The sequence below is a fragment of the Citrobacter sp. MNAZ 1397 genome (assembly GCF_023613995.1).
GTDB lineage: Bacteria > Pseudomonadota > Gammaproteobacteria > Enterobacterales > Enterobacteriaceae > Phytobacter > Phytobacter ursingii.
Genome location: NZ_JAKIVH010000001.1, coordinates 3050874 through 3107973, shown reverse-complemented (window position 1 = coordinate 3107973; position 57100 = coordinate 3050874). Strand labels below are relative to the sequence as shown.

General features: G+C 51.9%; 55 protein-coding genes, 1 tRNA gene and 5 pseudogenes (2 of these 61 only partly in view). 43 read left to right on the top strand and 18 right to left on the bottom strand.

Going from position 1 to position 57100, the window contains the following annotated elements; all coding sequences use genetic code 11:
* The 3 genes in view from L2097_RS14585 to L2097_RS14575 are tightly spaced (at most 9 nt apart) and all read right to left on the bottom strand, a layout consistent with a single transcriptional unit that may run on beyond the window.
* Window positions 1–624, bottom strand: partial view of an AtzE family amidohydrolase gene (locus tag L2097_RS14585; RefSeq protein WP_250353102.1) — the 5' end (the start) only. The gene continues 750 nt to the left of window position 1, outside the view; 624 of the gene's 1374 nt are visible here — the first part of the coding sequence; its start codon is at window positions 622–624; its stop codon lies off the left edge, out of view.
* Window positions 621–809 carry an oxalurate catabolism protein HpxX gene (gene hpxX / locus L2097_RS14580; protein WP_047371714.1) on the bottom strand — a complete coding sequence of 63 codons (189 nt, stop codon included), beginning with the start codon at window positions 807–809 and terminating at the stop codon, window positions 621–623. Before hpxX ends, L2097_RS14585 begins: the two co-directional genes overlap by 4 nt.
* Window positions 810–818: 9 nt before the next feature.
* Window positions 819–2402: a gamma-glutamyltransferase family protein gene (locus tag L2097_RS14575; protein ID WP_250353173.1), complete on the bottom strand. Its 1584-nt coding sequence runs from the start codon at window positions 2400–2402 to the stop codon at window positions 819–821.
* Window positions 2403–2516: 114 nt separating this feature from the next.
* Here L2097_RS14575 and L2097_RS14570 point away from each other — a divergent pair, with 114 nt between their 5' ends.
* The 3 genes from L2097_RS14570 (at window position 2517) to hpxK (ending at window position 6038) form a co-directional block, all read left to right on the top strand.
* Window positions 2517–3356, top strand: a complete 840-nt coding sequence (locus L2097_RS14570; protein WP_250353101.1) for a MurR/RpiR family transcriptional regulator — start codon at window positions 2517–2519, stop codon at window positions 3354–3356.
* A 202-nt stretch (window positions 3357–3558) separates the two neighbouring features.
* Entirely contained in the window at window positions 3559–4797 is a 1239-nt protein-coding gene (locus tag L2097_RS14565; protein WP_250353100.1) for a pyridoxal-phosphate-dependent aminotransferase family protein, read from the top strand.
* On the top strand, window positions 4797–6038 hold the full coding sequence (gene hpxK, locus L2097_RS14560; RefSeq protein ID WP_250353099.1) for an allantoate amidohydrolase: 1242 nt from the start codon (window positions 4797–4799) through the stop codon (window positions 6036–6038). Before L2097_RS14565 ends, hpxK begins: the two co-directional genes overlap by 1 nt.
* 135 nt (window positions 6039–6173) lie before the next feature.
* Here the strand turns inward: hpxK and L2097_RS14555 are convergent, their stop codons facing one another.
* Both L2097_RS14555 and fadE read right to left on the bottom strand, forming a co-directional pair.
* Complete coding sequence (locus L2097_RS14555) at window positions 6174–6944, bottom strand: amidohydrolase (protein WP_142516512.1); 771 nt, start codon at window positions 6942–6944, stop codon at window positions 6174–6176.
* 110 nt (window positions 6945–7054) lie between these two features.
* Entirely contained in the window at window positions 7055–9499 is a 2445-nt protein-coding gene (gene fadE, locus L2097_RS14550) for an acyl-CoA dehydrogenase FadE (protein ID WP_250353098.1), read from the bottom strand.
* Between the two features lie 250 nt (window positions 9500–9749).
* Between fadE and lpcA the strand changes: the two genes are divergently transcribed.
* Window positions 9750–10331, top strand: a complete 582-nt coding sequence (gene lpcA, locus L2097_RS14545; protein ID WP_047371708.1) for a D-sedoheptulose 7-phosphate isomerase — start codon at window positions 9750–9752, stop codon at window positions 10329–10331.
* 145 nt (window positions 10332–10476) lie between these two features.
* Window positions 10477–11244 carry a class II glutamine amidotransferase gene (locus L2097_RS14540; RefSeq protein ID WP_250353097.1) on the top strand — a complete coding sequence of 256 codons (768 nt, stop codon included), beginning with the start codon at window positions 10477–10479 and terminating at the stop codon, window positions 11242–11244.
* Here L2097_RS14540 and dpaA read toward each other — a convergent pair.
* Complete coding sequence (gene dpaA / locus L2097_RS14535; RefSeq protein ID WP_047371706.1) at window positions 11215–11955, bottom strand: peptidoglycan meso-diaminopimelic acid protein amidase; 741 nt, start codon at window positions 11953–11955, stop codon at window positions 11215–11217. The two genes, L2097_RS14540 and dpaA, sit on opposite strands and share 30 nt — an antisense overlap.
* Window positions 11956–12260: 305 nt before the next feature.
* On the opposite strand from dpaA, the gene dinB reads away from it, so the two are divergent.
* Window positions 12261–13319, top strand: a complete 1059-nt coding sequence (gene dinB, locus L2097_RS14530) for a DNA polymerase IV (RefSeq protein WP_250353096.1) — start codon at window positions 12261–12263, stop codon at window positions 13317–13319.
* A 74-nt stretch (window positions 13320–13393) separates the two neighbouring features.
* Here the strand turns inward: dinB and pepD are convergent, their stop codons facing one another.
* A complete protein-coding gene (gene pepD, locus L2097_RS14525; protein ID WP_047371704.1) occupies window positions 13394–14851 on the bottom strand; it encodes a cytosol nonspecific dipeptidase in 1458 nt (485 codons plus the stop codon).
* Window positions 14852–15109: 258 nt separating this feature from the next.
* Between pepD and gpt the strand changes: the two genes are divergently transcribed.
* The 3 genes from gpt (at window position 15110) to crl (ending at window position 17377) form a co-directional block, all read left to right on the top strand.
* Complete coding sequence (gene gpt, locus L2097_RS14520; protein WP_041852629.1) at window positions 15110–15568, top strand: xanthine phosphoribosyltransferase; 459 nt, start codon at window positions 15110–15112, stop codon at window positions 15566–15568.
* Window positions 15569–15676: 108 nt separating this feature from the next.
* Window positions 15677–16921 (top strand): esterase FrsA, encoded by a 1245-nt coding sequence (gene frsA / locus L2097_RS14515; RefSeq protein ID WP_047371703.1) that lies wholly within the window; start codon window positions 15677–15679, stop codon window positions 16919–16921.
* Between the two features lie 57 nt (window positions 16922–16978).
* Complete coding sequence (gene crl / locus L2097_RS14510) at window positions 16979–17377, top strand: sigma factor-binding protein Crl (RefSeq protein ID WP_085006205.1); 399 nt, start codon at window positions 16979–16981, stop codon at window positions 17375–17377.
* Between the two features lie 107 nt (window positions 17378–17484).
* Here crl and L2097_RS14505 read toward each other — a convergent pair whose 3' ends face one another.
* Entirely contained in the window at window positions 17485–18237 is a 753-nt protein-coding gene (locus tag L2097_RS14505; protein ID WP_047371701.1) for an IclR family transcriptional regulator, read from the bottom strand.
* A 414-nt stretch (window positions 18238–18651) separates the two neighbouring features.
* Here L2097_RS14505 and L2097_RS14500 point away from each other — a divergent pair, with 414 nt between their 5' ends.
* The 6 genes from L2097_RS14500 to L2097_RS14475 all read left to right on the top strand — a co-directional run bounded on the left by L2097_RS14500 (window position 18652) and on the right by L2097_RS14475 (window position 23430).
* Window positions 18652–19044, top strand: coding sequence for a RidA family protein (locus L2097_RS14500; RefSeq protein WP_047371700.1), 393 nt, complete (start codon window positions 18652–18654; stop codon window positions 19042–19044).
* Window positions 19045–19155: 111 nt separating this feature from the next.
* A complete protein-coding gene (locus L2097_RS14495; protein ID WP_047371699.1) occupies window positions 19156–19980 on the top strand; it encodes an ABC transporter substrate-binding protein in 825 nt (274 codons plus the stop codon).
* Between the two features lie 54 nt (window positions 19981–20034).
* Complete coding sequence (locus L2097_RS14490; RefSeq protein WP_047371698.1) at window positions 20035–20772, top strand: amino acid ABC transporter permease; 738 nt, start codon at window positions 20035–20037, stop codon at window positions 20770–20772.
* Window positions 20769–21413, top strand: a complete 645-nt coding sequence (locus L2097_RS14485) for an amino acid ABC transporter permease (protein WP_047371697.1) — start codon at window positions 20769–20771, stop codon at window positions 21411–21413. The genes L2097_RS14490 and L2097_RS14485 overlap by 4 nt, the downstream gene beginning before the upstream one ends.
* Complete coding sequence (locus tag L2097_RS14480) at window positions 21410–22147, top strand: amino acid ABC transporter ATP-binding protein (RefSeq protein WP_047371696.1); 738 nt, start codon at window positions 21410–21412, stop codon at window positions 22145–22147. Before L2097_RS14485 ends, L2097_RS14480 begins: the two co-directional genes overlap by 4 nt.
* Before the next feature lie 11 nt (window positions 22148–22158).
* Window positions 22159–23430, top strand: a complete 1272-nt coding sequence (locus tag L2097_RS14475; protein WP_229222263.1) for an alanine racemase — start codon at window positions 22159–22161, stop codon at window positions 23428–23430.
* Window positions 23431–23587: 157 nt separating this feature from the next.
* Here L2097_RS14475 and L2097_RS14470 read toward each other — a convergent pair whose 3' ends face one another.
* Window positions 23588–24667 carry a porin gene (locus tag L2097_RS14470; RefSeq protein ID WP_250353095.1) on the bottom strand — a complete coding sequence of 360 codons (1080 nt, stop codon included), beginning with the start codon at window positions 24665–24667 and terminating at the stop codon, window positions 23588–23590.
* 297 nt (window positions 24668–24964) lie between these two features.
* Here L2097_RS14470 and proB point away from each other — a divergent pair, with 297 nt between their 5' ends.
* The 12 genes and pseudogenes from proB to L2097_RS14405 all read left to right on the top strand — a co-directional run bounded on the left by proB (window position 24965) and on the right by L2097_RS14405 (window position 35326).
* Window positions 24965–26068 (top strand): glutamate 5-kinase, encoded by a 1104-nt coding sequence (proB, locus tag L2097_RS14465; RefSeq protein ID WP_047371693.1) that lies wholly within the window; start codon window positions 24965–24967, stop codon window positions 26066–26068.
* A gap of 11 nt (window positions 26069–26079) precedes the next feature.
* A complete protein-coding gene (proA, locus tag L2097_RS14460) occupies window positions 26080–27333 on the top strand; it encodes a glutamate-5-semialdehyde dehydrogenase (protein ID WP_250353094.1) in 1254 nt (417 codons plus the stop codon).
* Between the two features lie 116 nt (window positions 27334–27449).
* Window positions 27450–27525: transfer RNA gene (locus L2097_RS14455), tRNA-Thr, on the top strand.
* A 164-nt stretch (window positions 27526–27689) separates the two neighbouring features.
* Window positions 27690–27818 (top strand): annotated as a pseudogene (locus L2097_RS14450) (Arm DNA-binding domain-containing protein); the annotation flags it as partial.
* 759 nt (window positions 27819–28577) lie between these two features.
* On the top strand, window positions 28578–30251 hold the full coding sequence (locus L2097_RS14440) for a ShlB/FhaC/HecB family hemolysin secretion/activation protein (protein WP_250353093.1): 1674 nt from the start codon (window positions 28578–28580) through the stop codon (window positions 30249–30251).
* 11 nt (window positions 30252–30262) lie between these two features.
* Window positions 30263–31771, top strand: a complete 1509-nt coding sequence (locus L2097_RS14435; protein WP_284453934.1) for a two-partner secretion domain-containing protein — start codon at window positions 30263–30265, stop codon at window positions 31769–31771.
* 47 nt (window positions 31772–31818) lie between these two features.
* Complete coding sequence (locus L2097_RS14430; protein WP_250353092.1) at window positions 31819–32523, top strand: cysteine peptidase family C39 domain-containing protein; 705 nt, start codon at window positions 31819–31821, stop codon at window positions 32521–32523.
* Entirely contained in the window at window positions 32498–32785 is a 288-nt protein-coding gene (locus tag L2097_RS14425) for a hypothetical protein (protein WP_142516491.1), read from the top strand. The genes L2097_RS14430 and L2097_RS14425 overlap by 26 nt, the downstream gene beginning before the upstream one ends.
* 64 nt (window positions 32786–32849) lie before the next feature.
* Window positions 32850–33065: pseudogene (locus L2097_RS14420) on the top strand (transposase); the annotation flags it as partial.
* Between the two features lie 149 nt (window positions 33066–33214).
* On the top strand, window positions 33215–34129 hold the full coding sequence (locus tag L2097_RS14415; protein ID WP_250353091.1) for a VENN motif pre-toxin domain-containing protein: 915 nt from the start codon (window positions 33215–33217) through the stop codon (window positions 34127–34129).
* Window positions 34126–34740, top strand: a complete 615-nt coding sequence (locus L2097_RS14410) for a hypothetical protein (protein ID WP_250353090.1) — start codon at window positions 34126–34128, stop codon at window positions 34738–34740. The genes L2097_RS14415 and L2097_RS14410 overlap by 4 nt, the downstream gene beginning before the upstream one ends.
* On the top strand, window positions 34724–35326 hold the full coding sequence (locus L2097_RS14405; RefSeq protein WP_250353089.1) for a hypothetical protein: 603 nt from the start codon (window positions 34724–34726) through the stop codon (window positions 35324–35326). Before L2097_RS14410 ends, L2097_RS14405 begins: the two co-directional genes overlap by 17 nt.
* A gap of 91 nt (window positions 35327–35417) precedes the next feature.
* Here L2097_RS14405 and L2097_RS14400 read toward each other — a convergent pair.
* Window positions 35418–35563 (bottom strand): annotated as a pseudogene (locus L2097_RS14400) (transposase domain-containing protein); the annotation flags it as partial.
* 229 nt (window positions 35564–35792) lie between these two features.
* Here L2097_RS14400 and L2097_RS14395 point away from each other — a divergent pair.
* Window positions 35793–36125, top strand: a complete 333-nt coding sequence (locus L2097_RS14395) for a DUF6572 domain-containing protein (protein ID WP_250353088.1) — start codon at window positions 35793–35795, stop codon at window positions 36123–36125.
* A gap of 304 nt (window positions 36126–36429) precedes the next feature.
* Window positions 36430–37589 (top strand): annotated as a pseudogene (locus L2097_RS14390) (IS3 family transposase); the annotation flags it as partial.
* A 491-nt stretch (window positions 37590–38080) separates the two neighbouring features.
* On the opposite strand, the gene L2097_RS14385 reads toward L2097_RS14390, so the two are convergent.
* Window positions 38081–38413: a DUF6572 domain-containing protein gene (locus L2097_RS14385; RefSeq protein ID WP_250353087.1), complete on the bottom strand. Its 333-nt coding sequence runs from the start codon at window positions 38411–38413 to the stop codon at window positions 38081–38083.
* Between the two features lie 245 nt (window positions 38414–38658).
* On the opposite strand from L2097_RS14385, the gene L2097_RS14380 reads away from it, so the two are divergent.
* The 5 genes and pseudogenes from L2097_RS14380 to L2097_RS25910 form a co-directional block, all read left to right on the top strand.
* Window positions 38659–39051, top strand: coding sequence for a hypothetical protein (locus L2097_RS14380; RefSeq protein ID WP_250353086.1), 393 nt, complete (start codon window positions 38659–38661; stop codon window positions 39049–39051).
* 388 nt (window positions 39052–39439) lie between these two features.
* Window positions 39440–39646, top strand: coding sequence for a DUF596 domain-containing protein (locus L2097_RS25915; protein ID WP_502799310.1), 207 nt, complete (start codon window positions 39440–39442; stop codon window positions 39644–39646).
* 191 nt (window positions 39647–39837) lie between these two features.
* On the top strand, window positions 39838–40101 hold the full coding sequence (locus L2097_RS14370; RefSeq protein ID WP_250353085.1) for a hypothetical protein: 264 nt from the start codon (window positions 39838–39840) through the stop codon (window positions 40099–40101).
* 160 nt (window positions 40102–40261) lie between these two features.
* On the top strand, window positions 40262–40729 hold the full coding sequence (locus tag L2097_RS14365; protein WP_250353084.1) for a GNAT family N-acetyltransferase: 468 nt from the start codon (window positions 40262–40264) through the stop codon (window positions 40727–40729).
* A gap of 313 nt (window positions 40730–41042) precedes the next feature.
* Window positions 41043–41210: pseudogene (locus L2097_RS25910) on the top strand (Arm DNA-binding domain-containing protein); the annotation flags it as partial.
* A gap of 13 nt (window positions 41211–41223) precedes the next feature.
* Here L2097_RS25910 and L2097_RS14360 read toward each other — a convergent pair.
* Entirely contained in the window at window positions 41224–41712 is a 489-nt protein-coding gene (locus L2097_RS14360) for a MarR family winged helix-turn-helix transcriptional regulator (protein WP_085006191.1), read from the bottom strand.
* A gap of 161 nt (window positions 41713–41873) precedes the next feature.
* Here L2097_RS14360 and L2097_RS14355 point away from each other — a divergent pair, with 161 nt between their 5' ends.
* Complete coding sequence (locus L2097_RS14355) at window positions 41874–43001, top strand: MFS transporter (RefSeq protein WP_085006190.1); 1128 nt, start codon at window positions 41874–41876, stop codon at window positions 42999–43001.
* A gap of 209 nt (window positions 43002–43210) precedes the next feature.
* On the opposite strand, the gene L2097_RS14350 is transcribed toward L2097_RS14355, so the two are convergent.
* Entirely contained in the window at window positions 43211–44854 is a 1644-nt protein-coding gene (locus L2097_RS14350) for a putative glycosyltransferase family protein (protein WP_250353083.1), read from the bottom strand.
* A 244-nt stretch (window positions 44855–45098) separates the two neighbouring features.
* On the opposite strand from L2097_RS14350, the gene L2097_RS14345 reads away from it, so the two are divergent.
* On the top strand, window positions 45099–45314 hold the full coding sequence (locus L2097_RS14345; RefSeq protein ID WP_250353082.1) for a hypothetical protein: 216 nt from the start codon (window positions 45099–45101) through the stop codon (window positions 45312–45314).
* A 136-nt stretch (window positions 45315–45450) separates the two neighbouring features.
* Here the strand turns inward: L2097_RS14345 and L2097_RS25780 are convergent, their stop codons facing one another.
* The gene (locus tag L2097_RS25780) at window positions 45451–45702 is read right to left on the bottom strand and encodes an STY0301 family protein (RefSeq protein ID WP_350028999.1); all 252 of its coding nucleotides are present in this window, start codon (window positions 45700–45702) and stop codon (window positions 45451–45453) included.
* Window positions 45703–46123: 421 nt separating this feature from the next.
* Between L2097_RS25780 and L2097_RS14340 the strand changes: the two genes are divergently transcribed.
* The 5 genes from L2097_RS14340 to L2097_RS14320 all read left to right on the top strand — a co-directional run bounded on the left by L2097_RS14340 (window position 46124) and on the right by L2097_RS14320 (window position 49062).
* Window positions 46124–47155: an alpha/beta hydrolase fold domain-containing protein gene (locus L2097_RS14340; protein ID WP_250353081.1), complete on the top strand. Its 1032-nt coding sequence runs from the start codon at window positions 46124–46126 to the stop codon at window positions 47153–47155.
* 242 nt (window positions 47156–47397) lie between these two features.
* Entirely contained in the window at window positions 47398–47799 is a 402-nt protein-coding gene (locus tag L2097_RS14335) for a BPSL0067 family protein (protein ID WP_047371685.1), read from the top strand.
* The gene (locus L2097_RS14330) at window positions 47786–48151 is read left to right on the top strand and encodes an STY0301 family protein (protein ID WP_047371684.1); all 366 of its coding nucleotides are present in this window, start codon (window positions 47786–47788) and stop codon (window positions 48149–48151) included. The genes L2097_RS14335 and L2097_RS14330 overlap by 14 nt, the downstream gene beginning before the upstream one ends.
* Before the next feature lie 93 nt (window positions 48152–48244).
* Entirely contained in the window at window positions 48245–48610 is a 366-nt protein-coding gene (locus L2097_RS14325) for an STY0301 family protein (RefSeq protein ID WP_350028998.1), read from the top strand.
* 86 nt (window positions 48611–48696) lie between these two features.
* Window positions 48697–49062 (top strand): STY0301 family protein, encoded by a 366-nt coding sequence (locus tag L2097_RS14320; RefSeq protein WP_250353079.1) that lies wholly within the window; start codon window positions 48697–48699, stop codon window positions 49060–49062.
* 94 nt (window positions 49063–49156) lie between these two features.
* Here the strand turns inward: L2097_RS14320 and L2097_RS14315 are convergent, their stop codons facing one another.
* From L2097_RS14315 to L2097_RS14300, 4 genes are all read right to left on the bottom strand, one after another.
* Window positions 49157–52099, bottom strand: coding sequence for a ligand-binding sensor domain-containing diguanylate cyclase (locus L2097_RS14315; RefSeq protein WP_250353078.1), 2943 nt, complete (start codon window positions 52097–52099; stop codon window positions 49157–49159).
* Between the two features lie 406 nt (window positions 52100–52505).
* Window positions 52506–53087 carry a histidine phosphatase family protein gene (locus L2097_RS14310; RefSeq protein WP_250353077.1) on the bottom strand — a complete coding sequence of 194 codons (582 nt, stop codon included), beginning with the start codon at window positions 53085–53087 and terminating at the stop codon, window positions 52506–52508.
* A 139-nt stretch (window positions 53088–53226) separates the two neighbouring features.
* Window positions 53227–54078: an MBL fold metallo-hydrolase gene (locus L2097_RS14305; protein ID WP_250353076.1), complete on the bottom strand. Its 852-nt coding sequence runs from the start codon at window positions 54076–54078 to the stop codon at window positions 53227–53229.
* A gap of 165 nt (window positions 54079–54243) precedes the next feature.
* Window positions 54244–54753 carry a hypothetical protein gene (locus L2097_RS14300; RefSeq protein WP_250353075.1) on the bottom strand — a complete coding sequence of 170 codons (510 nt, stop codon included), beginning with the start codon at window positions 54751–54753 and terminating at the stop codon, window positions 54244–54246.
* Window positions 54754–55307: 554 nt separating this feature from the next.
* On the opposite strand from L2097_RS14300, the gene L2097_RS14295 reads away from it, so the two are divergent.
* Window positions 55308–56351: a sialidase family protein gene (locus tag L2097_RS14295; RefSeq protein WP_250353074.1), complete on the top strand. Its 1044-nt coding sequence runs from the start codon at window positions 55308–55310 to the stop codon at window positions 56349–56351.
* A 113-nt stretch (window positions 56352–56464) separates the two neighbouring features.
* Window positions 56465–57100, top strand: partial view of an MFS transporter gene (locus tag L2097_RS14290; RefSeq protein ID WP_502799300.1) — the 5' end (the start) only. It continues 720 nt past the right edge of the window; the window shows 636 of its 1356 coding nt (coding positions 1–636); its start codon is at window positions 56465–56467; its stop codon lies beyond the right edge, outside the window.

The following is a 57100-nucleotide window of genomic DNA, read 5'->3' as shown; positions in this document are numbered from 1 at the left end:
CAGGCTGGCAACAAACGGATGGCTGCCGCTGCGTGATAAGCGCCCAAAGGTGGGTTTTAACCCCAGTACGCCGCACAGCGAGGCGGGAACGCGAATAGAGCCGTTGGTGTCTGTACCCAGCGCGAAATTGACCAGCCCGGCCGCAACCGCCGCAGCCGAACCGCCCGAGGAGCCGCCCGCCACGCGTGTGAGGTCTCGCGGGTTACGCGTTGCGCCGTAGTGGCTGTTCTCTGTGGTGAAGCCATAGGCATAGGCATCCATATTGAGCGTGCCGGCCAGCGTTGCGCCCGCATTTGCAAGCTGGCGAATGGCGAAAGCATCTTTTGTTGCGGGGGGCTGGGTGCTGAACAGCTTTGCCCCCGCCAGCGTGGTCACGCCCTCGACGTCGAAGAGGTTTTTCACCGCGTAGGGCACGCCTGCCAGCGCAGGCAGTGTTTCGCCTGCCGCCCGGCGCGCATCGATATGTGCGGCTTCGGTGAGCATGCGTGTCGCGGTTACGCCGGTGAAGGCGTTGATGTCAGGGTTTGCCTGCTCAATCAACGCCAGTGATTGCTGTGCCAGTTCGCGCGCGCTAAACGTTTTGCTACGCAGTCCTTGCTGAATGTCCCGAATGGATAAGCTCATAGCCGATACTCTCCTGCGCCTTCCTGGCGGTGCGGCAGGGGAAAGGCCATCAGCGGCTGCGCCATGGCTGCGATGCGGGTAAGCTGAACTTCCAGCTCCGCCCGGCGTGCATCGTCCAGCGGTACCGCCAGTAATTGTTCCATCAGCCGGATGTATGTCGGCCAGTCGAGTGTGTTATCGCTCATGATGACTCCTTAAAAACCGGCCGCGCTGCCGTTGCTGCGTGGATCAAATGCCCCTTCGAGCATGCCGTTGGGATGACGCACAATCGCCCCCGCGTGCCCCGTCGCTTCGCTCAGTCCCGGCAACCATTCCACGTCATGGCCCAGGTCACGCAGCGCCTGATATGTGGCCTCGCTGAACCGCCCCTCCAGCTTCAGGCTATCGGACGTCTGCCCCCAGGTGCGGCCCAGCAACCAGCGAGGGGCGCATACCGCTTCCTGTAGGGGCATGTTTTGCATCACGTGACGGGTAAATATGGCGGCCTGCGTTTGCGGCTGCCCGTCGCCGCCCATCGTGCCGTAGACCATGGTGCGGCCATCTTTCAGCCGTGCGGCTGCCGGGTTGAGGGTGTGGAACGGCTGTTTGCCGGGCACCAGCGCCAGCAAATGAGCCGGGTCAAGACTGAATGCCGCGCCGCGGTTTTGTAACAGCACGCCGCTTTCCGGCAGTACCACGCCGCTACCAAACTCGTGATAAATGCTCTGAATAAACGACACCGCCAGTCCGTTTTTATCCATCACGCCCATCCAGACGGTGTCGCCGGGCCCTTTCCCCTGGCCCCAGGGCGCGGCCCGGTGTTCGTCAATACTGTTTGCCAGTACTTGTAACGGCGCCTGTTCCAGCAACGTTTGAACCGGTAGCGTCACGTGGCGCGGGTCGGTGATGTAACGATCACGCAGGCCAAAGGCCTGTTTGGTCGCTTCGACGATGCGGTGAATGGTCTGCACTTCACTGGCCTGAGACATGTCCAGGTGGTCGGTAATCCCGAGGATCGCCAGCGACACCAGCCCTTGCGTCGGCGGCGTCATATTGAAGATGTCGCCCTGGCTGTGGGACAGACGAAGCGGTACCCGGCGGTGAGCACGATGGGCCGTCAGATCCTGGGCGGTCAGTGGCAGTCCGAGGGCGTTCATTTCCGCCGCCATCTGATCGGCGAGTGCGCCGCGATAAAAACTGTCCAGCCCGTCGGTGGCGAGGCGGGTTAAGGTACGCGCCAGACGCGGCTGGCAGAAACGGCTACCGGCCTGAGGGACATCGCCCTGAACGAGAAAGGTCTCGCTAAAGCCCGGCACATCCACCAGTTCCGGGTATTTACTTTGCGTGGCGCTGGCCTGCGACTGCGTAACCGGAATCCCTTCGCTGGCGTAACGAATGGCATCTGCCAGCAGGCGGGAGAGCGGCAATTGCCCGCCACCCATTGATGCCGATACTTTCAGCGCCTCGTCCCAGCCGCTGAGCGTGCCGGGAACCGTCAGCGCCGCCAGCGGACCACGATGGGGAATATGACTGTGCCCCGCATAGAACGCCTGTGTCGCCAGTTGCCCGGCGGCGCCGCTGGCATCAATGGCAAGGGGTTCGCCTTCGGGCGGCACTATCAGCCAGAAACCATCACCGCCGATGCCATTCATATGGGGATAGACCACCGCAATGGTGGCCGCCGCGGCCACCATCGCCTCAATCGCATCGCCGCCGTGGCGCAACACCGATAATGCCGATTCACTGGCCAGGTGGTGGGGCGTTACCGCCATACCGGAAGGGGCAATATTACTTTGCATCGTCATGCTCTCTTTGTTCGGGTAAGTCAGAGAGCTAAGCAAGAGCTGTTCCAGATTGACGACAAGCGTTTCACTGTGTCAGCTTAATGTGAAACGAAAGTTGCAGGAGAGCCTATGCAGCAGTTAGATACGCGCTTACGTGAGTGCTACAACGAATTATCTCCACAAGAACAGAGAGTTGCCTCATTTATCATGGATCATTTTGATGATCTGATGAGCTACAACAGCGCCGAACTGGCCCGTCTGAGCGGCGTGTCGAAAGCCACTGTCAGCCGCCTGTTTAAACGGCTTGGCTATGATCGTTTCAAAGAAATGCGTGATGAGGTACGTACACTGCGCCAGAGCGGCATGCCGCTGACGGAAAACCGCGATGCCGTACAGGGCAATACGTTGCTGGCGCGGCACTACAAGCAGGAGATGGCGAACCTGACCCAGTGGGTGAATTCGCTGGATGCCGTGCAATTTGCCGATGTGGTGCAGGCGCTGGGCGCGGCGCGGCGCGTCTTTATTCTTGGCCTGCGCAACAGCGCGCCGGTGGCCCTGCATTTGCGCCAACAACTGATGCAAATCCGTGGTCAGGTCTGGCTGATGCCCCAGCCGGGGCAGACGCTGGCGGAAGAGCTCGTGGATATCACGGAGCAGGATGTGGTGGTGGTGATCGCATTTCGCCGTCGCCCGCGGGTGATCCGCCCGGTGCTGGAGGCGCTGCAAAAGCAGGGGGTGCCGACGCTTGCCATCAGCGAGCCGCAGGCGTCAGGCATTACCACACTTGTCCGCTGGCATTTTGGCCTGCCGCTCGACAGCGTGTCGGCGTTCGACAGCTACAGTAGCGCCATGAGTCTGGTGAATTTACTGGCGAACGCGTTACTGCATAGTGCCCTGACAGAGGGGCGCCAGCGTATCCATAATATCGCCTCGCTGTATACAGACCTCGATGAGCTGGAACAACGGTGATGCACTGATTTGGTGCCTTTGCACCAGTTCTGGGGATCCTGATGGCGCAGGCGGTCAGCACTTATTTCGTCTGAAAAATACATAAATCAGCCTGATAGCAGGCTGGTATCATCATTTTCTCTATGGCACATTAGTTGCAGAAAGTATTTACAAGAATCTTTTGTTTCATGGCGATCACTTTTGTATACCGAAGGATGTGTCTATGTTCGACTCTCAGCAATCTGCGCAAATTAACCCGCCACATCGTTTACTGATGGGGCCTGGACCTATCAATGCTGACCCGCGGGTCTTACGTGCCATGGCGAGCCAACTGGTGGGGCAATATGATCCGGTCATGACCGGCTATATGAATGAGGTTATGTCCCTCTACCGCGACGTTTTCCGTACGCAAAACCGCTGGACCATGCTGGTGGATGGCACCTCGCGCGCCGGCATCGAAGCGATCCTCGTTTCTGCGATCCGCCCCGGCGACAAGGTGCTGGTACCGGTCTTTGGCCGTTTCGGGCATCTGCTGTGTGAAATCGCTCGCCGCTGCCGCGCGGAAGTACACACCATCGAAGTGCCCTGGGGCGAAGTCTTTACTGCGGATCAGATTGAAGATGCCATCAGGCGTGTTAAGCCTCGCGTGTTGCTGACGGTGCAGGGCGATACCTCCACCACGCTGCTGCAACCGCTGGAAAACCTGGGCGACATTTGCCGACGCCACGACGTGCTGTTCTATACCGATGCTACCGCATCGCTCGGTGGTAACGCGCTGGAAACCGACGCCTGGGGGCTGGATGCGGTCTCCGCTGGTTTGCAGAAATGCCTGGGTGGCCCGTCAGGCAGCTCGCCGATTACCCTGAGCCCACAAATGGAAGAGGCCATCCGCGCGCGTAAATGCGTGGAGCAGGGGATCCGTACCGATACGCACCAGGACGGCGATGACGAGATGATCTACTCCAACTATTTCGATCTCGGCATGGTGATGGACTACTGGGGGCCGGAACGCCTGAACCATCATACCGAAGCGACCAGCATGCTGTTTGCCGCCCGTGAATGCGCGCGCATCATGCTGGAAGAGGGAATGGACGCGCTGATCGCCCGCCACGAATTACACGGCCGCGCCATGCTCGCAGGTATTCAGGGGATGGGGTTGGAAGTGTTTGGCGACATTCGCCACAAGATGAACAACGTGCTGGGAGTGATGATCCCCTCTGTTGTACATGGTGAAGAGGTGCGCAAGCGCCTGCTGGATGATTTCCATATTGAAATCGGCACCTCGTTTGGCCCGCTGCAGGGCAAGATCTGGCGTATCGGCACCATGGGCTATAACGCGCGCAAAGATTGTGTGCTGCAAACCCTCACCGCGCTGGAAGCGGTACTGAACCGTCTGGGCTTCCGCACCGTACAGGGTGCGGGGATGCAGGCCGCCTGGGACGTGTACGAAGGGGTTGCATAATGATGACTGCCGATGACGCTGACCGCGCTGCGCGCCGGGTAATGGAACGCTGCGATACGCTGGCAGAGATCAGTGAAACGCCGGGTCAGCTGACCCGGGTTTACCTCTCTACTGAACATCTGCGGGCAAACGCGCAGGTGGCGCAGTGGATGCAGGAGGCGGGCATGGTCACCTGGCAGGATGCGGTTGGCAATATTTGTGGGCGTTACGAGGCAGCAAATGACGGCGCCCAGGCGGTGTTGCTGGGATCGCATCTGGACACCGTACGCGACGCCGGACGTTACGATGGCATGCTCGGCGTGCTGACCGCCATCGAGGTGGTTGACTGGTTGCACCGTCAGAATCTCCGGGGTTCTCAGGCTATTGAAATCGTCGGGTTCGCCGACGAAGAGGGCACACGCTTTAACATCACGCTGCTGGGAAGCCGCGGCCTGACCGGCACCTGGCCGCAGGGCTGGCTGGATTGTGTGGATGCGCAGGGTGTTAGCGTGGCGCAAGCGATGGTCAATGCCGGTCTGGATCCCACGCGTATCGCCACGGCAGAACGTGCCCGTGAAGATTTCTCGGCGTATCTGGAACTGCACATTGAGCAGGGGCCAGTACTTGAACAGGAAGATCTGCCGCTTGGCGTCGTTACGGCGATTAACGGTGCGCGCAGGTTGACCTGTCGGTTTAGTGGGGAAGCGGGGCATGCGGGTACCGTGCCGATGAGCCATCGCCACGATGCATTAACCGCCGCCGCCCAGTGGATCGGTTTTGTTGAACAGAAAACACGGGAATCTGGTCCGGAGCTGGTGGCGACGGTGGGTACGTTGCAGTGCGAACCGGGTGCGGTAAATGTGATTCCAGGGGCGGTGACGCTGACGCTGGATATTCGTAGCCCGAACGATGCGCTGCGGGAGACGCTGTTAAACGCCTTGCTGGATGAAGCCGCGCGCATCGGTCAGGCGCGTGGTGTTGCCTTTACCTCCGATATTTTTTACACCATCGCGGCAACGCCTTGTGATACGCACCTGCGTAATGTGCTGGCCGGTGCCGTTGAGGCAGTGCAGGGGCGCGTGCTCTTGCTGCCAAGCGGCGCCGGGCATGATGCTATCGCCATTGCGGAACGCTGGCCATCGGCGATGTTATTTGTGCGGTGTGACAGAGGGATCAGCCATCACCCGGCCGAGAGCGTGCAGCAGCAGGATGTGGCCCAGGCGTTGCGGGCATACAGTGAGGCGGTGCGTAAGCTGATGTAGTGCGGTGCGGCCGGTTACCCTCACCCCGGCCCTCTCCCACAGGGAGAGGGAGAAAACCAGGCAGCCAGGGCATTAGACCGCACTTTACAGTCCCCTCTCCCACAGGGAGAGGGTTAGGGGGAGGGGAACGTCATATCACCCAAGCGTAAACGGATCGGCGTCCTGCCAGGCGGGAAACTTCTCGCGGTACTCTTTTAAGGCGGTCATCGACAACTCGGCATCAATGCGGATAGCCTGGTGCGGCTCGGCGGTGGCGATAACCTCGCCCTGCGGGTTAATGACCCGGCTGTCGCCGCGGTAATGATGCCCGTTGCCGTCGGTTCCCACACGGTTGCAACCTGCGACATACGCCAGGTTTTCAATAGCGCGCGCCACCAATAGCGATTGCCAGTGCAGTGAACGCGGCGCAGGCCAGTTGGCGACATACAGCGCCAGGTCGTAATCATCGCGATTGCGCGACCAGACCGGGAATCGCAGGTCATAACAGACCAGCGGTAAAATACGCCAGCCGCGCCACTCAAACACCACACGCTCATTACCCGCTTCGTAATGATGATGCTCATCGGCCATGCGGAACAGATGGCGCTTATCATAAAAATGAACGGCCCCTTCCGGCTCGACCAACAGGAAGCGGTTAACCGGGCCACGCTCCGTTTGCAGCGCGGCGCTGCCCGCGACCAGCGCGTTCGTCTGTTGGGCTTTGGTTTGCATCCACGCCACAACTTCTTCTTGCGGCATCGACTGCTTTGCCGCTTCCATGGCAAAACCGGTGGTAAACATTTCCGGCAGGACAATCACATCACGCCCGGTGATATCTTCAAGCTGGCGATCAAAATGGCGCAAATTGGCCGGACCGTCCATCCAGACTAATGGTTGTTGCAACAGCGTAATTTTTAAACCAGGCACGATTTAAGCTCCCCTAAAACAGCATTTTTACACTTTAGCACGAGAAAAAGGGAATTTGTGGTAATAAAAAACCCCGCACGAAGCGGGGTGGGGGGCTATCCGGGTGTGCGTTATGCAGCCTGAGGCTTACGCACTTTTTCCTGCGGTTTTACCGGCTGTGTCGCCAGCTCTTCCGGTTCGAAGTCATCGACATTAATACTGCGCAGACGGCTGGTTTCGGCTTTTGTCAGGATCTCAGCTTCATCCTGATTGATAAGCCCGCCGGCCAGCGCCTCTTTTGCCAGCGCGTCCAGACGTGTAAATGGCAGGTTTTTACCCAGCTCTTTACAAATGCGCTGATGAATCGGGTCGGCAGCGATGACGTCAAGCAGCGCTTCTTCCAGCAGACCGACCGGGTTGTGTTCACTCGGCGTCAGATACTGACCACGACCAATACGCGAACGGGTGGCACACGGCGTTTGCAGAATTTTGGCGACCTGATGATCCAGTTTATCGGACGGTGCCAGATAGTGGCGACCGGTCGGGAAAATCACTACGCGCAGCAGACCCGCGACAACACGGTTTGGGAAGTTGGAGAGCAGATCGTCCATCGCCTGTTCAGCCTGATACAAGGCATCCTGTACGCCCCAGTGCACCAGCGGCAGATCCATTTCGTGACGGCCTTCATCGTCATAGCGTTTCAGCACAGCAGAGGCGAGGAACACCTGGCTTAAAATATCCCCGAGGCGCGCCGAGATACGTTCGCGACGTTTCAGGCTGCCACCCAGTACCGCCATCGACACATCCGACAGCAGCGCGAGGTTGGCGCTTAAGCGGTTGATATGCTGATAGTAGCGTTTGGTTGAGTCGCTGGTGGGCGCAGAACTGGTCAGCCCGCGCGTCAGCCCCAGCCAGAAGCTGCGCATCTTATTGCTGCCCACGTGGCCGATATGTTTAAACAGCAGTTTATCGAACGCATCCACGTCATTGTTTTGTGCAGCAGCCATTTCATCCAGCACGTACGGATGGCAACGAATCGCGCCCTGACCGAAGATCATCATGCTGCGGGTCAGAATATTGGCCCCTTCAACTGTGATGGCAATGGGTGCGCCCTGATAGGCGCGCGCCAGGAAGTTGCCCGCGCCGAGCATAATGCCTTTACCGCCGGCGATATCCATTGCGTCAATGATTGACTGCTGACCACGATGAGTACAGTGATATTTCACGATGGCTGAGAGCACCGCCGGTTTCTCACCGAGCATAATGCCGTAAGTAATCAGCGCGGCAGCGGCATCCATCACATAGGCGTTACCCGCGATGCGTGCCAGCGGCTCTTCAATCCCTTCCATCTTACCGATGGCGACTTTGAACTGACGACGGATGTGCGCATAAGCGCCGATACCCATAGCCACCGATTTCAGGCCGCCCGTAGAGTTGGATGGCAGCGTGATACCGCGGCCCACGGACAGACATTCCACCAGCATACGCCAGCCCTGTCCGGCCATTTTCGGGCCACCGATGATGTAATCAATCGGTACGAAAATGTCCTGACCCCGTGTCGGACCGTTCTGGAACGGGACGTTCAGCGGGAAGTGACGACGACCAATTTCAACACCCGGGGTGTTGGTGGGGATCAGTGCACAGGTGATACCGAGATCTTCTTCGCCGCCCAGCAGTTTTTCCGGGTCAGAAAGTTTAAACGCCAGGCCCAGTACGGTCGCGATCGGGGCCAGCGTGATATAGCGTTTATTCCAGGTCAGGCGCATACCGAGCACCTGCTCACCCTGCCAGTCGCCCATGCAAACGACGCCAGTATCCGGAATTGCGCCCGCATCGGAACCGGCTTCCGGGCTGGTCAGGGCGAAACACGGAATTTCCTGTCCACGCGCCAGACGGGGTAAGTAATGATTTTTCTGCTCTTCAGTGCCGTAGTGTTGCAGCAGCTCACCTGGCCCTAAGGAGTTCGGTACGCCGACAGTGATCGCCAGAATGCCGGAAACGCCGGAGAGTTTTTGCAGCACGCGGGACTGGGCGTAAGCGGAGAATTCCAGTCCGCCGTACTCTTTTTTAATGATCATCGCGAAGAAGCGATGTTCTTTCAGGAATGCCCACAGCTCTGGCGGTAAGTCGGCCATTTCATGGGTGATCTGAAAGTCGTTAGCCATACGGCAGGCCTCTTCCACCGGACCATCAATAAAGGCCTGTTCTTCGGCGGTCAGACGCGGCTGCGGGTAGTTGTGCAGTTTTTTCCAGTCAGGATTACCGCGGAACAGATCGCCTTCCCACCAGGTTGTACCGGCATCGATGGCTTCTTTTTCCGTGCGTGACATTGGCGGCATCACTTTACGAAAACCGCGGAATACCGGGGCGGAGATCAGCGATTTACGCATCGGCACAAAGTTGAACGGCACAAGGATAATGGCCAACGGCACCAGTACCCAGATTGACCACAGACCTGTAGCGCCAAGGGCGGCAGTCCATGCCAGGAGAATTACGCTGCTGAGCAGCAGACTCACCCGGTGATAGAACAACACGCCGAGTAGGATAACAGTTGCGAGTAGACTCAAAATCATCATAGAGAAAAGCTCCCTTGCTTGTAGGAGGTCTGACCACTTGTGATGATATGGTTGTAGTGGATGTTATTTCTTTTAGCAATGTGTTTACAAAATAATTACAACCTGGTTCACATTGTTTGGCAGGAATGTGGCACGAAAAACGAAAACCCCCGACGATCACCAAGGCTTTAGCTTCTCGCTTGCCATGCTATCCGGTAAACTGCGCGCGAGAATTTACATTCATACTGCTTTCATACTGAAGGATATCCTCATGTACCAGGATCTGATTCGTAACGAACTGAACGAAGCAGCGGAAACGCTGGCAAACTTTTTAAAAGATGATGCCAATATCCACGCCATTCAGCGTGCGGCGGTTCTGCTGGCTGACAGCTTCAAGGCCGGCGGTAAGGTATTGTCCTGCGGTAATGGTGGTTCCCACTGTGATGCAATGCACTTTGCAGAAGAGTTGACAGGGCGTTACCGTGAAAACCGTCCGGGTTATCCGGGTATCGCCATCTCCGACGTGAGCCATCTCTCCTGCGTCAGTAACGACTTTGGCTACGACCATGTTTTTTCTCGCTACGTTGAAGCCGTTGGTCGCCCGGGCGATGTACTGTTAGGTATTTCTACTTCCGGTAATTCTGGTAATGTCATTAAAGCGATTGACGCGGCGCGTGCGCAGGGGATGAAAGTCATCACTCTGACCGGTAAAGATGGCGGTAAAATGGCGGGTACTGCCGATGTGGAAATCCGTGTACCGCATTTTGGTTACGCTGACCGTATTCAGGAAATCCACATTAAAGTGATTCATATCCTGATTATGCTGATCGAAAAAGAGATGGTAAAAGCGTAAGAAGGCTATTTATTTGCCATTTTGAACCTGGGCAGTACTCAGAATCCTCACGTACTCCGTGTACGCTCCGGTTCTTGCGCGCTGTCCGCGTTCAGGCTGGTTGCAACAATTACGCCTTCTCCATTTGGGCGTTTGGGGGTGTTGTATGTGCGAACTGCTCGGGATGAGCGCCAATGTGCCAACCGATATTTGCTTTAGTTTCACCGGGCTTGTTCAGCGCGGTGGGGGAACCGGGCCGCATAAAGACGGCTGGGGTATTACCTTTTACGAAGGCAAAGGCTGTCGTACGTTTAAAGACCCGCAACCCAGTTTTAACTCTCCGATTGCCCGTCTGGTTCAGGATTACCCAATCAAGTCCTGCTCGGTGGTGGCCCACATTCGTCAGGCGAACCGTGGCGAAGTGGCGCTGGAAAACACCCATCCTTTTACTCGCGAACTCTGGGGACGCAACTGGACTTACGCCCATAACGGGCAGTTAACCGGTTATAAGTCACTGGAGACAGGCAACTTCCGTCCCGTCGGGGAAACCGACAGCGAAAAAGCCTTCTGCTGGCTGCTGCACAAGCTTACCACGCGTTATCCGCGTACGCCGGGCAATATGGAAGCGGTATTTAAGTACATCGCAACGCTGGCGACTGAGCTGCGTGAGAAAGGTGTGTTTAATATGCTGTTGTCGGATGGACGCTACGTGATGGCGTTCTGCTCCACCAATCTGTTCTGCATTACCCGTCGGGCGCCGTTTGGTGTGGCAAAACTGCTGGATCAGGATGTGGAAATTGATTTTCAGCGGGAAACCACACCTGACGATGTGGTTACCGTGATTGCTACCCAGCCGCTAACGGGCAATGAAACCTGGCAAAAGATTATGCCAGGTGAATGGGCCTTATTTTGTCTCGGGGAGCGTATAGTTTGACGCCAGCTGCGGGTGAACAACTTCGTGGCTCAGCGGTTTGCTGACCACGTAGTTCCCGTCGATAACGGAGACCACAGGCGGTTTCTGCGTCTGCTGGAAGAAGTCATAACCCGGTTTTAACTGTTCCCAGAATTTCGCATAGGTCGAATATTTGTGGCGCTGCATATTCGCGTCGGTCATTCGGAACGGGTAGATGCTCAGCTGTACGCTTTCCTGACCAAACACCAGCGCTGCGGTAACAAACTGGAAAATCTCGTCAATTTGCGAATCGGTCATGGCATAGCAGCCAATAGAGACGCATGCGCCATGAATCATCAGGTATTTCCCTTCATAACCGTGAGCACGGTCATAGGCGTTAGGAAAACCAATATTGATGGCTTTATAAAAACGGCTGTCCGGTTTTAGCTGGCTGCGCTGAATGGAATAAAACCCTTCCGGGCTTTTGAAATCGCCCTGACGCTGTTTCGGCCCCAGGCCGCCGGAGTAGTTACAAATTTTGTAACTATTGAGGAGCTGGTATTGCTCGCCCATTTTGACGTAGAGATCAAGGGTTCGCTCTTCTTTGAAGATCTGGATGTATACCGGCGACCCCATCAACTGCTGCTTATATTCTTTGCTGATCGGCGTTGTTGAACCATTGCTGCTTAATAAGCTGGCAAACGAGACGCACGGCATCAGAAGCATCGCAAGAAAAAATGCGATTTTGCGCATACTGCTTGTTTCCTTGATAAAACGGTTACCACATTGCCAGGACGGCAAAAGAATCCCATAAATTCAGATTAATCTGGATTGGGTGCGCCCACAGTAGCATCACGGTAGTTTTTCGCAAGCCCGGATCGCTGAGTTTACAAATTAGTTTTTGGCAGCGATCCCCCTGTTAAATATTGTCTGATGAAAACCCCAGAAATAACAGCGATATTGGGCGTTTTTTTCACGACGAACTCACTTTTTTCCCCTCGCTTCTCATTTCGGGTAATAATGCTGTATACTTATCCAGTATCTGATAAGGTGAGCGTATGCGCAAAATCATACATGTCGATATGGACTGCTTTTTTGCCGCGGTGGAGATGCGTGATAACCCGGCACTGCGGGATATCCCTATCGCTATCGGCGGCAGCCGGGTTCAACGCGGCGTCATCAGCACGGCCAATTATCCGGCGCGCAAATACGGCGTACGCAGTGCTATGCCTACGGCAATGGCGTTGAAGCTGTGCCCACATCTCACCTTATTACCGGGTCGCTTTGAAGCCTACCGGGAAGCCTCTCACCAGATCCGCGAAATCTTTTCCCGTTATACAAGCCTGATTGAGCCCCTGTCGCTGGATGAAGCGTATCTGGATGTGACCGACAGCCCCCATTGCTACGGTTCGGCAACGCTCATGGCAGAAGAGATTCGCCGGACCATATTTCGGGAAACACAACTCACCGCCTCGGCCGGTATCGCGCCGGTGAAGTTTCTGGCGAAAATTGCCTCCGATCTGAACAAACCTGACGGGCAATATGTGATTGCGCCTGCGGATGTGCCTGCATTTTTACGTACGCTGCCGCTGAGCAAAATTCCAGGCGTGGGCAAGGTGTCAGCAGCAAAACTGGAAAAGCTCGGGCTACGTACTTGCGAAGATGTGCAGAACAGCGACCTGGCAATGTTGCTAAAACGCTTTGGTAAATTTGGCCGTGTGTTATGGGAGCGTAGCCAGGGCATTGATGAGCGGCATATCAGTAGCGACAGGCTACGTAAATCGGTGGGCGTAGAGCGAACGCTGATAGAGGACATTCATGAGTGGGAAGAGTGCGAAGCTATTATCAACCAACAACTCTATCCGGAACTGGAACGGCGGCTGTCGAAGATAAAACCCGATCTGCTTATTGCCCGACAGGGGGTTAAGCTCAAGTTTGCCGATTTCCAGCTCACTACCCAGGAACACGTCTGGCCACGCTTAAATAAAGACGATTTGCTGGCCACGGCGCGGAAAACCTGGAATGAGCGGCGCAGCGGGCGCGGCGTTCGTTTAGTGGGTTTGCATGTGACGCTGCTCGATCCACAATTAGAACGTCAGCTGGTACTGGGCCTGTAAATAAGGGTGAAAAATGACAGTACCGGAAAGACAGAAGGGAAATTGTCCGCACCATTCGGTGCGGACAGCACGACTTATTTCGCCGGAATGGCTTTCAGCAGCTCGGTCAGCAGTGTCCAGTAATGGCCCACGCTTTCGATATGTACCTGCTCGTCCGGAGAGTGCGGACCGGTGATGGTTGGCCCGATAGAAACCATGTCCATGTCCGGGTACGGTTTTTTGAACAGACCGCATTCCAGACCGGCGTGGATGATCTGGATGTTCGGCGTCTTGTTGAACAGACGCTGATAGGTTTCACGCACCAGATGCATCACCGGGGAGTTCGCATCCGGCTGCCAGCCAGGGTAGCCGCCTTTCGGTGCGGTTTTTGCGCCCGCCAGTTTGCCCAGCGACGCCAGCATGCTCACCACGTAATCTTTACCGCTGTCGATTAAGGAGCGGATCAGACAGATGATTTCAACGTTGTCGTCCTGCATGGTCACTACGCCAACGTTCAGGGAGGTTTCGACCACACCTTTGGCGACGTCGGAGTTGCGGATCACACCGTTCGGTGTGGCGTTCAGCAATTGAATGAAGCTATCGCGGGAAGCAGAGGTCAATGCCTGTTTGTCCGTGGAGACAGACTCCAGCAGTACAACCAGGTTTTTCTCTTTCATCGCCAGCTCGTTTTTCAGGATGTCCTGATACGTTGCTGCCAGCGTTTTCAGTTGTTCAGCCTTATCGGCCGGAACGGCGAAAGTCGCGAACGCTTCACGCGGGATAGCGTTGCGCAGGGTACCGCCGTTGAAATCGGTCAGACGCAGGTCCAGCTCAATCGCGTGGCCCGCCAGGAAGCGCGCCAGCAGCTTGTTGGCGTTACCGAGACCGAGATGGATATCGCCGCCGGAGTGGCCGCCTTTCAGCCCTTTCAGGGTCAGTTTGAACGTCTGGTAACCCGCAGGTACCGCTTCACGGGAGAGCGGCAGGGTAGTGATGAAATCAATACCACCAGCGCAACCCATGTAGATTTCGCCTTCTTCTTCTGAATCGGTGTTGATCAGAATATCTGCCTGCAACCAGCCAGCCTGCAAACCAAACGCGCCATCCATACCGGACTCTTCGGTCATGGTCAGCAGCACTTCCAGCGGCCCATGCTCAACGCTGTCATCTGCCAGCACTGCCAGCGCAGAAGCCATACCGATACCGTTATCTGCCCCCAGCGTGGTGCCGCGCGCTTTTACCCATTCGCCATCGATGTACGGCTGAATCGGGTCTTTAGTGAAGTCGTGTACGGTGTCGTTATTTTTCTGCGGCACCATGTCCAGGTGCGCCTGCAGCACAACCGGTTTGCGGTTTTCCATACCTGCCGTTGCCGGTTTGCGCAGCAGAATATTGCCAACCTGATCGCGTTCCGCATGTAAGCCTTTTTCTTTCGCCCAGCTCATGATGTGTGCGGCGAGTTCTTCTTCATGGTAAGACGGATGAGGGATTGAGCAAATCTTGGCAAAAATATCCCACAGCGGTTGTGGCGATAGTTGAGACAATTCAGACACGATGAGTCTCCTTTAAAAGGCCTGCCAGCATATTTTGCAGGTCCGAGGGTTAAACTACAGAACAATCACAAGGCCGGATTGCGAGATGGACTTGAGAATACCACTTTATTGTCTCTCTGTTAGTACGCGTCGCGTAAAAAGCGCCAGCAATGCCCGGTAACACTGGTTTTTAGCGCGACAGATCTCTATAATCTCGCGCAACCTATTTCCCCGTAGAACACTTTTTAAGCCGTAGATACACAGGCTGGGACACTTCACATGAGCGAAAAATACGTCGTCACCTGGGACATGTTGCAGATTCACGCACGCAAACTGGCAAACCGCCTGATGCCTTCTGAACAATGGAAAGGCATTATTGCCGTTAGCCGTGGTGGTCTGGTTCCGGGCGCATTACTGGCACGTGAATTGGGTATTCGCCATGTCGATACCGTTTGCATTTCCAGCTATGACCACGACAACCAGCGCGAAATGAAAATTATCAAACGCGCAGAAGGCGATGGTGAAGGTTTCATCGTTATTGATGATCTGGTCGATACCGGCGGTACCGCGGTGGCTATCCGCGAAATGTATCCAAAAGCGCACTTCGTCACCATTTTCGCTAAACCGGCTGGCCGTCCGCTGGTTGACGATTACGTGATTGACATCCCGCAGGATACCTGGATTGAACAACCCTGGGATATGGGCGTGGTCTTCGTTCCGCCTATCTCTGGTCGTTAATGCTTTCTTTATGATTATTTACAACGCCTGGCATCGCCGGGCGTTGTTTTTTTTCGCATCCGCCAGGTTACAATACCGTCATTGACGTATTCATGGAGGCTGCGCGTAATGCCACAAGCTAACCTCAGCGAAACCCTGTTCAAACCCCGTTTCAAGCACCCGGAAACCTCAACGCTGGTGCGTCGCCTTACCCATAATAAACTGCCGCCTATCGAATCCACCCTCGACGGCAACAATACGCCCCACTGGTATCGCATGATCAACCGATTAATGTGGATCTGGCGCGGCGTCGATCCGAAAGAGATCATGGACGTACAGGCGCGGATCGCCATGAGTACGGCGGAACATACCGACCCCGATCTTTACGATACGGTGGTGGGCTATCGCGGCGGCAACTGGATCTACGAATGGTCTACTCAGGCTATGCAGTGGCAGCAAAAAGCCAGCCAGGAGCAGGATACCACCCTCAGCGGCCAACACTGGCTGCACGCGTCAAACCTTTATAGCATCGCTGCTTATCCGCATATAAAAGGGGACGTGCTGGCAGAGCAGGCACAGGCGCTGGCGAATCGCGCCTATGAAGAGGCGGCGCAACGTCTGCCTGGTACAATGAAAGAGATGGAGTTTGCCATTCCCGGCGGTTCGCCGGTGATTGGCTTTTTACATATGCCCAAAGGGGAGGGCCCTTTTCCTACCGTCCTGATGTGCGGCGGGCTGGATGGTCTGCAAAGCGACTACTACAACCTGTATGAGCGCTATTTTGCACCGAAAGGCATCGCCATGCTGACGCTGGATATGCCTTCTGTGGGCTTCTCTTCAAAATGGAAATTGACCCAGGATTCGAGCCTGTTGCATCAACACGCGCTAAAAGCGCTGGCAAACATTCCATGGGTTGATCATACACGCGTGGCCGCGTTTGGTTTTCGCTTTGGTGCCAACGTGGCGGTGCGCCTTGGCTATCTGGAGTCCCCGCGCCTGAAAGCCGTAGCCTGTCTGGGGCCGGTCGTGCATGCGCTGCTGGCTAACCCTCTGCAACTGGGGCGTGTGCCGGAGATGTATATGGATGTGCTCGCCAGTCGGCTCGGCATGCATAATGCCTCGGACGAGTCACTTTATGTTGAGCTGAATCGGTACTCGCTAAAAACGCAGGGGTTGCTGGGGCGACGTTGCCCGACGCCGATGTTATCTGGCTTCTGGAGAAACGATCCGTTCAGCCCGGAAGAAGAGTCGCGTTTAATCACTTCGTCATCCGCCGACGGTAAATTACTGGAAATCCCGTTTAATCCGGTTTATCGCAATTTTGACAAGGCGCTGCGGGACATTACGGACTGGATCAATTATAGATTGCGTTAATGGATTGCTAATTTTGATTGATTTGGTAAAACAGTTGCATCACATAAGGAGATCGCAATGACGTTACCGAGTGGACATCCGAAGAGCAAACTCATTAAAAGGTTTACCGCGCTAGGCCCGTATATTCGGGAAGAACAGTGTGCCGATAATCGCTTCTTTTTTGATTGCCTGGCCGTATGCGTCAATGTAAAGCCCGCGCCGGAGAAGCGTGAGTTTTGGGGCTGGTGGATGGAAATGGAAGCGCAGCAAAACCGTTTTACCTATAGCTACCATTTTGGGCTGTACGATAAAGACGGGAACTGGAAAGAAACCGCAATCAAAGATTCAGAAGTGACTGACCGACTGGAGCATACGCTCCGTGAGTTTCATGGTCGCGCCCGCGAGGTCCTTGCGGCGCTGGAGCTGAAACTGGAGCCGGCAGAAAATTTTACCGACGAAATTAACCTGACGGCGTAAGCGGAGTTAAAAGAGTCGCCCGACAAGAGACAATCCGGATTCAGCCCTCTGATTCCGGATTTTTTACGTCTGAATACCCTGTTGATGCTGGCTTTGGGGCGCTGGATTCAGGTGAAATCCGATAATTTTTGGCCGGAAACGATCAACTCTTTGAGCAACATCTGACGGCGCTCCTCCGGCGTATCACGGCTCACCATAAAGCAGATAGCCGCCACCGCCTGCCCGCTACGCGAACGAATCGGCGCCGCCATACAGCAGGTAAAACTCTCCGACAACCCCTCAGTCAGACAATAGCCCTGCTGTCCGGCGCGATGAATGTCTTCAAGAAAGGCCTGCTTATCGAGGACCTGCCCGTTCGCCAGACGGTAATCTTCTTCGGGGATAAGATCGAGAATGGCACTGTCCGACCAATTACTGAGTAACAGACGGCCCGTGGCCGTCCAGGTAATCGGTACCCGCACGCCAATATCCGACGTGATCTTGAACGGGTGGGCATTACTTTCTGATAGCACAACAGTGTACTTATTCCCTTCCAGCATACAGAGCTGCACCGTTTCGCCATGACGGGCGACAAGTTCAACCATTAACTGATGTGAGCGACGTATGAGATCGTTATGCGCCATGTAATCCGCACCGTAATAGTGCATTTCGCGGCCAAAGAACACCGCGCCATCGGCATCCAGTTCAAGCAGCCCGGCCTCACTGAGCAGACTGACGAGCTCATATACACTGGAGCGCGGCGCGCCGGTGGCCTCGATTAAATCGCGCATCGCCATAGGCTGACGAGCGATATGCAACTGGTGAAAAATGTCGATAACCCGGTCAACACCGCGCGCTCGCGATGGCTTCTCGTCCGGCATAAGCAAATTCTCCTGATGCAGTCGGGCGGTCGCGCCAGACCGTAAAGACAGTAAAAAAGAAAAGCATGATACACCCAGTGCTGTCGTTAACCCATCCCCGCTAATTAAATTTTTACAGCCGGCGTTTATATTTCTTTGGTCTATTTTGGGGCCTCATTTTAGCGCATAACATGCAAATTGATTTTTTAAAATTACGACCGAGGTAGCATTTTCATTCAGGAATTACCTCCATTCATTTTTTATTTTGCGATCGCGACAACACCACAAAAAATTAAATTCACCGGGATATATTGCAAAAATAAAAAACCTGTGCAAATCTTGCTCTATCCGGTATTGCAGATAAGAGTCTGGTATATCAGACAGCAATTGTGCAATACGCATGGCAATTCTCACAACAAAAAGGAGCAGCATTGCATGACGATTAAGCGTTATGGCATTGAAGGCGGCACCGGTACGGGTGGGCAGAAACTGCCGTTCGCACGCGCCGTTGAGGCTGATGGCTGGCTGTATATCTCAGGCCAGACGCCGATGCGCGAGGGCGAAGTGGTGGAAGGCGGGATCATTGAGCAGACCCGCCTGGCGTTTGATAACTGCCTGTCCATTATGCGCGAGGCGGGGTACAGGGTGGAGGATGTGGTTCACGTCACCGCAGTATTAACCGACGCCCGTTACTTCAGTTCCTTTAATAAAGTTTTCAGCGAGATATTTACCGGCAATCCACCGGCTCGTATTTGTAGCGTGCAGGATTTAGTCGTCGACTGCAAAGTGGAAGTGGATATGAAATGCTTTCGCGCCGATCGAAAATAATATTATTTATTTGATAATGCACTGAGATTTTTATTTATTCGCCCACACCAGGGCTGTCCGTTAATAACTGATGCTTTTTATGTCGTCTCCATTTAATAAGCGAGTAAAACAATGAATGCAACTTCGTTAAAAATCATCGCCGGAGCGCTGGCCCTGCTGGCCGTTGCCGGTTGTACCCCCACGGAAGAGAAGCAAGTGGCGGGTGCGGCCCCGCAATCGACGCTGCAAACCGTATTGCAACGCGGCACGTTACGCGTGGGGGATTGCCTGAGTTTCGCGCCCTTCGGTTTTTACGATAAAGACGGCAAACCCGATGGTTATGATGTCGATTTGGCGAAAGCGCTGGCGAAAGAGATGGGCGTGAAACTGGAAATGGTCAATACCACCAGTGCCAACCGCATCCCTAACCTGCAAACCAACAAAGTGGATGTGGTGTTCTGTAACTTCACACGCAATCTGGAACGCGCCAAAGAGATCGGTTTCACCCAGCCCTATGTCGTGGCGAGCGAAGCGATGTTGGTTCGTAAAGAGAGTGGCATCAAATCAGCCCATGACATGGCCGGTAAGACCATCGCCACGGTGAAAGGGTCCACCAACGGGGACGAAGTGCGCAGCATGGGCATTGAGGTCAAAATCCAGGAATACGACTCCTCACAGGCGGCCATTCTGGCGGTAAAACAGGGGCAGGCTGATGCAATGATTGAGGATAACAACTTCCTCGCCTATCAGGCCAAACTTGATCCGACCCTGACTGTCACTAACGAAGCGCTGGTGCCGCTGGAGTACAACGCCTTTGGCGTGAAGCAGGGTGACCAGGTGTGGCTGAACTACCTCAATGAATTCCTGTTTGAGATCAATGCCTCCGGTGAGAACGCCACGCTGTATCAAAAATGGTTTGGTGATAAGCCGCGTTACCCACTGAATCCGCAATTCTGATTGCTTGCGGTGTAGCACGCTTTGAGCTGCTACACCGCAGGAAGGAGTCCATGCATGAGTTATCAATGGCTAACCCTGTGGAGCTACGGCGAGACCTTCCTGGCCGCTGCCTGGCTGACGCTACAGGTCACACTTCTCGCTTTTATGCTGGCTGTCGCACTCGGGTTGCTGGCAGCGCTGGCGAAAGCCTCTGCGGTGGCGCCGCTACGCTGGCTGAGCCACTGCTATGTTGAATTCATCCGCAACACGCCGGTGTTGCTGCAAATTTTCATTATCTTTTTCGGCCTGCCTTCCCTCGGCATCACCATGAGCGCCTTTACCGCAGGGGTGCTGGCGTTGGGCATTAACGTCGGCGCTTATCTGTCGGAGACCTTTCGCGCAGGCATACAGTCGGTGCCTAAAGGGCAACGGGAGGCGGCATGGATTTTAGGCATTTCACGCCGCCAGGTTTTTCTGAGTGTGGTGTTGCCCCAGGCTGCGCGAGCCGTATGGCCCGCCATTATTAACAACCTGATTCAGTTGTTGTTAGGCACGTCGCTATTGTCGGCGATTGCGCTGCCGGAACTGACCGGCACCGCCACTGTGATAAACGCCCGCACGCTGCTTTATATCCAGACTTTCAGCGTGGTGGCGCTGGTCTATCTGCTACTGAGTAATCTCTTTTCCTGGCTCGGGAACCTGTTGGGAAGCCGCTTGTTTCATCCGCAACTGGTCACTCCGGTAAAAAAGTCCGCCCGGTGGTGGGCAAAAAAATGGCTGACTAACCCACTGAACCGGGAGAATGCGCTATGAGCAATATGATCGCCAGTTCATTGCCGTTGCTGCTGGAGGGGCTATGGATCACACTGCTGCTTTCGGCCGCTGCCATCATTGGCAGCACGCTGCTCGGCCTGCTCGCTGCCGTGTTGCGTACCAGTCGTGTGTCGGTTGCCAGCCACATAGCCGTGCTTTACACCGAGCTGTTTCGCGGCACGCCGGTGTTAATCACACTGATGTTTATCTACTTTGGTGTGGCCTACTTTGGCTATGAAATCAATCTGTTTGCCGCCGGTATTCTCGGCCTGAGTATTTACCAGGGCGCCTATATCGCCGAAGTATTTCGCGCCGGGATCGAGGCCGTGCCTAAAGGACAATGGGAAGTGTCGTGGATCCTCGGGCTATCAAAACGCCAGACCTTTCTTAGCGTGATCCTGCCTCAGACGCGCGGCATCGTACTGCCGCCGCTGGTAGGGCAGTATCTTTCCCTGATTAAAGATACCTCTATCGTCAGCATGATTGGTATGTCGGAACTGATGCACCAGGGCCAGGCGATCGTTGATCGTATCGGCCAGCCGGTAGTGATTTATGCGCTGGTGGCCGTGCTGTACTTCATTGTTTGCTTTCCGCTTTCCCGTTGGGTTCAACATCATCAAACCAGGAGCCAGTTCTCATGAGCAAATCTGCCATTACGCTGAGCCGTATCACCAAATCTTTTGGCAGCACCCAGGTGCTGAAAGAGATCAGCCTTGATGTTTCGCCCGGCGAAGTGCTGGTGCTGATTGGCGCATCAGGCTCCGGCAAAAGCACCGTGTTACGCATCATGAGCGGGCTGGAAACGGCCGATGGAGGCGAAATCTGGGTTAACAATGTGCCATTGCACGACCATAAACGCAGCCGTGAAATTTGTGGTCATGTCGGGATGGTGTTCCAGCAGTTCAACCTGTTCCCCCACAAAACCGCCCTCGGCAACGTGACGCTGGCGCTGATAAAAGCGCAGAAACTGTCTGAGGCCGAAGCCAATACACGCGGCATGGCAGCCTTGACACGCGTTGGGCTTGCCGAGCGCGCGCACTATTATCCGGCGCAACTTTCCGGCGGCCAGCAGCAGCGGGTGGCGATCGCCAGGGCGCTGGCTGTCGAACCAAAAATCATGTTTTTTGATGAAGCTACCTCCGCACTCGATCCCGAGCTGGTCGGCGAAGTGATGGAAGTGATGCGCAGTCTGGCGCGTGAAGGGATGACCATGGTAGTGGTCACGCATGAGATGGGTTTTGCGCGCAAAACCGCAGACCGCGTGGTGTTTATGGATCAGGGGGTGATTGCTGAACAAGGATCGCCTGAGCAGATTTTCGTTAATCCACAGAATCCGCGCACCCAGCAGTTTTTATCGCGTGTTCTTGAGCATTGATCGGAGGCGTTATGTCGATTCATTTTCCGTTGGTGGCCGAGGGGCTACTGGATGCGCTGCAACCTGCGCCACGCTTTAAATCTGTTGCAGGCCGTGGCGATGCGCCGTTACCTGTTGGTACCCCGGTTCTGGCCAGCGATAGCGTCTTTTCCCCACTGATGCTGATGAAGCAATCTGCGCTGGAGAATAATCTGCGTCAACTGGCCGATTTTTGTCGTGAACAGGGCGTGATGCTGGCGGCACACGGCAAGACATCAATGTCTCCGGCGATCCTGCGTCGTGCCATTACCGAAGGCGGCGCCTGGGGATTGAGTGCGGCCACGCCTGCACAGGTTCGCGCCTTGCGCCAGTTTGGTATTCGCAATGTCTTTCTCGCTAATGAGCTGGTCGACCCCGCTGGCATTCGCTGGATTGGTGAGTGGCAAAAGCAGCATCCTGACCATGGCTTCCTTTGCTACGTTGATTCGCTACAGGGGGTTCGTTTGCTGGAACAGCATCTCGGTGACAACGCCATTGCGGTGCTGCTGGAGATGTCGGTGAGTGGCGGGCGTACCGGCTGCCGTTCATCCTCGCAGGCTCTGGAGATAGCCGCCGCGATTGCGGCAAGTCCGGTCCTGCAACTGGTGGGCGTTGCGGGTTATGAAGGCGCACTGGGGGCGGAGCGTGATGCAGCCGGTATCGCCAGGGTGCGCGATTATTGCCAGATGTTGATCGCGACGGCTGCGCTGGTGGCTGAGAAAGGGCTATTCAGCAGCGACACCATTATTCTCAGCGCTGGCGGCGGCGCCTGGTTTGATGTAGTCAGCGCCTGTTTTACCGAGGCCCGGCTATCGCTACCGATCACGCCATTGATTCGCTCGGGAGCCTATATGGCACACGATAACGGGTTGTATGCCCGCATCGCCCCGTTTGCCCAGCCGAACGCCCGGCATCATTTTGAACCTGCGCTGGAGATCTGGGGGCGAGTATTATCGCGCCCTGAGCCGGGGCTGGCGTTTGTTGATTTCGGTCGCCGTGATGTGCCCTTTGATCAGGATCTGCCCAATCCATTGTGGGTGCGAAATGTGGAGGGGAGCGCCCCTCGTGTCGCTTCTGGTATGCGCATCAGTGAGGTGAACGATCAACATGCCTGGTTGTTGCTGCCAGAAGAGGATGCGTTAAAGCCCGGCGACTGGCTGGGCTGTGGTATTTCACATCCCTGTACCGCGTTTGATAAGTGGCGCTATTTGCCACTGGTAGATGACGATTATCGTGTCACCGATTCAGTGGAAACCGCATTCTGAGTAAAGCGTATGTCTGTCATGGCGTGATACCACGCTGTTTCAGAAGGTTTTACGACAGCACCGTTTCGTTTCCTGTACTAGCGGAAAAAAGAAAGCACCGACGAGATTATCGTTCGGTGCTTTATGTTTCGCACTTATGTCAACGTGCGGTTCAGACTTAGAACTGGTAAGTCACGCCGACAGCAACGATGTCGTCGGTAACGTAGCTGGAACCTACGTAAGTCGCGAAATCACCTTTGTCCAGCTGGTTGATTTTGTAATCGACCATTGCAGAGAAGTTTTTGTTGAAGTAGTAGGTTGCGCCTACGTCAACATATTTAACCAGGTCCTGATCGCCCCAACCGTTTTCCAGGTCTTTACCTTTGGTCTGTACGTAACCAATAGACGGACGCAGACCGAAGTCGAACTGGTACTGAGCAACGGCTTCGAAGTTTTCAGATTTGTTGGCAAAACCACGACTGCCGATTGGCGTCATGTTCTGCGCGATGCTGTACATAGCCGCCAGGTAGATGTTGTTAGCGTCGTATTTCACGCCAGAGATCCACGCTTCCGCGTTAGCGCCTTTACCCAGAGCCTGAGAGTTCTGCAGATCGGTACGGTCTGATTTTGCATACGCAGCAATCAGAGTAACCGGGCTGCCGCCAAAGTTGTAAGACAGAGAGGTACCGAAGCCGTCGCCATTCTGTTTAGAAGCAGTACGGCCAGCTTCGTTTTTACCCTGGTATTGCAGGCCCAGGTTCAGACCGTTCACCGCACCGAAGAAATCGGTGTTACGGTAGGTAGCCACGCCAGTGGTACGTTTGGTCATGAAGTTATCGGTACGGGTCAGAGAGTCACCGCCGAATTCCGGGAACATATCGGTTACAGACGCTGCATCGTACAGGATGCCCAGGTTACGACCGTAGTCGATAGAACCGTAGGTTTTTGCCTTCAGGCCAGCGAACGCCAGACGGGTTTTCTGAGTAGAGCTGCCTTCGTCGGTGTTGCCAGCGAATTCAGATTCCCAACGACCGAAACCAGTCAGTTGATCGTTAATCTGCGTTTCGCCTTTGAAGCCCAGACGCACGTAAGTTTTGTCGCCATCCTGAGTGGTATCATCGCTGAAGTAGTGCATGGCTTTGATTTTGCCGTACAGATCCAGTTTGTTACCATTTTGGTTGTAGATTTCCGCAGCGTTGGAAGAAGCAGAAACAACACCAAGGCCGATCATCATTAATGCCAAAGTAGTTTTTTTCATTATGTTTCCTGATTAATTGTAATTAACGCGCTTTAGATCGCTGAACGTCGCCGCTCAAGTGAAAATTTCACGTAGGGTTTTAACGTCTGCGAATTAAAGTTTTATGACAATTCTTATTTATTTTTTTACAAAGTAGGTTTTACAGGTTGCGTCATAAAAACGTCAAGTTTTGTAAGTAGGTTTTCTGATTGCCTTCAAGGATTTTCTTAAGTTGTTAAAACTCACAGTTGGAAGTTGGCTCTGATCCTGTTACAAAGACTGTTTAATTTTTTTCTTCTACGTTGAACGGCAGAAATCATGAGCGACAGCCAGACGCTGGTAGTGAAACTCGGCACCAGTGTTTTAACAGGCGGATCCCGCCGCCTGAACCGCGCCCACATTGTTGAACTTGTGCGCCAGTGCGCACAACTGCATGCAGCAGGGCATCGTATTGTTATTGTGACTTCTGGCGCAATTGCCGCCGGGCGCGAGCATCTGGGTTACCCGGAGTTGCCCGCCACTATCGCATCGAAACAGCTTCTTGCCGCTGTCGGGCAAAGCCGCCTGATTCAACTGTGGGAACAGCTGTTCTCGATTTACGGCATCCACGTTGGGCAAATGCTACTAACGCGCGCTGATATGGAAGACCGCGAGCGTTTCCTCAATGCGCGTGACACCCTGCGAGCGCTCCTCGACAACAACATTGTGCCGGTCATTAATGAGAATGACGCCGTTGCGACGGCGGAAATCAAAGTCGGCGACAATGATAATTTATCGGCGCTGGCCGCTATTCTGGCGGGCGCAGACAAACTCCTTCTGCTTACCGATCAGCAAGGTCTTTTCACCGCTGACCCGCGTAACAACCCGGACGCTGAATTGATCAAAGATGTCTACGGCATTGATGACGCGTTGCGCGCGATTGCGGGTGACAGCGTATCTGGCCTGGGTACCGGCGGGATGGGAACCAAATTACAGGCGGCGGATGTCGCCTGCCGAGCAGGTATCGATACCATCATTGCCGCAGGCAGCAGGCCGGGTGTGATCGGCGATGTGATGGAAGGGGTTCAGGTCGGGACGCTTTTCCATGCGCAGGCCTCACCGCTGGAAAATCGCAAACGCTGGATTTTTGGCGCCCCTCCGGCAGGTGAAATCACCGTTGATGAAGGCGCGACAGCCGCTATCCTGGAACGCGGCAGTTCCTTACTGCCAAAAGGGATTAAAAGCGTGACAGGCAACTTTTCCCGTGGTGAAGTGATCCGCATCCGCAACCTTGAAGGTCGCGATATTGCACATGGCGTTACCCGCTATAACAGTGACGCGCTGCGTCGCGTTGCAGGTCATCATTCGCAGCAAATTGATTCCATTCTCGGCTATGAATATGGCCCGGTCGCCGTGCATCGCGACGATATGATCATCCGTTAAGGAGCAGATGTATGCTGGAACAGATGGGCATCGCTGCTAAAGCAGCGTCGTACAAGCTGGCATTGCTCTCCAGCCGTGAAAAAAATCGCGTGCTGGAAAAAATCGCCGATTACCTGGAAGCACAGTCTGACGAGATTATTCTCGCCAACGAACAGGACGTTCTGGAAGCTCGCCGTAATGGCCTGAGCGAAGCGCTGCTTGATCGCCTTGCGTTGACGACAGCGCGTTTGAAAGCGATTGCGGACGATGTTCGTCAGGTATGTAAACTGGCTGACCCGGTAGGGCAGGTGATCGACGGTGGTCTGCTGGACAGCGGCCTGCGCATTGAGCGTCGCCGCGTGCCGCTCGGCGTAATTGGCGTGATTTATGAAGCACGTCCGAATGTCACCGTGGATGTGGCATCCCTGTGCCTGAAAACCGGTAACGCGGCGATTCTGCGTGGCGGTAAAGAGACCTGGCGCACCAATGCGGCAACGGTAAAAGTAATTCAGCAGGCGCTGGAAGAGTGCGGTTTACCCGCCGGCGCGGTACAGGCGATTGAAAGCCCGGACCGCGCGCTGGTCAATGAAATGCTTAAGATGGATAAATACATCGACATGCTGATCCCGCGCGGCGGCGCTGGCCTGCACAAGCTGTGCCGCGAACAGTCCACCATCCCGGTGATCACTGGCGGTATCGGGGTTTGCCACATTTTCGTTGATGATTCTGCCGAGTTTGCGCCTGCGCTGAAAATTATCGTGAATGCGAAAACCCAGCGTCCAAGCACCTGTAATACCGTCGAAACGCTGCTGGTTCATCAGGACATTGCGGGCACGTTCCTGCCAGCGTTGAGCAAACAGATGGCGGAAAGCGGCGTCACCTTGCACGCGGATGCGCAATCGCTGGCGGTGCTGCAATCGGGTCCGGCAGCGGTTGTGCCGGTTAAAGCGGAAGAGTATGACAATGAGTTTTTGTCGCTGGATCTGAACGTGAAAATCGTTGCTGACCTGGACGATGCTATCGCCCATATCCGCGAGCATGGCACGCAGCACTCTGATGCTATCCTGACGCGTACGCTCAGCAATGCGAACCGTTTTGTTAACGAGGTAGATTCTTCTGCTGTGTATGTGAATGCCTCCACGCGTTTCACCGACGGCGGTCAGTTTGGCCTGGGCGCGGAAGTGGCGGTGAGCACGCAAAAACTGCATGCGCGGGGACCGATGGGCCTTGAAGCCCTGACGACCTACAAGTGGATTGGTTTCGGCGACGATACGATTCGTGCGTAAATAACAATGGGGTGATGCAAAAGTAGCCGTTTGATTCCAAAGGGCATTGACGCATCACCTCGTTAGATCTAACCTTTTGCACCGTGGTTCACCGACGTGAATCCCGTCCTTTCAGGGCCGATATAGCTCAGTTGGTAGAGCAGCGCATTCGTAATGCGAAGGTCGTAGGTTCGACTCCTATTATCGGCACCACCCCAACTTCCTCAAACGTCCGTAACCATCCATAACCTCTCTGATTTATAACGTTTTTACTGCGTCTTTAATCCGTGTTAGTCCATAACCATCCAGTAGAATCCGGTACTGAATGTGTATAGGATTGTGTATATGTTCTTGTTCGGTCTTGGATTCCTATACACATGCCTTTAAACGATATGCAGATTCGCCGCGCTAAGCCTGAAACTAAAGCCTATACAATGGGAGATGGCTTGGGGCTGTCATTGCTTATTGAACCAAATGGAAGTAAGAGCTGGCGGTTCCGCTATCGCACCATAAAAATCAAAAATTTATAAGTTTTTCTTTCCATCAAATCTCACTAACTCCTTTCATGCGTACTTACTGGCGTACTTGTTTGGCGTGATATGATATTGCGAGCACAATGTATCCGCTCTAAACCTGAATCAAACCTTGTTAACGTTCATCGCATCTCTGGTAGTCGGTGAATCTCAATCGCTAACAATGCCTTAAGTGTTGCTGGTAACCATATAGTGTCTGACTCTTTGGACAGATTGCCGTACCGGTGAGGTCTTTAACATTGAGTTGAAGGCTGTTGATCTCGAAAAGGGAAATACACACCTGTTAGAGACTAAAACAGGTATGGAATGTTACGTTCAGCTATGGACGCAGGTGAAATAATCAGTATGTCGGAAGGTCACTAAAAGTGAATGGACCGTTTTGCCGGCATACTTACACTCTGGTTCAGGTGATCCTTCATAGTCTACCCGGCACCTGTTAAATCTTCGGTTCAAACCTGTCCGGAGGATATAACTAACAGAGAAAAGAGGAGACTTTACAATAAATGCAAATTCAGTTTCACTCTTGGGTGTTTTTGAGAAAATAGCACGAATAGACAAGATTCAATCCATCGGGACAGTATAAGCACACTATAAATTCACACCCAAAACCAAACTTACAAATGTAATGGCTATTTTCCTGCTGTATTAATTGTTGTTATTTTTTCTCTTTAATAACATCCTTAAAAAGGAAAATTAAAACACACTCATTGATTAATTTGCTTTATGGCAGGGATGACACCACCGTTGAATTACATTCGTAGTTCGGCTCTTTTTTTATTACTCGCGTTTACGGCACAGGCGGCGCCATTATCTCCGGCAGACCGTGATGCTGTCCGTCAACAGCAGGAACAGCTGCTTCGTCAGAGCCAGCAGCAACGTGATGAACTGGAGCGCAGCACCACACTGCCGCGCTCAGGCCAGAGTACATCTGCCCCGCAGGCCGGTGGCCCCTGTTTTGATATTCACACCATCACCCTTTCCGGCGTGACGCTTATCAGCGAAAAAACGCAGCAGAAACTGGCTGCGCCGTGGCTGAACCAGTGCCTGAATATGGCGAAAATAACCGAGCTGGCCGCTTCGATTTCCGACTGGTATATCAGCCGGGGATATATTACCAGCCGCGCTTTCCTCACCGAACAGGATTTATCGCACGGCGAATTACGCATTGTCGTGCTGGAAGGGAAATTACGTCATATCCGCCTGGAGGGAGAATCGCCGCGCATGCTGAAAATGGTTTTCCCCGGTCTGGAAGGGAAAATCCTTAATCTGCGGGATATCGAACAGGGGATGGAACAAATAAATCGTCTGCGGCGCGAACCGGTGCAGATCGACATCGTTCCCGACAGTGAGCCGGGTTATTCCAGCGTCAATTTAACCGCCACGCCGGAATTTCCGTTAAGTGCTTCGGTTTCGCTGGATAACAGCGGGCAGAAAAGTACCGGTGACGATCAATTAAATGGTTCGCTGACCGCCAGTAATTTGCTGGGGCTGGCGGAACAGTGGCAGGTAAGCGGCGGGCGCAGCAGCGATTTCGCCACTGGCTATGACGCGCAAAATTTTCAGGCCGGGTTCAGCATACCGTACGGTTACGGCCTGCTCGACTACAGCTATGCATGGAGCAACTACCGCACCACCCTCATCAATCAGGGCTTTCCGTGGATCTCCACTGGCGACACCAAAACGCACCGCCTGAACGGTTCGTGGGTGGTGTTCCGCAACGGCAATATCAAAACCGCATTTACCGCTGGCGTCACACAGCGCTCCTCGCGCAACTGGCTTAACGACGCGCCGCTGGTCAGCAGCACGCGCAATCTCTCCAGCCTGCAACTGGGCATCAGCCATACGCAGAAAGTACTGGGCGGCGTGGCGACCTTCAACCCGACATTCAGCCACGGCATGCCGTGGTTTAACGCCGAAACAGACGAAGGCAAAAATGATGATGAACCCCGCGCGCAGTTCCGCAAAGGGAGCCTGAGCGCCAGCTTCCAGCGCCCGTTCAGCGCCGACATCGTCTGGCTCACCAGCCTGTATGCGCAGTGGTCGCCGGACAGGCTCTACGGCAGCGAACGCCTGACGCTCGGCGGTGAAAGCTCGGTGCGTGGTTTCAAAGAGCAGTACATCTCCGGCGACAACGGCGGTTACTGGCGCAACGAACTGAATTACACCCTCTTCACGCTGCCGGTGCTCGGGCAGATCAGCGCCACGGCGGCGGTGGATGGCGGCTGGCTGGAAAAAGACCGGCTCGATCGCTACGCCTTCGGCACGCTGTGGGGCGCGTCAGCAGGGCTTGGCAGCGCCGGACGCTGGTTCGCCAGCCAGATCTCCGTTGGCACGCCGCTGCATTACCCCGACTGGCTCGCCCCCGATCACGTCAGTGTTAACTGGCGCGTTGCTGTCACGTTTTAAGGATCAAGACGATGAAGACTGACAAACCGGTTCGTTTTTCTCAGCGTGCTATCAGCTGGTTGGTTATCAGCCTGCTGGTCTGGCAGCCGGTAGCCCCCGCGTTTGCCGCAGCCATCACGCCGACAGGCGGCGTCAGCATGGATAAAGCGGGCAACGGCGTGCCGGTGGTCAATATCGCCACGCCGAACGGGGCAGGCATCTCGCACAACCAGTTTCATGACTACAACGTCGGCAGTGAGGGACTGATCCTCAATAACGCCACCGCGCAACTGACGCAGACGCAGCTTGGCGGGCTTATCCAGAACAACCCGAATCTGCGCGCCGGGCAGGAAGCGAAGGGCATTATCAACGAAGTGACCGGCGGCAGCCGATCACAGTTGCAGGGTTATACCGAAGTGGCGGGCAAAGCGGCGAATGTGATGGTCGCCAACCCGTACGGCATCACCTGTAACGGCTGTGGGTTTATCAACACGCCGAACGCCACCCTGACGACCGGTAAACCGCAGTTTGACGCCAGTGGCAACCTTTCAGCGCTGGATGTTACGCAAGGTACGATCACCATTGAAGGCCAGGGCCTGGATGCCAGCGGCAGTGACGCGCTGTCTCTGATCTCGCGTGCGACCGAAGTGAATGCGGCGATCCACGCGAAAGATTTAACGGTGACCGTCGGGGCCAACCACGTGGATGCCAACGGCAATGCGACGGCGATTGCTACAGAAGGTGCCGCCCCTGTAGTGGCGGTTGATACCGGCGCGCTGGGCGGGATGTACGCCAACCGTATTCATCTGGTCTCCAGCGACAAAGGTGTTGGGGTCAACCTGGGTAAAACGGTGGCGCTGGAGAGCGTGGACGGCAGCATTAATAACCTGACGCTGGCCGATCAATTTGCGCTTAACACGAAGAGTAAATCGGGTTCGGTCAGCATCAGGGACACCACGCTCGGCAGCCTCGCCAGCATTACCGCGACGGATGGCCTGTCGCTGGTGGCGGACAAGGACATCACCTTTACCGGCGCGACGGCCTCAGCGGGGGGCGCTCTGTTGATGGACGCTGGCGGCAATATCGCCGTTAATGCCATCCAGAAAAATGAGGCTTACAGCCAGTCCGGCTTTTGGTGGCGTACCGACACCAGCCGCTCCACCGTTGGTTACCAGGGCAGCAGCATCACTGCGGGCGGCAATCTGGCGATGCAGGCGGCCAACGACCTGACGCTCAGCGCCAGCAATGTCAGCGCCGGGAAATCGGCAAAGTTGTCGGCAGGCAACGATCTGAACCTCGACGCGCAGCAGACCAGCAACGCCAGCCGCAGCGGCAAAAGTGAAAACCACAGCACCGGCGTCGATCGCACCACGGTCAGTGCCGGCGACAATCTGTTGTTGACGGCAGGCCGGGACATCAATTCGCAGGCCGCCGGGCTGGCAGCAGAGCAGCAGGTCGGCATGCAGGCAGGGCGCGATGTTATTCGATCAGTGACCAGACTGGAGATGTACTCTCACGCTACAATGTGGGGACGCGTATAGGCGGTCTTGCACAATTCACCGGAGGAGAGCTACAAGCAGTTGGTGGCGTGGCAGCGTGTACGGGCGGCATAACGTGTCTGGCCGGGAGTTATCTGGCAGCCTCCGGGCTGGATACGGCTAACGCCGGGTGGAATGCTTTCCTGTCTGGAGAAGACCAGAAAACGAGTGGTGCGTGGCTACTGGAAGGTTTAGGTGTACCTCCGGCTTACTCCGAGGGCATTTATGGTCTGACGCAGGTGGGTGCGGGGGTAGCTGGTCCTGCAAAAGCGCTATCTGGTGGCAACTCAACGGATGTTGTAAACCTCGCAGGGATGAAAGGTGGGGCTGGGGGAAACTGGAATGTTCTGGATGAAGTAATTGATCCAAATGTGGTTAAGCAAGTAACTCCGACAAGTTGCGGTGCAGCATGTGCTGAAATGATGTTGAAGGATAGAGGCATCTTATCTTCTCAAATTGAGTTAGGAACAGAATTAACTTCAATGACTTCGTTGGCCAATAAACTTAATAAAGCCGATAGTGGTTGGGTGGCTAATAATGTTTCTTCATCTAGCTTTGAGGCTTTAAATAACACTGGTTCCTGGAGTGCAATGATGTGGGACTCGGGTAATAAAGTTGGCCATTGGGTTGTCGTCAAAGGTACTGATGATGTAGGAAACGTAATAATCAACGATCCATTTAAAGGGACTCGTTATACGATGACCATTAATGAATTTAAGGATACGTGGAATGGACACAGTGTCTACAAACCATAATATTGATTTGCTATCAATGAATTATGAATCTCAAACAAGTACTGTTTATTATTGTTTGAGTGTGCAGGGTGAGGTTGGATATTTTTCTGCAAAAATATCTGATACTAAGGGTATAAGAGGGATTACATATACGGATGGCCTTGATGAGTTAATAATGTCCGTGATGCCTTTAAAGCCTAAAATATCTAGAATATTGGGTGAAATAACATGGGATTATATTGAAGGTCGGGAAGTCATCTTCCCGATCCAGTTGGTTCCATGAATGAATCGACACGGATTTAACAGACACCTCAGAGTCATTCAAGATGGCTAAAAGAGTGGCGCCCATGAGCGGTAAGCATTATCCCGAAGAGTTTAAAATTGAAGCAGTCAAACAGGTCGTTGATCGTGGTCATTTTGTTTCCGGTGTTGCAACACGTCTCGGTATTACCACCCACAGCCTTTATGCCTGAATAAAGGCATATGGCCCGGATTCTTCCACCAATAAAGTCCAGTCAGATGCTCAGGCTGAGATCCGACGGCTCCAGAAGGAGCTGAAGCAAGCGTAGCCCGGATAAGGTATTTACACCGCATCCGGGAAAGCCGCAATACCACCGGTGCGCACACCGCGCTGGAGAACAATTTTGACAGGGGCAAAATTCAGGATCAGTTAGACATTCAGACCCAGGCCGTTGCACTGGGTACCCAGGCGATGGATGCCTGGCGGCAGAGCCAGCTGGACGAGGGTAAAAAGAAAATCCGCGCAGATATGGAGGCGAACGGTGAGCTGGATGGCCTGACGGAACAGCAGATTGATGACAAAATCGCGGGTTCTGCCCAATATAAAGAGGTTGATAAGGAATACGGCGTTGGCAGTGATTTCTGGCGTAATGGCACTGCGCTGACGGGGCTACTGGCAGGCGCACAGGGTGGAAATGTCACTGGCGGGATGGCGGCAGGTGCAGCACCTTATGTGGCAGGGCTGATAAAAAGCGTTGCCGGTGGTCATGAAAGCGCGCGTATTGCTCTGCATACGCTGGCGTCGGCGGTGCTGGTGCAGTTGCAGGGCGGCAATGCGGCAGCCGGAGCGGCCGGTGGTTTTATCGCGTCGTCCGGTTCAGAAGCACTGTCTCTGGCGTTTTACAACAAGGAGCCGGATAAGCTGTCACCGGATGAGAAAACGGTGATAGTGAATCTTGTGGCAGCGCTGGGCGCGGCAGGCGGTAGTGTGGCTGCCGGTAACAGCAGCGGCACCGGCAGCGGGGCGAATGCGGCACGGGTTGAGGTTGAGAATAACTATCTGAGCAGCACGGAAAAGAGCCGCCAGACATATCTCAACAACAAACAGAACCTGACGCCAGAAGAGCAGAAAGATAAGGAGAGGTTAAATCGCAAGGATCTGGAAAGCGATATGGCTGTTTACGCGGCCTGTACTGGCACAGGTGCTGACTGTCAGGTAGAAAGAGAGAAAGCGAAGGCTGCACAAGATACCTACTTCAGCCAGACTTACCTGAACCCCAAAGAGGCTCAAGCAGGTTATCAGCAGATAATGAACTTGCTGAACTCGATAGATCCGAATGCGAAGGAGTCTTTAACGTTCTGGAAGGGTATACGCAGGCGTTTATGACCTTCGGTTACACGGAGGAAGAAGCCAGAGCGAGAGCAGGAGCCTACGTTGGTTCAATGTACATCGCGGGTGGTGTGAGTGCTGTAGTCGCATCTGGAGTACTGACGAAACAGTTTGGGAAGGATGTTGCACCGGGGGCGAAACCTGGAAACTCGACGGCAAAACCTATAGAAAATACACCAAACTCATCTGAAACTTATTTTCGGGTTGAAGGTGGCGGAAATGGTACACAAACAAGCCAAAATAGAATTAATGTGAACGCTGACGGAAGTGTAACTATTAACTCGGGTTGTAGTGGGCAATTATGTGTTAGCACTAATGGACCAAATCATGCTGCTTATTATCTGACCAATAGAAGGCAAGATGGTAGCGTAGTCGTATTTGAAGTTGATGTGGATCTTCATAAACAGATAATGGATGCAGCAGTACCTCAAAGGCCACTTCCAGGGGGGCCAAAAGATCCGGATGCTCCGAAGATTGTTGATGATACAAAAGGTCAACCTGGCGTTTCGCTTGAACTACCTAAGGTGTGGGATAGGCCGATAGAGCAAAACTCATCAAAAGCTCGCGTATTAACAAAAGAGGAATTTCTGAATGAATTTAACAAATGATTATCAGAATTTACTCGATGCTATTTTTAATGGTGATAAAGATATAGCTATCTTTGTTGTGGATGGCATTCATTATTATATTGTTGATAATAAAGATAATTACTGCATCGATGTTAGGCCGGAATATAAGGCATATATAGCTAAAGGATGGATGAAAGAGTCTCTGTATGATGAGGTAGTAAGTTCATTCAGAAATGGAGTTCCTGTATTATCTAAGGATAGCTTTAAAGATTACATAACCAAAAATGATATTACTATTTATACAGTTGACTGGATGAGAGCATTCTTCACATTGGGCAGATCTGACGAGCAGCTTGTCAGTTTTTATGATTATATTGAGCGATTTTTATCTACATTAGCAGACCCAGTATCAGTTGAGTGGGATAGCTGGAGAATGCGTCTACCTAAGTTTTATATCAATTTTGACAAAAAAATATATCGCCATACTGATTGGGATAGAAGTCACGAAGCGTCTGTACCTTCTGATTGGAACGCTCAAGCAAATAGTGATTTTGGTTTGTTAGTACCGGACAAAGAGCAATACTGGCTTATTAATGGCATGAATTTTTGGAAATTACAGATGTAAATGGTGAAATCCCGCCCTCAGTGGCGGGATTACTTTATGAGCCAGCCAGTTATCCGTAAGCGTGCAGCATGAGCCGTATTGACGAAGAGGATTATTCCGCTGGCAGCGTGACGCGCCACGGTACAGATCGCTGACCCGGTTGACCGGCCAGTCAGCTATGACATTGAGCACATGACGGATATAGCTCTCTGGATCCACGTCGTTCAGTTTGCATGTACCGATCAGGCTGTACAGCAAGCGTAGCCCGGATAAGGTATTTACACCGCATCCGGGGAGGCTACATAATCTATATTAACTGTAAAAGCCCTCAAACTTGGCCATTAACACCAAATCAAAGGATCGTTTATCCTGAGATTGAAGCATCTGGTGCTGTTCTTACTGGTTCCGGGAAGCCTGGAATTAAAGGAGGGACCTGAATACCTCCGGTCGAGATTGAAATTGTCAGGCCGAATATCGATAAGGATAAATGATGACAGTAGAAGACGTGAATAAAATTGATGTGGTTGTAATATCAAAAGATGATCAGGATATAGTAAACTTAGCTATTTCTGATCACTTGATGTGGAACGCGCCCATTGAAGAACATTTATATAAACTACAGGAGAAAATAAATTCATATATTCAATTCATTGAAAGTGGGGAGTTATATGCAAAGTTTCCTGAGGCTAAGGGTAAAAGAAATAAAAACATAGAAATTTACTTTAAATACGCACCGCCTAAAGAATCGTCGTTTTTTTTCGAAGGGGTTGAAAAGGTATTAAAAAGTATCAATGTTTCGTTGGTGATAAAAGTACCGTGATAAATTAAAATAAATGAGCACAATATTTTTGCAGCAAGCGTAGCCCAGATTAGACATTTACATTGTCATCCGGGAAAACACCTCTTCTACGCGACAACTTACCCTGTCAACAGCCCCAGCATTGTCTTCTACGCCAATATCTGCGCGCGGGTCCGCTGGAGAATTTGCGTTTTTGTCAGCGCAGAGGCCTCAGAAAGCTTAGTCCACATATGGGTTCGTTAATGTCGGAAGGTACAAACTGATCCTACCCACCATTAGTGGACACGCGACTAAGTGAGTAAACTCGCAACCAGAGGTGACTTACATGACAAAGTCTGCATCGACTACTAAAAAGCCACACAAGCAGTACACGCCTGCATTTCGTCAGGAAGCCCTGAAACTGGCTGAACGCATTGAGGCGGCCGCAGCCGCCCGCGAACTTAGCCTGTATGAATCACAGCTCTACAACTGGCGAAGCAAACAGCAAAATCAGCTCTCATCTTCTGAACGTGAACAGGAGATGTCCGCTGAAATCGCCTGTCTGAAGCGTCAACTGGCAGAGCGGGATGAGGAACTGGCCATTCTCCAGAAGGCCGCGACATACTCCGCGAAGCACCTGAAATGAAGTATGTCTTCATCGAAAAACATCAGGCTGAGTTCAGTATCAAAGCCATGTGCCGTGTACTTCAGGTTGCCCGTAGCAGCTGGTACATCTGGCATCAGCGTCGGCATCAGATAAACCGGCGTCAGCAGTTCCGCCTTGTCTGTGATAACGTCGTCCGGGAAGCATTCAGTGACGCAAAACAGCGCTATGGCGCGCCACGCCTGACGGATGAGCTCCGTACTCAGGGAGTGATGTATAACATAAAAACCGTGGCGGCCAGCCTGCAACGGCAGGGACTGCGGGCGAAAGCCTCGCGCCGGTTCAGCCCGGTCAGTTACCGTGAGCATGGTCTGCCAGTCTCAGAGAATCTGCTGGAACAGGACTTTTACGCCAGTGGCCCGAATCAGAAGTGGGTGGGTGATATCACGTATCTTCGCACCGGTGAAGGCTGGCTTTATCTGGCCGTGGTTATCGACCTGTGGTCGCGGTCAGTCATTGGCTGGTCGATGTCCTCGCGGATGACAGCACAGTTTGTCTGCGATGCGTTACAGATGGCGTTGTGGCGGCGTAAACATCCGGAAAATGTCATCGAGCATACAGACAGAGGCGGTCAGTACTGTTCAACGGATTACCAGAGCTTACTGAAAAGCCATAATCTGCAGGGCAGGGTGAGTGCCAGAAGCTGTTGTTACGACAATGCCTGTGCGGAAAGCTTCTTCCACACGCTGAAGGTGGAATGTATCCACGGAGAGGACTTTGCCAGCCGGGAAATAATGCGGACAGCAGTATTTAACTATATCGAGTGCGATTACAATCGGTGGCGTCGTCACAGTGCCTGTGGCGGTCTCAGTCCGGAACACTTTGAAAACCAGAACCTCGCTCAGGGCCGTGTCCACATTACCCGGGTAGGATCACACTTCCCTTTTAAGGGGAAATATATTTTGAATCGTGATGATATTCTAAATGGTATCTATCCGAGCGACTTATTGCATGGGATTGATTATCTCAGCAAAGTGAAAAGTAAGATCTTTGATGACGGATATAGGTCGTTTTGATGTAGTAATAATTAGTTTTGGTAGAAATTATGGTATTAGAAATGAATTATTTTAGCTTCAATAGAGAGTATAGAGCTCGTGTCGAAGGGACTATCAATCCAAGCTAGACACAAAACAATACGGTGATGGTTAACGTAATTTTGGCTGTAACCTCGGATGATTGACTTTTTACAGTAATGGCCTTTCTTATGGGTGCGGAGGCCAATTATTACATCGAGACAATGGCAAGCGGAAAAGTATTATCTCCAAGTAATATTCTGCACGGCTAGTTAGGCTGCGCTTGCTGCAAAAATATTGTGCTCATTTATTTTAATTCATCACGGCACTTTTATCACCAACGAAACATTGATACTTTTTAATACCTTTTCAACCCCTTCGAAGAAAAATAATGACTCTTTCGGAGGTGTGTGTTTGAAATAAATCATTATATTTTTTTTGTTCGTGCCTTTAGTTTCAGGGAAGGCACTATAAATTTCACCGGTTTCAATAAATTGAATATATGAATTTATTTTCTCCTGTAGCTTATATAAATGTTCTTCTATGGGAGACCCCCAGATCAAATGATCAGAGATACCCAAGTTGACCATATCCTGATCATCCAGAGATATACCAATCATGTCAATTTTATTCACGTCTTCTACTGTCATCATTTATCCTTATCGATATTCGGCCTGACAATTTCAATCTTGGTCGGAGGTATCCCGGTCCCTCCCTTAATTCCAGGCTTCCCGGAACCAGTAAGAACAGCCCAACATGCCCCAATCTCAAGATAACCGATCTTTTGATTTGGTGTTAATGGCGAAGTTTGAGGGCTTTTACACTCATATCGATAATGTGGCTTCCCCGGATGCGGTGTAAATACCTTATCCGGGCTACGCTTGCTCCAGGCGATGTGGTGATAGCAAAAGCGAAAGAAGATGCTGCATCGGGGTTAGCGAAGAAACTGAATGAACTGGGTCAGGCCATTGATAAAGCCACCCAGTGCACATTTGGGCGTGCGTGTTCCTCGGATGAGCCGGATGAGGAATCGAAACCAAATGTCGCAGGAAACCTGACGGATGAGGAAAAAGCAGCGCTGGGCGGTACAGGTTCAGGAACGCCGGGAGGTCATGGGCCGGAAGATGAGGAGAATGCTCGCGCAAGGGAACAACAGCAAAATCGGTTTAATGAATTAAGCGATATTTTTGACAAAAGTAATCCATCAAAAGACCTTACAATAGATGGTCAGACTATCCGTCAGGGAGAGGCCAGTAATAACTATGGTACGACAAAAGCTTATGAAAGTTAAAAGCTTAGTGATGATTAAATACGAAATTATGCACAGCAACTTGCAGGAGAAACACCACTGAATGAAGTTAGACCGGGCATCTACAATGCAAAATTGAGTGATGGTACTTCAATAACACTTCGTGAAGTTTCTTCTTCCAAAACTCAGACGGAAGCGAGATGGACCATTGACATAAAAGGTAATCAGCAACTCTCGGATATCGCATATAAATACAAAGATGTGGAGATAAAGTTTAAATGATGAAATCCCTTACCGAAGAACAGTTCACCGAATTATGTCTGGCAGCGCAAGGTCGTAATTTAGGTGCTGTATTTTCTTACTGTGAGCCAGAAGAACCACCACCACCTAATTTTTCCTTTGATGATAGGAAAATATTTTTTTTGATGTCCTGTCCCGCCTTCTGAAGGACGGGCATATCAAACTTGCCAAGCACGGTAATTTCCTTGAAGGAAGTGTTGAGGAGCAGGTTGAACGTTTCAGGCGGGCGTTCCCCCTGACAGAACCAGAGATGGAAGATGGTATCTGGTTCTTTGATGAGACATGTCCGGGTGGGGCAGTTTGGGTACTCGAGGATGGTTCACTGGAGTGGACTTAAATGTTATTGCCTTCATGGCAATGGCATCGGCATGAATAATAACCACCGCAGCCGCCGCGATATAGGCACTGGCAAGCGGTGATGCCGGGAGGGCGATTATTCAACAATAATACCGAAACTATAATTAATGCAGGGCATTTTTAATCAGTGATTACACGGTTTCTCCTGTTAAATTCAATTGAGATAATACAATGAAATTTGAAGATACTTTTTTTAGTAGAGTGGAAAGATATGCGATTGGAATTGAAAAAGAGAGTGGTCGACATTATTTGTCAATTCCTGTAACCAATCATATGATTGATTATGAAGAATATTATGAGATAAGTGAAAGCGATTATAATATTTTTCTGAGGAATCCTGCCACGGCAGTAGATTTTGCTAAACAATGCAAAAGACGAGAAAGGGATGCTCTTCTAATCGTAAAACCGGGTGAGTTTAGAGGCGTTGCTTCATAGCTCTGCGGTACGTTGGTTGTGGTCAGTGGGCCTGGGTGTTGCAAGTGAATCGCCACGGGTTTAACAGACACCTCGGGGGCAGTCCAGTCTGTTAAACCCGTGGCGATTCAGTATAATTAGGGATGGTAGTTTCAATTATACTCTGTGAAAAGGAATTTCTATGCTTATTCGCCCGGTCGAATCTTCTGATATAGTGCCATTGCTCGATATGCTACAGAAAAGTGGTCAGTTTGATGATGAGGGGGTATTACATGTACGGGACACTCTCAAAAATTATTTCTCTGGTGAATCAGACGAGTTATGGTTTAGCGCTGAACAAGAAGGTTTCGCAGGCATTGCATATTGCGCCCCAGAAGTTATGACCAACGATGTCTGGAATTTATTGATGCTATGGATCAGCCCTGCCCATCAACGTCAGGGTGTCGGTAACGCCTTGATTAAACAGATCGAGAAAGGATTGAGAAATAAACATGCCAGACTATTATTAGTCGAGACATCAAGTCTTATTGATTTTAGCGCGGCTCGTGCGTTCTATAGCAAGCAAGGATTCATCAGGGAGGCAACCATTCGTAATTACTATGCCATCAATGACGACAAAGTGATCTTCATAAAAGATATGCAGAAGTAATCACATCTTTGCCTCTACTCAAACTTGATGGAGTGAGTTGATAAATAAGCTTGCCGTACGTTTTCGTACGGTTGCTCTCCCTCATTAATAAAGACATATATTGGCACGGTAAATATTTTACGGGCAAGCCAGTTTATGGGCTGTTGTGGCAATGCCATTATCTTTCGATATGTTGAATCTTGCGAATTGTCTTTCCCATTTACATTCCCGAACTAACTTCCTCATTTATTTTTTTGCATACTACGTTTACCGTTTACGGCGGCCGTGTTTGTTTTTTACGGATAATAAGCTGAGAACAAAAAACTAATAATCGCTGTCACTTCGGCAAGAAGATTATCGTTCACACTCGCGTGATTTTTATAACGGGGGCGCGGGTTTGTATCTTGAGGTTGCCCCCTCTGGTTTCAGATACCGGCGCATGAAATATCGCTTCAACGGCAAAGAGAAGCAGGTAGCCCCCGGTGTGTTCCCGACCATTAGCGAGGACCACGATTTCAGCGCGGAAAGCTCAGCAACAACTCCCTCAATAGTGATTCAAGCTGCTGGCGTTGAGTATCGGAAAGGTTGGCCAGTATCGCGTTTTGCGTTTCAGTGTGGACAATTAGCGCTTGTTCGATACGTTCTCGCCCATAAGACGTCAGGCTAACCAGTGTGCTGCGTTTGTCATCGGGATCATGAATTCGCTCAATCAGTCCTTGCTCTTCCAGATGGTTAAGGCGATTTGTCATCGCGCCGGAAGTGACCAGCAGCGATTTATATAGTTGTGTTGGAGAAAGACAATAAGGCGCACCGGCGCGCCGTAAAGTGGCAAGGACGTCAAATTCCCCGTCGCGAAAGCCGAACGGCTCCAGCGCCTGGGCACGCATCTTTCCCAGATGCTTCATCACCCTCAACATTCGGCCAAACACTTTCATTGAAGAGGCGTCCAGCTCGGGCATTGCGCTGTCCCACTGGCTGACAACGAAGTCTATATGGTCATGCATTTTCGTACCTTAAACAGGGATATTTATCGAGTTGTGCGGTCCATCTTACACAAGGTAAGCATTTATCTTAATGTTAAGATAAATGCTTACGGCATTTTTTGCTGGAGCAATCACATGCCAAAAAGGATCACGTTTTGAAACGCATAGCATCTTCGCCTTTTATGTTCGCATTTATCGCTTTTTTGATCGGGTTGAATCTTCGCCCCATTCTGGCTTCCATCGGACCGTTATTTCCGGTTTTACAGCGCGAAGCGGGGTTATCATCCACAGAATTTAGTCTGCTAACTACCCTGCCGGTCGCAATGATGGGGCTGGTTGCGCTAAGTGGGCCATGGCTTTTAGCCAGAACCGGTGCTGTTCGGGGAATTACCGTAGGGCTTTCCATCCTGCTTTTCGCCTGCTTATTCCGGGGCTTTAGCACGTCACTCACGGGGCTTATGTGTACAGCTTTAGCGGGTGGTGCGAGTATCGGCATGATCCAGGCGTTAATGCCCGCCCTGATAAAAAAAGAATACACGCAATCGGCCAGCACGTTTATGTCTCTGTTCAGCACCGGTATTATGGCCGGCGCGGCGCTGGCTGCCGCGACCGCCGAGCCTTTGTTTACCCGGCTTGATCTAAAGCCTACGCTGGCAATAGCTGGTTTGTTAGCGCTTCTTGCCCTGATATTTTGGCTGTCATGGGCCAGGCACCGCCAGGTGGAAAAAACGGTGTTCGCAGAGGTGACATTATCTTCATCCAGGACAGGGTTGTTATTGCTATTTTTTGGCATCGGGACAGGCGCCTATACGCTGGTACTGGCGTGGCTTCCTCCTCTCTACATTCAGGCGGGTTGGAGCGCACGCAGCAGCGGCTATATGCTGGCCTGGCTTACGTTAACCGAGGTTGTGGCAGGCTTTGCTGTATCAGCCCTGATAACGCGATTTCCTGATCGCCGTGTTCCGCTGCTCACCGTGCTGTTGATGTTGCTGGCAGGGTTGATGTGTCTTGTCTTTTCTCCGGGGACGACACCAGTGGTGTCAACGTTGCTACTTGGTTGCGGTATCGGCGCGTTGTTCCCGCTATCGCTCATCGTGACATTTGATCATGCACGAACGCCGGCCGAGGCAGGGAAACTGTTGTCACGCGTGCAGGGTGGCGGATACCTGATTGCCGCGCTGATGCCATTAATCGCCGGTATCGTGCGCGACAGCGGTGCGTCACTGACAAACGCGTGGCTCATCATGAGTGCAGGCGTCATCCTGTTGATGGCGATAGCGTTACGCTTTAAGCCCATTGTGAGCAGGTAAAAATAACAGCCTGTTCCGCTCTGCCAATTACCTTCGATGTTGATCGTACCTTCACTGTCAAATCAGAAGGTATCTGGCAATCAGATGGGCTTATTGGCAAACATTATGTGTATGTTCTGCACTACCTTCGAACACTATTGAGCATTTTTTGTAGTGCCACGCTAGTGATGAACAACGAAAAATCACTATGCGTGGCCCTCAAGAGGTGTTTAGCGGTATCGTCGTATATACAATCGAGTTTCTGAAACGATAATAATTAATAGCATCGCAAGACTAATTAATCCTGGGATGATGTAAATATTTTTCTCATATCCTAGAGCGATGGTGTGCATACCTTTCTCTACGTTCGCGCCTATAAAACCATTATCTAAATATATTGGCTGTGTCTTTTTATTATCAATCATAAGATAATAACCAGAATACATAATATAAGGTAGGGTAAAGAGGGTCGGTTTTTCTGCTTTAACATAGAAATAAGGATATCCATTATTAAAACCATTCGGTTTTTCAGTGACAAGAGATCCTGCTGTGTTGAGGGATTCATGAGTAATTGGGAATTTTATATTATTATTAACATAATCACGGTATAAAATGTTTGAACTGAATTCTGGCGGTGTGGAAAAAATTGCACCGTGAATCGGGAATATGATTTGCAATGCGATGAGTGTCGGTAAAATAAATATCCAGCTTTTTGTTTTATTCATCCATTGCAATACAGGCAGTACAGCATAAAGGGAGAGGATTGCAGTGATGCAACTCAACAACCTCCATGAGAACTGAATTAGCTGTAATACAGATATTTTTTCAGGTATCCAGTTCCATGAAAAAACAGGGCATAGCATTAATGTAAGAATAACAGCGACCAGAAGCATAGATCTTGATGTACGTTCTTTATCAGTGAATAGTGCAATAAAAGATAAAACAATAATTAAAATTCCAGGGCTTAGAAATAAGCTATACCCAATCGTTCCACTTGTGTTTTTAGTTGCAAATAATACGTGGGCAATTTTAACCCTGGTTTGATTTATAAATTCATAAGATTTCTGCATTTTGGTGAATGCAAAGATATCAGAGTAATGCATATGATAGAGCAGTGGTAACCAGTAAAAACTGGAAATTAGTAGACTGACCAGCGCTGATTTTGCCAGAAAAATAATGTTTTCACGAGTAATTATTTTTTTTATGTTTATCAGCGAAAATATGAAAAAGAAAATTAATACAACGATGAAACTCGGGATGTTGGCTAATAGTATTAATGTGCAGGACAAAGGTATGAGTTTTCGATCTTTGTCTCCTGTTAATAACGCATTGCATCCCCTAATAAGCAATGGCATGAATGCCATTGCGAGACATTCCCCGACAGCAAATCGTTGGAAGAAATTGCATAAGAAATAACTTGAGCTAATAAAAAGTGTTGCGCTGATATGGCCAGCTGTTGCGGATGAAAATTCCCGTTTAGCTGCATAGTATGCTGAAAACGCTGAGATGAGAATAATTGATCCCAGGGTGAATTTCATCTGTAGCGCATTATTGTCAAAGCCAAATAGAAAAAGTCTGCTTATAAAAAGCAATAAAGTACTCAGAGGGGGATAAAATGCTCCCCACGATAAGCCGTACTGATTTTCTGTCCAGTAGTCAAAAAGGGGAGGGAATTGTTGATGGTCAAGTTGTACATTGAGAGCTTGCAGCCTTAATACATGTGGCCCCCAATCATCGCCTCCCCATAAGTTATGGTGGAACATTGGAATGAAGAGAGCCGCTAATGTCAAACTCAGCAAAAAGAACGACCACCGTTGAGTGGTCATTTTATCGCGCATATCTCTTCCCATCATAGGTTGCAGTTTTACGTCCATAAAGTTCAGGTTCCACACAGATTTTGTGACTTTTGCGGTACTCTAAGGGATCTAATTATTATTTGTACATGATTTTTTCAATGATTCATCTGCATACTCTCCTTTGCATGGAGCCGATATCATTGAATTGATATAAATTAATCCGTCTCACTATTCTTCGACGCATTAGCATAGCTTTTTTGCATTTTTCTTGTGCTATGATCCCGCGGCGCATAATCCCCTTTACGCTTTTCGGTGATGTGAGATGAAAATTATCCTGTTTATTGTTGTGCTGATTGCTGCGCTCTTTCTGATACATGATCGTTGGGTTAACGATATTTTTATGCGTCATATTTCTGTTACGGGTGATGGCGAAGAAGCAATGAACAATTACGCCTTCACGCTGTTGCTTATCAAGACTGGTCTGGCCGCTGTGATCGCTGCTTTGGCGCTATGGAGTTACCATCTATTTAAACGCTGATTAAATGTTGAGTGGTAAACGTTCTGTATGCGATGAAACACTGCGGAGTGTGAACAATTTACTGTTCACCTCCTGTTGATGGTTTATGGCGTATCGCCAGTTCCGCTAAACGGGCGATATCTGACAATATGCAGGTTTATTCACAAGAGGCGTAAAACTCATCTTTGCGGTATCCATACCGCGCGGAGCATTTTTGGGCTGTTACGGGCACTTTGACTGTGGCAGTTTTATGGGTCCCTTTATACTGGCAAACAAGAAATACGGATGTGTTATGTGCCTTCGCGTAATCCTGCGAATCTTTAAGTGTCCATACCATTTCTTCGTCTGTATCCGGTAATAATGAGGCCCTTTCTTCTGGCGGCCCGACGAAAACATCAACGACATTCATTCGGTATGTTTTATTGCCGTCCTGTAAAACAGGCGGCAGTTGATTTTTTCGGCAAAAACAGCGCTGGAAAAAAGAAAAACCGCACAACCTAAAATTATTTCCTTACTCCACGACATAGTCATGTCCTCCGGTGTTTTTGGGGCCGGGTAATTTTCCTGCTGATCATATCAGTTAGAGGGTCTTAAGGTAGTTCTCAAATAACTTGCCACGTTCATGGCGAAATTTTTGCCCGGCGAAAGCATGGAGTTTGGTTCAGTATGCTAAGCGCTTGCCGATGACATCACCCGCGCCAGAGATTTCCTGGTGCAACTCATCGGATTTCTGCATCAATTACATCGACTTCTTGCGTTATTCATCGGTTAACCCGAATGATATCCTGCACCAGGCTCGGGAAAAAATCCCCCTACACAAGAAGGACATTATGAAACCAACATCCTTTGTTCTGGCTGGCTGCATGTTATTGTCATCCGTTATTTCACAGACGGTTGCCGCCGCTGAAACCTTACCCGGATCAACCGAGGGTGCAGAGATAATGAAATTTACGCCGTCACAGGATCAAACCGATTTATTCAGCAACGTGATTTATTCGCAAGTCAAAGATGGCGTGGCGATCAGACAACTCAGGATGTCGCTGTTGGTTCCGCGCAATAATGACCTGAAACCGGCCATTGTCTACTTCCCCGGCGGCGGTTTTATGACAGCCAATCACGATAAATACATCGCGATGCGTATGGCGCTGGCGAATGCAGGTTATGTGGTTGCCGCTGCGGAATACCGCGTGATTCCGGATAAATTCCCCGCGCCATTGGTTGACGGGAAAACGGCGGTACGTTATCTCAGAGCGCACGCCAAAGAGTACAACATCGATCCTGCACGCATTGCCGTGTTGGGTGATTCCGCCGGGGGATGGCTGGCGCAAATGCTGGGAACGACCAACGGCGAAAAAGAGTATGACAAGGGAGATTACCCCGAGCAGTCATCTGACGTTCAGGGTGTGGCCACGATTTATGGTATCTCGAATCTGCTCAATATTGGCGAAGGTTTCCCGGAACAGATACAGCAAGTGCATCGCTCAGCGGCGGTGACCGAAGCGTTACTGGTCCACGGTGCGGCGTTTCGCACGTTTGCCGGGGCGACCATCGACAGCGACCCGAAAAAAGCGCTTGCCGCAAGCCCGATGGGCCATATTACCGGCCGCGAACCGCCGTTTTTGATTATGCACGGCAGTGCGGATACGCTGGTTTCTCCTCAGCAAAGCGCGCAACTGTATCAGGCGCTGAAAGCCAAAAAAGACACCGCCGAATATGTGCTGGTCGAGGGGGCGGAGCATGGCGATATTCACTGGTATCAGCCGCAGGTGATTGACCATGTTGTTGCCTGGTTTAAACACACCTTAGGCGCGCCGGCAAAACAGAACGCGCCCGCGAAGACGGACAAAAAATCTAATCTGTAATCCCGTCATGGGATGCTGAGCCTGCCATAAATCGCCCTTTATCAGGGGGGAGGGCAGGCTCAGCGTCTTCCTGTCCAGCGGCCAACAATCACGGCGCGCTTTTTATATAATCGGTTGTTAAATATATAATACATACGCCAGCCAGGAATTTTCTTAATTTAAAATCCGCCCTTGTCCTCTATTTGCATATCTTTACATTAGATGCAGAATGTCATCACTCAACTTCTACGGGTGTTAACTCCATGGCATATATCGCAAAAACGCCGTTAGCGTATGTCGGTCAGTCTGTAGGTAATGGTCAATGTGTGGCATACACACAAAAAGCGGCCAATATGCCACGCACGGTAGCATGGAAACGGGGCGAGTTAGTTAAAGGTAATATGACCATTGCGCCCGGTACGGCGATTGCCACGTTTGATGCGGACGGCCGCTATGGCAACCATACTGACGGGCGTTCCCACGCCGCTATTTATCTGGGGCAGGATGCGTCGGGTATAAAAGTGTTGGATCAATGGGTGGGGCGACATCGCGATAGTCAGGGACGTCTGGTTGTCGCTCCCAAGCCAGTCAGTGAACGCACCATTAAATTTTTAAAAACGCCGCGCATTGAAAACAATGGAGATAATTATTATGTCGTGGAATAACGTATTGTTATTGAGCGCCGGCATGTTTTTGTTTTCAGGTATTGCCCAGGCCGAAAAAATAAACTGTCCTGAGACATTAAAGGAAGGTAATAAGACTTACACAATGAATTACGTCAGTCTCTTTATGGGGCCTCCGGAAGAGAAAGCGGATTTAATGCCAGACACGCTCGATGCGTGGGTGTGGACATTAAAGGATTATCAGGATTATGTGAAAGAACATAATACGTCTTTATTCCTGGTCTGCCGTTATAAAGGAATAGACAAAATCGTAACAATTAAAGTCCCTGCGGCTGCAAAAAAATGCTCGGCCCATTATGGCAAGAAAGACGCCGTGTTAGCGGCCTGTGAGTGAACCCGGGCTACATGAGAAAACCACCATGGCGATGGATGTTAAATTGCGTGGTTATGTCCGGGGGACATTCAGTCTTTGAAGGAGCCGACAGCTATGCCATGGTGTAAGTTTTTTTTGTCAGGAATAGGATTATCTTTGTCTATTGCCGCAGCACAGGCAACCCCAACGGTTTGTCCGCAACATCCAACGCAGCAAGATAAAGCATACGCCTTAAACGATGCCAGTTTGTTCGTGGGGCCGCCTAAAGATTTAGTCGAACTGATGCCGGATAACGATCGGGAGACGGTATGGACGCTGCATGATTATCAGGATCAGGCGAAAGAGCATGAAACGTCGCTCTATTTTATATGCCACTATAAGAACACGAAGCAGAGCGTCGAGTTGATTGTTCCGGCCAACGCCAAAAAATGTTCCGTTGCCTATGATAAGAACCGTAAGCTTATAGCAGCTTGCGAATAATGCCCCTCTGCACAGGGGCGGCGTGGTTCTTTTATACACCAACCCGCCGTAAGGGCGATTTCTGCCGAACAATAGAGGTGGCTATTATGCCCCGGAGTAAATGGATAATATTAAGCGCAGCATTACTGTTTTCAGGTTTGACAAGCGCAGAAAAAATCCATTGTCCTGATTCGCTGACCGTGAAGAAGAGATCGTACAGGATGAATGACGTCAGCCTTTTTCAGGGGCCACCGGAAAAGCAGGGGGAGTTAATGCCTGACACGCTGAATGATACGGTGTGGACGCTGGGCGACTATCAGGATTATGGTCGGGAAATGAATTTGCCGCTCTATCTGGTCTGCCGTTATAAGGGGACGAAAAAGACAGTAGATTTGAAAGTGCCTGATACCGCAAAGAAATGTTCGGCTTGGTTTGGGGATAATAAAAATCAGTTTTATGCTTCTTGCGAGTAGTCTTTCTGCATCGTCGTTGTACTTTCGCACAGCGTTATTCCCGAAAATGAAATAACGCGGCCGTTTTTTCATTTTCTGTTGTTTTCGCCATCCCCTAAATCTGGAAATGACCGGGTGCGATATCCTCTTCGCCGGACCAGCAAACCACTTTGTTGCGGCCAGTCTGTTTGGCGATATACAGCGCGTGGTCGGCTTGTTTAATTAACGCGTTGCTGTCATTGGCAGAGGAGGACTCCGCAAGACCGAAGCTCGCAGTCACCTGCAGCCCGTCGGCGATATGGCGATAATCCGTCTGCGATAAGGTGACTCGCAGCGACTCGCAAATCGCCGCGGCCTGCGCTATCGGCATATGCGGGAACAGCAGCGTGAACTCCTCACCGCCCCAGCGGGCGCTCAGCCTGGCGTCCTGCTGTGTGTTACGCAGCAGGTCCCCGATACTTTGCAGCACTTTATCGCCCACCACATGCGACCAACGATCGTTTATCTGTTTAAAGTGATCAATATCGAAGATCGCCAGCGTCAGCGGATAATCGTGCGCACGGGCATCGTCGAAGCCGAGCATCAGTTGTTTATCAAAGACCCGACGGTTCGCCAGCCTGGTTAACTGATCCTCTTTGGCCTGACGTTCAAACTCCTCAGCCTGCTCCTGTAAGGCCAGCGTCTTAGCGGCAACCAGCGTTCGCAGACGCTCTTCGTTACGGCGTGCCTGCCTCAGACGCCAGCGAAAGATCGCAAACAGCGCCAGCAAAATTAACAGCACTAACAGCGCCTGAAAGAGGGGTCGCTGCCAGAAAAATGGGTTAATACGCAGGTTGATAACGGTGTTCGCGCCATTCCACTCCCCGTTGGGGTAACTGGCGGAAACGTTGAAGCGGTAGTTCCCCGGCGGCAGGTTGGTGTATTCCGCTGACGTATTGTTCTCGCGATCGATCCACTGCGGATCAAAGCCCTCCAGGCGGGTGCGATAACGAATCCGCTCCGGCAGAACGTAGCCCAGGCCGGAATAGTTAATCCGGATACGTGTCGTTCCGGCAGGGAAGGTGTAGTCCTTGTTGAGCGGCGTGGTATTACTCTCAACTGACTCCACCACTGCCGCCAACCGCGTTTTGCTAAACTCGCCTAATCGTTCCGGGTGAACCATCACCGCGCCGCGGGCAGTTGCGACCCAGATACCGCCATCACCGGCGCGCGTGGCGGCGGGCATTGAACCGCCATTGGCCTGCGCACTAATCATGCCGTCGCTTTCACCGAACGTGGTCACGGCAATCTGCTGCTTACGACCCTCAATAACCTCCACGGCTTCGGCTTTGCTTATCCGAATCATGCCGCGGTTCGAGCTAAGCCACAGATACCCCATATTGTCGGGTATCACCTGGAACAGTTTGTCGATGGGCAGACCGTTTTTGCGCCCCACCATTCCTATTGCGCCGTCGCTGCTCCGATAGCGGAGCAAACCCCGGTCGGTTGTCATCCACATATAGCCGGGTTCGCTGTAAAAGCCGAAGGCATATTCGGCGTTCTCCATGGCGGAAATATCGATGTGCTCAAATTTTCCGTTATGAAAAACGGAGACCCCCACGCCCGTACCCACCCAAATACGGTGCTGCTCGTCTTCCTGCAAGGCCATAATAAAGCTGGCAGGAAGGCCGTCGTCTGCCGAGTAGGTATGGAGCGCGCCATTTGGTCGTAAGACGCTCAATCCGGAAGCTGTACCAATCCACAGGTTCTGCTGGTGATCGGTGAGGATGGCGCGTACCTCGTTGCCCGGCAGGCCGTTAGATTGCTGTAATACTGGCGTTAATTGACCATTTTTCCAGTGCAGCAGGCCATCGGTATAGGTGCCCACCCATACGCTGCCGTCCGTGGCCTCGCCCAGACTCAGCACTGAAGGCTGCGTGTGTTGATCCCAGTTAATTTGTTCGACGTGCCCATCCCGAATACGGTTTAGCCCGGTACTGGTGCCCACCAGAATACTGCCATCCGAGTGCGTCATGACGGTGCGGACATAGTCACCGTTCAGGCCCTGACGGGTGCTAATAGTAATAAACGGCGCACGACGCAAGCGAATCAACCCGGAATTGGTGCCAATCCAGATACTCTGTTCCCTGTCTTCGAGGATGCTTTGCACGCGGTTATGAACGATACCGTTATCAATATTCAGATGTTCCAGCCCCTCAGGACTGAGGCGGAAGATGCCGTGGTTGATGGTGCCGAACCAGATATCGCCACGCTTATCCTGCATCATGGTGGAGACCACTTCATTGATGAGTGCCGGGTGCAGCGGCTGAAAATCTTCGCCGACGCGCTTCCAGACGCCGCCTTCGGTACCTACCAGCAAGGTATTATCGTTTGTGACCAGCAAACTAAAGGCGCGAACCTGCGGTAAACCGCTGCCTGGAGACACCAGGGTCGCTTTATTGTCGATCACCTGATACAGGCCGTTGTCGGTGGCGGCCCAGATAATGCCGTTCGCGTCTTCCACGCTTTTGTTGGCAGTGACGTTATCGATAATGTGCACATCCCGCGTTGCGCGGGTTTCATTGGCGGGACGCATCAACAGGCCTTTTCCGGGCATGGTAACCCACAGATTGCCTTTACTGTCGCGCATGGCGGAACCAATCATCGTAGGCGCCGGCGCATAGGGCGTCCAGACCCCCTCTTTCCAGGATGAGAGGCCACCGCGTGCGCCTGCAACCAGCAGGCTGCCGTCTGGTCCGGCGACAAACGCCAGCGTCCCTGAGTCGGGCATGCCGCTTTCGCCGCCGCGCTCAAAGATCTGGAAGGTTTTGCCGTTGTAACGAGCGAACCCTTCCCAGGTTCCGAACCACAAATAACCTTCGCGGGTTTGTGCAATGTCGTTAATGCTGTTGTGTGGCAGGCCGTCTTTTGTCGACCAGGTTTCAATAAAATATTCGCTTAATGCAATGTGAGGTTCATCTGCCAGTACCGGGCGGCAGAAAAGAAGGAGAAACCCAAAAAAGAGAAGGCGCAGGGTATCAGTGAAAGTGTCGATATATTTATGCATGGTTCTGTGCATTAATTAACCACCCTGTCTTTACTGGTTATAGTATGAATACAGATAAGACTCAGCGCCAAACTCGCAAAATGAATTTTCTCTCTTTGCTTTATTTTTCGACATATTCCAGGCGTATATTTGGGATGCTATTTCCCCTCACAAAATTTGTTTTGCCTTAAACGAAATCAGGCTCCCATATGTATTGGTATTCAACACGGGAGACGGACCGTTTTCACGCCGCTGATTTAAAGATAATGCGCTGTTGGATCAAGGATTGTCTTCTTGTTTTTAAACAGAATTATTAATAGCACTACTCTTCTGCTTTCGCGCATTTTTATCGCATATTATTGTTCCTGTAAAAGAAACATCAGCATTTTAAAAGGAATAACGAGGTTATCCTTTCCCTCGCTATTTCCTGTCATCACCATTATTGCGCCGGGGCAGGACACTGGCTGGAGACGTCATTCAGCCCTTCGGCATCACGGCTAAAGGATTTAAAATGCTGCTGCGCGTCAAGCTGAACCACAAAAATCGAATCAAAGTCCGCAGAGGGCCATGAAGGAACCTGTGAGGCGTCGCCACCCGTTTGAGTAATCAGGGTTCGCGCTGCGGTGACCAGATTTTTGTGTTCCCAGGAAATAAAGGTCAGGGGCTGGTTTTGCTGCGCCAGCAGGGCGGAAACCAGTTCCTGGGTGTCATCAGCATGGAAACGCAGCACCACCGGTTTGGACACCTGAATCGCCAGCGGCGTGATGGTCGTGAGTGGGCGTAGCGAGCTGCCGGTTTTTTTCTCTTTTGGCGCAGAGGCATATAACGCGTCCGGGTTACCGTAGCGCTTGAGCAAGACCGAAGGAAGAGTGAGCGCCCGGTTCAACCCTTTGCAGGTGAGCTGCCCGCTGTTGTTGTCCGGTTTTTCGCCGTGACGAAAGAAAACGTAAGTGCTGTCAGCCGATGCGGCCAGGGGAGAGAGCAGTGCCGCGCTAAGTAGCGCCACAAGCCAGTTTTTCATGGTGTTTTTCCCACGTGTCAGAGAGGTTTTATCAAGGGGATGAAGACGTAATATCCTTCCATCCCGTGCGCTATCAGAACAAATAACGTTGTCGAAAAATAGGTTCCCTGCGCCACTGCTACAAAGAACAGGGAAGCTATCATTGCGAGTCAGCTGTCGGGTAAACGAGCCGATAGCCCTCCTCTTGCGGCACAATATGAGCAAAGCCCGGCAGAGCAAAGTGCATCCCGGCAACCAGCCATTTTTCGCTGGCGGCTTGCGCGAGGATCTTCTCGCGCGTGGCTTGCGCCTGTACCGGATCGAGGTCAAAAGCGATGGTCACATCAGGATGCGCGCACTGAATATGCGGGAAGTGAACAATATCCCCCCAGAAAAGCAGAGTCTCTCCCTGCGAATCAATCCGGTAGCCGGTATGGCCCGGCGTATGCCCCGGAAGCCAGACCGGATGGATACCCGCGATATGGGTATTTTCATCCAGGTAATGAATCTGCTGCGCGCACGCTGCCAGCATACGACGCGCCATCGCGAAGTTACGCTGCGCCCGTTCGCTGGCCTGCCCGAGCTTGCCATCGTCCAGCCAGTAGTCTGCTTCAAGAGGGTGTAGATATATCGCCGCACGCGGATAAACCGGCTTGCCATCGGCATCAAGCAGGCCGCCGATATGGTCCGGGTGGCAGTGAGTCAACAGCACCGCATCGATCTCATCCGGGCTGATGCCAAGCGTGCGCAGGTTTTCTCCGAGCAAGCCTTCGACATTGTTCCAGCCACCGGTCCCACTATCCACCAGCAGCGTTTTTCCCAGACCACGGATGAGGTAACCATTAATGTGAATGTTGCCGGGTGCGGTTATACCCGCCTCGTGCTGGATTTGACCGGCATCTGATGGAGTGATGCCCTTTAGCAGTTCCAGGCTGGCGGACATATTGCCATCGCTCAGGACGGTAACCTGAAAATCGCCGATCTGATGCGAGGTCACGGTGGGCGGGGTCATAACGCATTCCTTTCAGGACAATGTTGAATAATGCATTTATTCAGTAAATATATGCTGATGTTTCATCATGCTACGCGCAGTTGCGCCCCGGTTAAACCCGCAATATTTCCTCACCCATTGCCATTTTGTCACCAACGGTAAATAGGGTGATGCACAGCAGGGACATCAGGGCTGTGTGGTCGCGTCTGTCACCACCATACCCAGCGCGTTAGACCGCTTTACCACCCGCACAGTGCGATCAGAATAGAGATTGCCGGAGGGCCCGCAGATGCGGATTTCTTTATCAAGTTCGCGGTCATAGACGTCGGCCCCTGGACAGCTTCGTGAGCCGCCAGCGCTGTAGCTATAAGGGGCGATGTAGGACGATTCCACACCGGGTAGCAGCCAGATGAGTGTGGTGAAGAGCGCGGAAAACACAGACACCATTGCCAGAGCCATACCGCACCAGGCTTTGAGATATTCCTTGCGTGTACGGATATTCGCGGCAAAACGTTTTCGTAGGGCAAAACAGGCGAGTACTGTCGCTGCAAGCGAGGTCATCACCATATATCGACAGGTCGTATGGGACATGAACGTAGGGCGATAAACCATGTTGCGCCAGACAAAAAAGCCAAAAATCGCCGCCACAGCGGCAGTGGCGAGAGTAAACAAAAACGGGTAAGAATACTTTTTCATTGGCGGCGCTCCCTGCGTGGCTGTCTTTGTACTTGATGATTGTCAGAATCGGCTCAACACGGCATTTTATTCTGCGGGCGATTTTTCCTCACACCAACGCCTCCTGACGCGCTTTGCTTTGCATCCGCTAATATTTCGCCGGGAAATGCGGTGTGTATTATAGCGTCATTTGCGCGAGGGAATTATAGGGGAAATGCAGAATAAGCGGCGGCAACCGACAGCAAAAATAACCGCCGTTGTAATGCTGGCGCTTACGCTTAAGAATTATTATTGGTAAATGCACCCATCATTTCCTGAAAATGTGCTTGTTCATCTCACCCGTCAAAACGGATAAATAGTCGGTTATTTAAGTTAACAGCACTACCTCTGCTGTAATAACATACCCGCCGCGCTGTCACCGAATCCGGACCCTCGTTTCGATATTTCATCACTTACGTTAAATTGATGAACATGGTCGTCTGGTCGATTGCCCGCGAATAATGTCGTCGCGAGGTTATAGCTAACGCCGTTCGGTATGGCAAAAAAGAAACAGAGTCCGATACCCTGGGAGTGTTATGTCTTTAGCGCTTATCTCACAGCAACGTCTGATACCAGAATACGGCGTTGATTTTCGCCAGTGTCACGCATCGACGCTGGTGGTCTTACCCGAAGGCGACCTGCTCGTGGCCTGGTTTGCCGGGCAAAAAGAGGGTAGCGGCGATACGGCTATCTGGCTGGCGCGCCGGGAAAAGGGGCGCTGGCACTCCCCGCAGCGCACCGTTGCTTGTGATGGACTCGCACACTGGAATCCCGTTTTATTCAACGCGCCTGACGGACTGTGGCTGTTTTATAAAGTCGGCTCCGGTGTACACGTCTGGAAAACCCGCTATGTGAAATCGACCGATGGCGGGGTGAGCTGGAGTGAACCCGCTGAACTGGTTAACGGCGATGCGCTGCCGCGCGGACCGGTCAAAAATAAAATTCTGTTAGCGGCTGACGGGACCTGGATTGCGGCAGGTTCCATTGAAGATGATCGGCACTGGGACGCCTTCGTTGATCGTTCTGACGATAACGGCAAAAGCTGGCATTTTTCGCCGGTTCCACTTGAGCATTATGATAGCGCCAGCGCCCGGCACAGCCATTTATGGCAGGGGTTAAAAGACGAAGCCTTATGGGAAAATGACCTGAGCCGCGTTTTACGCTGGGACGGCGTTATCCAGCCTTCATTATGGGAATCTTCTCCGGGCCATATTCATATGCTAATGCGCAGCACGCGCGGTTGGCTGTACCGCAGTGATTCTGTTGATAACGGGAAAACCTGGTGTGCGGCCTATGCCACCGCGTTGCCCAATAATAACAGCGGTATTGATCTGGTGATGGCAGACGGGAATAAACTGGTACTGGTCTGCAATCCTGTTAGCGGTAACTGGGGGCAGCGCTTCCCGCTCTCCCTGTCTGTATCCGGGGATAATGGCGAAAGCTGGTCGTCTTCACTGGATTTGGAAAGTGAAGAGGGGGAGTTCTCCTATCCGGCGATCGTGAGTGAAGGTAACACGTTGCACCTGACCTACACCTGGAATCGTCAGAACATTATTTACTGTGAGCTCCAGCTTGCCTGATAGTGCGTGAGGTCAGGCGGTAACGTATTACCTGTAACAATGGCATATTGCCCACAGTAAGGCGGCGACAGACGGTGGCAATACGTTTTGACGAAGAAAATAAGGTTAGCGTCATGTCAATTTCTCTTGAAATGCCCGCAGCGCCAAAGCTGGATTTAGATAAAGCGAACATTCGCCGGGTGGTTATCTCAAGCTGGGTGGGGAACACCATCGAATATTACGATTTTTTGCTTTATGGTCTGGCAAGCGCGCTGGTGTTCGGCAAAATCTTCTTTCCCAATATTAGCCCGCTTGCCGCACTGCTGGCTTCTTTTGCAACCTTTGGCGTTGGTTTTATTGCCCGGCCTCTGGGCGGCATTTTCTTTGGCCACATGGGCGATACCCTGGGACGTAAAATCACGTTGCTTATTACCCTGGGGGGAATGGGGGCCGCCACCTTTCTGATTGGTTGTCTGCCATCGTACGAGACTATCGGCATCTGGGCGCCCATTCTGTTGGTTTTGTTGCGCTTTGTGCAGGGATTCCTGGTCGGCGGCGAATGGGGCGGCGCCATGCTGATGGTGGTGGAAAGCGCACCCGCTAACCGTCGCGGCGTATTGGGTTCAATTCCACAGACCGGTGGTTTCTCCGGCCAGTTACTGGCAACGGGGATCTTTGCGCTGGTGATGTTGCTGCCGGAAGATCACCTGCTTTCCTGGGGCTGGCGTGTTCCGTTTATGCTGAGTGTCGTTCTGGTGCTGGTCGGGCTG

Bases quoted from the DNA above. Each gene is read 5' to 3' on its own strand.
- L2097_RS14570 (WP_250353101.1), top strand. From the start codon at position 2,517: ATGCAGCAGTTAGATACGCGCTTACGTGAGTGCTACAACGAATTATCT.
- gpt (WP_041852629.1), top strand. From the start codon at position 15,110: ATGAGCGAAAAATACGTCGTCACCTGGGACATGTTGCAGATTCACGCA.
- L2097_RS14295 (WP_250353074.1), top strand. From the start codon at position 55,308: ATGTCTTTAGCGCTTATCTCACAGCAACGTCTGATACCAGAATACGGC.
- frsA (WP_047371703.1), top strand. From the start codon at position 15,677: ATGCCACAAGCTAACCTCAGCGAAACCCTGTTCAAACCCCGTTTCAAG.
- L2097_RS14360 (WP_085006191.1), bottom strand. From the start codon at position 41,712: ATGCATGACCATATAGACTTCGTTGTCAGCCAGTGGGACAGCGCAATG.
- lpcA (WP_047371708.1), top strand. From the start codon at position 9,750: ATGTACCAGGATCTGATTCGTAACGAACTGAACGAAGCAGCGGAAACG.
- L2097_RS14575 (WP_250353173.1), bottom strand. From the start codon at position 2,402: ATGCAAAGTAATATTGCCCCTTCCGGTATGGCGGTAACGCCCCACCAC.
- L2097_RS14305 (WP_250353076.1), bottom strand. From the start codon at position 54,078: ATGACCCCGCCCACCGTGACCTCGCATCAGATCGGCGATTTTCAGGTT.
- L2097_RS14315 (WP_250353078.1), bottom strand. From the start codon at position 52,099: ATGCACAGAACCATGCATAAATATATCGACACTTTCACTGATACCCTG.
- hpxX (WP_047371714.1), bottom strand. From the start codon at position 809: ATGAGCGATAACACACTCGACTGGCCGACATACATCCGGCTGATGGAA.
- L2097_RS14405 (WP_250353089.1), top strand. From the start codon at position 34,724: ATGAATTTAACAAATGATTATCAGAATTTACTCGATGCTATTTTTAAT.
- L2097_RS14355 (WP_085006190.1), top strand. From the start codon at position 41,874: ATGTTCGCATTTATCGCTTTTTTGATCGGGTTGAATCTTCGCCCCATT.
- dinB (WP_250353096.1), top strand. From the start codon at position 12,261: ATGCGCAAAATCATACATGTCGATATGGACTGCTTTTTTGCCGCGGTG.
- L2097_RS14485 (WP_047371697.1), top strand. From the start codon at position 20,769: ATGAGCAATATGATCGCCAGTTCATTGCCGTTGCTGCTGGAGGGGCTA.
- L2097_RS14370 (WP_250353085.1), top strand. From the start codon at position 39,838: ATGAAATTTGAAGATACTTTTTTTAGTAGAGTGGAAAGATATGCGATT.
- dpaA (WP_047371706.1), bottom strand. From the start codon at position 11,955: ATGCGCAAAATCGCATTTTTTCTTGCGATGCTTCTGATGCCGTGCGTC.
- L2097_RS14310 (WP_250353077.1), bottom strand. From the start codon at position 53,087: ATGAAAAACTGGCTTGTGGCGCTACTTAGCGCGGCACTGCTCTCTCCC.
- L2097_RS14470 (WP_250353095.1), bottom strand. From the start codon at position 24,667: ATGAAAAAAACTACTTTGGCATTAATGATGATCGGCCTTGGTGTTGTT.
- L2097_RS14395 (WP_250353088.1), top strand. From the start codon at position 35,793: ATGATGACAGTAGAAGACGTGAATAAAATTGATGTGGTTGTAATATCA.
- L2097_RS14345 (WP_250353082.1), top strand. From the start codon at position 45,099: ATGAAAATTATCCTGTTTATTGTTGTGCTGATTGCTGCGCTCTTTCTG.
- L2097_RS14495 (WP_047371699.1), top strand. From the start codon at position 19,156: ATGAATGCAACTTCGTTAAAAATCATCGCCGGAGCGCTGGCCCTGCTG.
- L2097_RS14325 (WP_350028998.1), top strand. From the start codon at position 48,245: ATGCCATGGTGTAAGTTTTTTTTGTCAGGAATAGGATTATCTTTGTCT.
- L2097_RS14500 (WP_047371700.1), top strand. From the start codon at position 18,652: ATGACGATTAAGCGTTATGGCATTGAAGGCGGCACCGGTACGGGTGGG.
- L2097_RS14340 (WP_250353081.1), top strand. From the start codon at position 46,124: ATGAAACCAACATCCTTTGTTCTGGCTGGCTGCATGTTATTGTCATCC.
- L2097_RS14490 (WP_047371698.1), top strand. From the start codon at position 20,035: ATGAGTTATCAATGGCTAACCCTGTGGAGCTACGGCGAGACCTTCCTG.
- L2097_RS14335 (WP_047371685.1), top strand. From the start codon at position 47,398: ATGGCATATATCGCAAAAACGCCGTTAGCGTATGTCGGTCAGTCTGTA.
- L2097_RS14440 (WP_250353093.1), top strand. From the start codon at position 28,578: ATGACACCACCGTTGAATTACATTCGTAGTTCGGCTCTTTTTTTATTA.
- L2097_RS14425 (WP_142516491.1), top strand. From the start codon at position 32,498: ATGGACACAGTGTCTACAAACCATAATATTGATTTGCTATCAATGAAT.
- L2097_RS25780 (WP_350028999.1), bottom strand. From the start codon at position 45,702: ATGAATGTCGTTGATGTTTTCGTCGGGCCGCCAGAAGAAAGGGCCTCA.
- L2097_RS14330 (WP_047371684.1), top strand. From the start codon at position 47,786: ATGTCGTGGAATAACGTATTGTTATTGAGCGCCGGCATGTTTTTGTTT.
- L2097_RS14475 (WP_229222263.1), top strand. From the start codon at position 22,159: ATGTCGATTCATTTTCCGTTGGTGGCCGAGGGGCTACTGGATGCGCTG.
- hpxK (WP_250353099.1), top strand. From the start codon at position 4,797: ATGATGACTGCCGATGACGCTGACCGCGCTGCGCGCCGGGTAATGGAA.
- L2097_RS14410 (WP_250353090.1), top strand. From the start codon at position 34,126: ATGACCTTCGGTTACACGGAGGAAGAAGCCAGAGCGAGAGCAGGAGCC.
- L2097_RS14350 (WP_250353083.1), bottom strand. From the start codon at position 44,854: ATGGACGTAAAACTGCAACCTATGATGGGAAGAGATATGCGCGATAAA.
- L2097_RS14505 (WP_047371701.1), bottom strand. From the start codon at position 18,237: ATGCCGGACGAGAAGCCATCGCGAGCGCGCGGTGTTGACCGGGTTATC.
- crl (WP_085006205.1), top strand. From the start codon at position 16,979: ATGACGTTACCGAGTGGACATCCGAAGAGCAAACTCATTAAAAGGTTT.
- L2097_RS14540 (WP_250353097.1), top strand. From the start codon at position 10,477: ATGTGCGAACTGCTCGGGATGAGCGCCAATGTGCCAACCGATATTTGC.
- L2097_RS14565 (WP_250353100.1), top strand. From the start codon at position 3,559: ATGTTCGACTCTCAGCAATCTGCGCAAATTAACCCGCCACATCGTTTA.
- proA (WP_250353094.1), top strand. From the start codon at position 26,080: ATGCTGGAACAGATGGGCATCGCTGCTAAAGCAGCGTCGTACAAGCTG.
- L2097_RS14480 (WP_047371696.1), top strand. From the start codon at position 21,410: ATGAGCAAATCTGCCATTACGCTGAGCCGTATCACCAAATCTTTTGGC.
- L2097_RS14365 (WP_250353084.1), top strand. From the start codon at position 40,262: ATGCTTATTCGCCCGGTCGAATCTTCTGATATAGTGCCATTGCTCGAT.
- L2097_RS14320 (WP_250353079.1), top strand. From the start codon at position 48,697: ATGCCCCGGAGTAAATGGATAATATTAAGCGCAGCATTACTGTTTTCA.
- L2097_RS14435 (WP_284453934.1), top strand. From the start codon at position 30,263: ATGAAGACTGACAAACCGGTTCGTTTTTCTCAGCGTGCTATCAGCTGG.
- fadE (WP_250353098.1), bottom strand. From the start codon at position 9,499: ATGATGATTTTGAGTCTACTCGCAACTGTTATCCTACTCGGCGTGTTG.
- L2097_RS14300 (WP_250353075.1), bottom strand. From the start codon at position 54,753: ATGAAAAAGTATTCTTACCCGTTTTTGTTTACTCTCGCCACTGCCGCT.
- proB (WP_047371693.1), top strand. From the start codon at position 24,965: ATGAGCGACAGCCAGACGCTGGTAGTGAAACTCGGCACCAGTGTTTTA.
- L2097_RS14385 (WP_250353087.1), bottom strand. From the start codon at position 38,413: ATGATGACAGTAGAAGACGTGAATAAAATTGACATGATTGGTATATCT.
- L2097_RS14415 (WP_250353091.1), top strand. From the start codon at position 33,215: ATGGATGCCTGGCGGCAGAGCCAGCTGGACGAGGGTAAAAAGAAAATC.